This window comes from Streptomyces sp. NPDC052701 (genome assembly GCF_040678355.1).
Taxonomy (GTDB): domain Bacteria; phylum Actinomycetota; class Actinomycetes; order Streptomycetales; family Streptomycetaceae; genus Streptomyces.
This window is the reverse complement of record NZ_JBFATO010000011.1, coordinates 89,622-146,803: the sequence shown is the minus strand read 5'-3', so window position 1 is coordinate 146,803 and position 57,182 is coordinate 89,622. Positions and strand designations below refer to the sequence as shown.

The following is a 57,182-nucleotide window of genomic DNA, read 5'->3' as shown; positions in this document are numbered from 1 at the left end:
CCCCGGTTCCGCTCGAGCGGGAAGGTACCCCCATCGCCGCCCCACTGCCTTCCCGTGCGCCGCGCCCGGGCCCGCTCACGGCGGAGGGTGGCGCTGCATCGCTTCCGACGGACTTCCGCCCTCTGTACGGCGGTTTTCCGCCGCCTTCGTCGTGACGCCCTCCGCCGGAACCCTTGCCCCTCCGGCCGTCGCCCACCGCGGTCCGGCGACTTCACGCCAGTCGGCCGACGATGAAACGGAGAACCGTTGGCCACATGTTAGCGATGTGTTGGCACAACCTGATGTGATCACTACATCGGAGCCGGTCCGGGGGTGCGCGCGTTGCACGCGTCACTCGGGGGAGTGTCGCCGCCGCGGCCGGGTCCGGGACGCATCAGGGTCCCGGTCGACGGAGGTGAACGACCGGGACCCGCGTCCACCGCCGGCGCCACCGGCATCGGCCGGCCCGCGGCCGTCCCAGCCGGGTGAGCCGCCGCACCGTCCGCCGGCGCATTGGCCGCCGTTCGCCCGCCGGCATCCGCACGCCCTCCAAGAATCCGGCGAACCAGGCGCGTAGCCCCCGGGGCCGGCCGGCGGTTCCGTACGAGGGTGAGCGGCACCCACATCCCGGGGGGACGAGCGGCAGCGGCAGGCCGACCGGACCCGGTTGCGGGCGCCAGCCGGCGTCGGCCCCGCCGCGGGGCACGTCCACACCCTGCCCTCCGGGAGGCGGAAACCAAGGACCCCAGGTCGGATGCTCTCCGGCCTGGGGTCCCAGTGGAGCCGCTTTCGGGATTCGAACCCGAGACCTACGCATTACGAGTGCGTTGCTCTGGCCATCTGAGCTAAAGCGGCGCGCTGTCCGCACCATGGTGCGATCAGCAACGACGGTAAGTCTACACAGTTTCCGGGGGTGCTTCGTACCGGCCCCGGAGGCGGGGCTCACGGGGCCGGGGGCCGGGACCGGGGGCCGGGACCGGGGGCCGGGGCCGGGGGCCGGGACAGCACGGCTAGGCGCAGCGCTTGCCGTCCGCCGGCGGGGTGCCCCTCAGGAGATAGGCGTTGATCGCGGAGTCGATGCAGCGGCTGCCGCGGCCGTAGGCGGTGTGGCCGTCGCCCTCGTAGGTGAGCAGGCGGGCCGAGGAGAGCTGACGGGCCAGGGCCTGCGCCCAGCGGTACGGCGTCGCCGGGTCGCGGGTGGTGCCGACCACGACGATCGGGGCCGCGCCGGCGGCCTTGATGCGGTGCGGCTCGCCCGTGGCCCGCACCGGCCAGTACGCGCAGTTCAGCGAGGCCCACGCAAGGCCCTCACCGAAGACCGGGGACGCCTTCCGGAAGGAGGGCAGCGCCCTGCGGACCTCGTCGGGGGTGTCGAAGGCGGGCGGCAGGTCCAGGCAGTTCACGGCCGCGTTGGCGGACATCAGGTTCGAGTAGCGGCCGTCGGGGCTCCGCTCGTAGTAGCTGTCGGAGAGGGCGAGCAGGCTCGCGCCGTCGTCCTCCTTCGCCGCCGCCGACAGCGCCTCGCGCAGCTGCGGCCAGGAGCTCTCGTCGTACATCGCCGCGATCGCGCCGATGGTGGCGAGCGACTCGGTGAGCCGGCGGCCGGCGGCGTCGCCGGTGGGCAGGGGCCGCGCGTCCAGCCTCGTGAAGAAGGCCTTCAGGTTCTTGCCGGCCTGCTCGGGCCCGGTGCCCGGGCCGCCCAGGGGGCAGCCGGACCGCCGCACGCAGTCCTTCGCGAACGACCGGAACGCCGTCTCGAAGCCCGCCGTCTGCTCCAGGTTCAGCCGACGGGCGGGCAGCGACGGGTCCATCGCGCCGTCCAGCACCAGCCGGCCCACCCGGTCCGGGAAGAGCCCGGCGTACGTCGCCCCGAGGAACGTCCCGTACGACGCCCCCACGTAGTGCAGCTTTTCGTCGCCGAGCACCGCCCGCAGGATGTCCATGTCCCGGGCCGCCTCGACGGTGGAGACGTGCCGCAGCAGCTCGGGCGCGTCCGCTCCGCAGCCTTCGGCGAACGTCCGGTGCGCGTCGACGAGCCCGTCGGTCTCCCGCCGGTCGTCCGGCGTGGTGTCCGTCTGCGTGTACGCGTCCATCTCCCGCCCGTCCAGGCACTCGACGGGCTCGCTGCGGGCCACGCCCCGCGGGTCGAGGCCGACCATGTCGTAGCGGGCCCGCACCTCGGCCGGGTAGCCGAGGCCGGCGTACGACTGCAGGTAGTCGACCGCCGAGCCGCCCGGTCCGCCCGGGTTCACCAGCAGCGAGCCCAGCCGCTCGCCGGGGCCCGTGGCCCTCTTGCGGGCGACGGCGAGCCGGACTTCGCCCGCGGACGGCCTGGCGTAGTCGAGCGGGGCCTTGAGCGTGGCGCACTGGAAGCCGGGGGCGCCGCAGTCGCGCCAGGCCAGCTTCTGCCCGTAGTACGGGGAGAGCGCGGCGGGCGTGGAGCGCGGCAGCGCCACCAGGGCCGCCGTCCCCGCGGCGTTCGCGGCCGCCGGGCCGGTGGTGGTCGCCGTGCTGCCGGACGAGCAGGCGGAGAGGAGCAGCGCGGTGGCGAGGAGGGCCGCCCCGGTGCGCGCTGCGGTACGGGCCCTGCGGTGGGTACGCCTTGTGTCCATCTACCGAGCGTAACTCTGTGCGACGAATTGAACGCGCTGCGCGCACGTCGTGCCTCGTACGAGTGACGCGGCCGGCGTGCTTCCGGCCCGGGCGCCGGTCGCGGACGGGGGCGGGGGCGAGGGCGGCCGGTTCAGCCCGCTCTGAGGGCCATCGTCATCGCCTCCACCGCGAGCAGCGGGGCCACGTTGCGGTCGAGGGCCTCGCGGCAGGCGACGATCGCCTCGATGCGGCGGAGCGTGGACTCGGGCGTGCTGCCGCGGGCGATGCGCTCCAGGGCGTCCTCGGCGTCGGTGTTGGCGAGGGCGGTGCGCGAGCCGAGCTGGAGGGCGAGGACGTCGCGGTAGAAGGAGGTGAGGTCGGTCAGGGCCAGGTCGAGGCTGTCGCGCTGCGTCCGCGTCCTGCGGCGCTTCTGCTTGTCCTCCAGGTCCTTCATCACGCCCGCCGTGCCACGGGGCATCCGGCCGCCCTGGGCCGCGCCGAGGGCGGTCTTCAGCTCCTCGGTCTCCTTGGTGTCGGTCTCCTCGGCGAGTTGCCTGGCGTCGTCGGTGGCCGCGTCGACGAGTTCCTGGGCGGCCCTGAGCGCGCCGCCGACGTCCTCGACCCGCAGCGGCAGCTTCAGCACGGCGGCGCGGCGCTCGCGGGCGGCCGGGTCGGTGGCCAGTCGGCGGGCCCGGTCGACGTGGCCCTGGGTGGCGCGGGCGACGGCGGCGGCGACGTCCGGCTCGATGCCCTCGCGCCGGACGAGCAGGTCGGCGACGGCGTCGACCGAGGGCGTGCGCAGGTTGAGGTGGCGGCAGCGGGAGCGGATGGTCGGCAGCACGTCCTCGATGGACGGGGCGCACAGCAGCCACACCGTGCGGGGGGCGGGCTCCTCGACGGCCTTGAGGACGGCGTTGGCGGACTTCTCGTTCAGCCGCTCGGCGTCCTCGACGAGGATGACCTGCCAGCGGCCGTTCGCCGGGGACGTGAACGACTTGCGGACGGTGTCGCGCATGTCGTCGGCGAGGATCTGCGTGCCGACGGCGGCGACCGTGGTGACGTCGGCGTGGGTGCCGACCAGGGCGGTGTGGCAGCCGTCGCAGAACCCGCAGCCGGGGGCGCCGCCGAGCGCCCGGTCGGGGCTGACGCACTGCAGGGCGGCGGCGAACGCCCGCGCCGCCTGGTTGCGCCCGGCCCCGGGCGGTCCCGTGAACAGCCAGGCGTGCGTCATCTTCGACGCCTCGGGCGGGGGGGTGTCGGCGGCGGCCGCGGTGACCAGGGCGTCGGCGTCCCGGGCGGCGGCGGTGAGCTGCTCGCTCACCTTCTCCTGCCCGACGAGGTCGTCCCACACGGTCATGGGTCACGCCGCCCTTCCGTCACGTTCAGCTTGCGGGATCCATTGTGGGGGTGAGCACTGACAGCGGGCGCCGGCGGACCGCCGGCGGGAGAGCCGGCCGTGGCGGGCGCGCGGGGTTTCCCCGCAGTGCCGGCCCGCCACCGGCCCGGCGCCGGTCACGCCCCGGCGCCGGACGGGTGCCGGCCACGACCAGCGCCGGGCGGGTGCCGGCCCCGGTGCTGGTCGTGGCCGGCAGGCCCTTCAGCGGCGCCGGCCCCGGCCCCCCTCGTCGCCGGGCTCGTCCTCGCGCAGCCCCAGCAGCTCGTCCGCCAACGTCGGCAGGTCGTCCAGCGGGGTCTCCTCGGCCCAGTCGGACCGCTGCCGCCGCCGGGGGGCGTCCTCCGCGCCGACCTGGGGCAACTCGCGCGTACGGTCCTCGGTGCCGTCCGGCCGGGCGCCGGCGCGCTCGTCCCGGAAGAAGCCCGGCGGCACCCGGTCCGCGGGGCGCTCCCCCGCCACGGGCGGCAGCACGGCCGTCCTCTCCGCGTCGTCCGAGCGCACCGGGGGCAGCACGGCCGTCTCGTCCGCCGCGCCCGGGGGAACCGGACGCGGCCCCGCCGTCCCGTCCGCCGCCCCGTGCGGAACCGGCGGCTTCGGCAGCTTGGCCGTCACCTCGGCGTCGGAACCCCCGGCAGCCCTCCTGGAGGACTCGGAGGATCCGGAGGACCGGCCGCCCGACGGCCCGGAGGCCCCCTCGGCCCCCTTCCCCGGCACCCGGGGCAGCACCGCCGTCTCCTCCGCCGGCCCACCGGAGGCGTCCGCCGGCGACGGCACGGCCGCCGCGTCCGGGGCGGGGGCGGCCGCCGCACGGCCGAAGGCCCCGGGAGCCGCCGACTCCGGCCCGGCCTCCGCCGCGGCCGCCGCCGCCTCCGCCAGCCGCCGCGCCTCCTCGGCCCGCAGCAGCGCCTCCTCGGCCTTGCGCTGCTTCTCCAGCCGCCGCGCCTCGGCCTCGGCACGGATGCGCGCCTCTTCCTCGGCCTGCTTGCGGCGCCGCTCCTCCTCGGCCCTGCGGCGGGCCTCCTCCTCGGCCCGCGCCTTCTCCTCCGCGAGGAGCCGTGCCCGCTCCTCCTCGGCCTTCCGGCGGGCCTCCTCGGCCCGCCGCCGGGCCTCCTCCGCCTGCCGCTCGGCCTCGCGCCGCTGCGCCTCCTCCAGCTCGCGCCGCTTGCGCTCCTCCTCCTCGGCGCGCAGCCGCGCCAGCTGCTCCTGGCGCTCGCGCTCCAGGCGCTCCTCCTCGGCCTTGCGGCGCGCCTCCTCCTCGGCCCTGCGGCGGGCCTCCTCCTCGGCCTTGCGCCGGGCCTCCTCACGGGCCCGGATCTCCGCCTCGGACAGCGGCAGCACCTGGTCCAGCCGGTGCCGGATCACCGTGGTCACCGCCTCGGGCTCCTGCCCGGCGTCGACGACCAGGTACCGCCCGGGGTCGGCCGCGGCCAGCGTCAGGAAACCGGCCCGCACGCGCGCGTGGAACTCGGCGGGCTCCGACTCCAGCCGGTCCGGCGCCTCGGTGAACCGCTCGCGGGCGGTCTCCGGGGCGACGTCCAGCAGGACGGTGAGGTGCGGAACCAGCCCGTTCGTCGCCCAGCGGTTGATCCGGGCGATCTCGGTCGGCGACAGGTCCCGGCCCGCGCCCTGGTAGGCCACGGACGAGTCGGTGTAGCGGTCGGAGATGACCACCGCGCCGCGTTCCAGGGCCGGCCGTACGACCGTGTCCACGTGCTCGGCGCGGTCGGCGGCGTACAGCAGTGCCTCCGCCCGGTGCGACAGGCCGGCGCTCGACACGTCCAGCAGGATCGAGCGCAGCCGCTTGCCGACCGGCGTCGCCCCCGGCTCGCGGGTCAGCACGACCTCGTGGCCCTTGGAGCGGATCCACTCGGCGAGCGCCTCGGCCTGCGTGGACTTGCCGGCCCCGTCGCCGCCCTCCAGGGCGATGAAGAAGCCGGAGGCGGCGGGCGCCTGCTCGGGGTCGTCGCCGCGCAGCAGCGCGTCGCGCAGGTCCTGGCGCAGCGGCACGCCGGAGCGGTCGTCGACCTTGGCCAGCACCAGTGCGGCCACCGGCAGCAGCAGCGCGCCGACCAGCATCAGCGTGAAGGCGGCGCCGCCGTGCGCGAAGACGAACTTGCCGTTCTCCAGGCGGTGCGGTCCGATCCCCGCCGCGACCAGCGGGGCGACGACCGCGCCGAGCGCGACGAAGACCCGGACGACCGCGTGCAGGTGCTCCGTCGTGCGGGCCCGCCGGAAGTCCTCGGTCTCCTGGTCGAGCAGCGTGTGCCCGGTGTTGGCGGCCAGGCCCGCGCCGGCGCCGGCCAGCGCGACGATCAGCAGCACGGCGGTGACGTCCGGCACCAGTCCGGCGGCCAGCAGCGCGATGCCCGTGAAGGCGATCGCCATCGCCAGCAGCCGCCGCCGCGACAGGGCTGGCAGGACGGCGGGCGCCGTGCGGATGCCCGCGACGACACCGCCGGTCAGCGCGCCCACCAGCAGCCCGAACAGCACGGGGCCGCCGCCCAGGTCCCTGGCGTGCAGCACCGACACGGCGACCGCGGCGGAGACCGCCGCGGCGACGGACGCGCACGCGAGCACCAGCAGCGGCGTCACACCGGTGCGGCCCTTGTCGGCGCCCGTGCCGGTCCTCGGGCGGCGCAGCCCCTCCAGCGGCGACCGCGCGCGCGGGGTGCGCGTGCCGGGCAGCTCCAGGAAGATCAGCACGGACAGGGACGCGGCGAACAGCCCGGCCGCGACGTAGGAGGCGAGGGCCGCCTGGTGCCGGGCGAACCAGTCGATGCCGGCGCCGAGCAGGTTGTTGAGCAGCGCCGCGGCGACGAGCGCGGCGGCCGCCAGCGGGATCGCCGCGAAGCCGGTCCGCAGCGACAGGCGGCGCAGCGCGTCCATGTGGTCCGGCAGCGGCCGTATCGACGCGCCCTCCGGCGGCGGGGCGGGCAGCAGCGCGGGGGCCGCGCTCTCGCGGCAGACCGTCCAGAAGCGCTCGGCGGCACCGGCGACGAACGCGGTGACGAGGAGGGCGGCCGGCGCGTTGCCGGGCGTCCAGTCGATCCACAGCGGCGCGACGATCAGCAGCGCGGCGCGCAGCCCGTCCGCGGCGACCATGGTCCAGCGGCGGTCGAGCGGACCGTCCTGGGAGGTGAGTGAGGTCAGCGGGCCGAGGAGGACGGCGCCGAAGAGGAGGGTGGCGAGGATGCGCACCCCGAAAACGGTCGCCACTGCGAACGCCGCGCCCCGGTAGCCGCCGCCGAACGAGCCCTCGACGATCACGGTCTGCAGGGCGAGGGCGACCAGGACGAGGAGGGCGAGGGTGTCGCCCACACCGCCCACCAACTGGGCGCTCCACAAACGCTTCAGCTGCGGTCGGCGCAGCAGGGCGCGTACGGCGCGCTCGCGGGAGTCCGCGACCAGGGCTTCGTCGGGGGCCGGCTGAGGGGCCGTGGGCTGCTCGGCTCGCGTCATGCTTTCAGCCTATCGGGACCCGCTCCCGCCCTGGAGGACCCGTCCTGGCATGCGCACGCCCCGACACCGAACCGATGCCGGGGCGTTGGTTTCGCGAACTCCTGGTGCCCGCGCGCGCAGCGCCGGGCGTGCGCCCGGCACTCGGCGGCCGGCTCAGTCCTCCGCCGCCGCCTTGGAAGCGGTCGCCTTCTTCGCGGCCGTCTTCGCGGTGGTCGCCTTCTTGGCGGTCGTGGTCTTCTTCGCCGCGGTCTTCTTGGCGGCCGTCGCCTTCTTGGCCGGGGCCTTCTTCACGGCGGTCTTCTTCGCCGTCTTCTTCGCCGGCCCCTTCGCCCGCTTCTCGGCGAGCAGCTCGAAACCGCGCTCCGGGGTGATGGTCTCGACGCTGTCGCCGGAGCGCAGGGTCGCGTTGGTCTCGCCGTCGGTGACGTACGGGCCGAAGCGCCCGTCCTTGACGACGACCGGCCTGCCGCTGACCGGGTCGGTGCCCAGCTCCTTCAGCGGCGGCTTGGCGGCCGCGCGGCCACGCTGCTTGGGCTGGGCGTAGATCGCCTGCGCCTCCTCCAGCGTGATCGTGAAGATCTGGTCCTCGGACTGCAGGGACCGCGAGTCGGTGCCCTTCTTCAGGTACGGGCCGTAGCGGCCGTTCTGCGCGGTGATCTCCTGGCCGTCGGTGTCGGTGCCGACGACCCGCGGCAGCGACATCAGCCTCAGCGCGTCCTCGAGGGTCACCGTGTCCAGGGACATCGACTTGAACAGCGAGGCCGTGCGCGGCTTGACCGCGTTCTTGCCGGTCTTCGGGGTGCCCTCGGGGAGGATCTCCGTGACGTACGGGCCGTAGCGGCCGTCCTTGGCGACGATCGTGTGGCCGGTGGCCGGGTCGGTGCCCAGTTCGTAGTCGCCGCTCGGCTTGGCGAGCAGTTCCTCGGCGAGCTCGACGGTCAGCTCGTCCGGCGCCAGGTCGTCCGGGATGTCGGCGCGCTGGTGCTGCTCGGTGTCCTTCTCGCCGCGCTCGATGTACGGGCCGTAGCGGCCGACGCGCAGCACGATGCCGTTGCCGACGGGGAACGAGGACACCTCGCGCGCGTCGATCGCGCCCAGGTCGGTCACCAGTTCCTTGAGACCGCCGAGGTGGTCCCCGTCGCCGTTGCCGGCGTCGGCCGCGCCGCCGATGCCGTTGGCCTCGCCGAAGTAGAACCGCTTCAGCCACGGCACGGCCTGCGCCTCGCCGCGCGCGATGCGGTCGAGGTCGTCCTCCATCTTGGCGGTGAAGTCGTAGTCGACGAGCCGCCCGAAGTGCTTCTCCAGCAGGTTGACCACGGCGAAGGACAGGAAGGACGGCACGAGCGCCGTGCCCTTCTTGAACACGTAGCCGCGGTCGAGGATCGTGCCGATGATCGACGCGTACGTCGACGGGCGGCCGATCTCGCGCTCCTCGAGCTCCTTGACCAGCGACGCCTCGGTGTAGCGGGCCGGGGGCTTGGTGGCGTGCCCGTCGACCGTGATCTCCTCGGCGGTCAGGGCGTCGCCCTCGGTGACCTGCGGCAGCCGGCGCTCGCGGTCGTCGAGCTCGGCGTTCGGGTCGTCGGCGCCCTCGACGTAGGCCTTCAGGAAGCCGTGGAAGGTGATCGTCTTGCCGGACGCGCTGAACTCGACGTCCCGCCCGTCGGCGGTGGTGCCGCCGATCTTCACGGTCACGCTGTCGCCGGTCGCGTCCTTCATCTGGGAGGCGACCGTCCGCTTCCAGATCAGCTCGTAGAGCCTGAACTGGTCGCCGGTCAGCCCGGTCTCCGCGGGCGTGCGGAAACGATCGCCCGAGGGCCGGATGGCCTCGTGCGCCTCCTGCGCGTTCTTGACCTTGGCGGCGTACGTCCGCGGCTGCGGCGGCAGGTAGCCGGCGCCGTACAGCTGCGTGACCTGGGCGCGGGCGGCGGCGATCGCCGTGTCGCTCAGGGTCGTGGAGTCCGTACGCATGTACGTGATGTAGCCGTTCTCGTACAGCTTCTGCGCGATCTGCATGGTCGCCTTCGCGCCGAAGCCGAGCTTGCGGCTGGCCTCCTGCTGCAGCGTCGTCGTACGGAAGGGGGCGTACGGCGAGCGGCGGTACGGCTTGGACTCGACGGACCGCACGGAGAACCGGGTGTTCTCCAGGGCGGCGGCCAGGGCGCGGGCGGTGGCCTCGTCGAGGTGGAGGACGTTCGCGCTCCTGAGCTGCCCCAGGGAGTCGAAGTCGCGGCCCTGCGCGACCCGCCTGCCGTCGACGGCCTGCAGGCGGGCGACCAGCGACGACGGGTCCGACGGGTCTCCCGCGCGAGTGGGACCGGGCCTGGAGGAGAAGGTGCCCGTCAGGTCCCAGTACTCGGCGGAACGGAACGCGATGCGCTCGCGTTCCCGCTCCACGACGAGCCGGGTGGCGACGGACTGGACGCGGCCGGCGGACAGCCGGGGCATGACCTTCTTCCACAGGACCGGCGAGACCTCGTAGCCGTAGAGGCGGTCGAGGATGCGGCGGGTCTCCTGGGCGTCGACCAGCCTCTGGTTGAGCTGGCGCGGGTTGGCCACGGCCTCCCGGATCGCGTCCTTGGTGATCTCGTGGAACACCATGCGCTTGACCGGGATCTTCGGCTTGAGGACCTCCTGGAGGTGCCAGGCGATGGCCTCGCCCTCCCGGTCCTCATCGGTGGCGAGGTAGAGCTCGTCGGAGTCCTTCAGCAGGTCCTTGAGCTTCTTGACCTGTGCCTTCTTGTCGGCGTTGACCACATAGATCGGCTGGAAGTCGTGGTCGACGTCCACACCGAGGCGGCGCACCTCGCCGGTGTACTTCTCGGGCACCTCGGCGGCGCCGTTGGGAAGGTCGCGGATGTGCCCGACGCTCGCCTCGACGGTGTATCCGGGGCCGAGATAGCCCTTGATCGTCTTCGCCTTGGCAGGCGACTCGACGATGACGAGTCGGCGGCCGCCCTTCGCGGTCTCGCTGGTCGGGGACAACTTCGCTCTTCTCTCCGGTCGACGCTGGGGCCTCCCCAGGCCTGTGCTCCCGGGGTCGGGTAAGTGGTGACGCTGCGGAGTGTGACGGTACATCCCGCCCCCGTGTCAAACGGGAAAAGCCCGCAACGGCCACTCGAACGGTAACCCGACTACCACCATTCCTGCCGCCCGGAGTACCGGGCATCCTGGCGGCGGTATGCGGAGCGAGGTCTCCCCTTTACCGTCCGGCGCCGCCCGCCGTCCCCCTCAGACGCAGGTGAAGCACCACACGCCCAGGATCAGGGCGATCACCGCGGCGAGGGCCGCCACGGCCGCCGATGCGACGGGGCTCACGCCGTGGGCGACGGGCCGGCGCTGCCGTGCGCGGGTCGCGGTCCATACCAGCAGGCCGCTTCCGAACAGGGAGAACACCATGCCCGTGAAGATCGCCGGTCCGCTCTCCATGGCCGCCCGTACCCCTCTTCTCCCGTCCACGCGTGCCCGGTGCCGGGAGGCTGACACGCTCGGGCGGCAGCCAGGCGAACCCGGGGTGAACGCGGAAGGGACGGCGCCGTGGATCACGCGTGCCCGGACCGCGGGGGCGCGCCGCGAACCGCCGCGCGCCCTGAGACCACGGACGCCGGACCCCGGGCGGCACGTTTTTGGTCCCGGCGGCCAGAAAGGCTCGAAATGGTGGGCTCCGAGCCTGTTCGGCACGGCTCGGAACGGTGGGGCCCCGAGCCCGCCCGGCACAGCTCAAAACGGTGGGCCCCCCGAGCCCGCCCTGCGAGCCCCGGGCCGATGGGCCCCGCCCCTGCCCGGCGAGGCCCGAAACGCCGGGAGCCCGGCGGGCCCGCTCAGCCGGCCGGCTCCAGGAATCCCTGCTCGACCAGCAGCCGGATCTGCGCCGGTGTGCGGTCGCGCAGCAGCACCGGGTCCTCGCCGACCAGCTGGGCGATGGCGTCCAGGATGCGGCCCGCGCTCATCGTGCCGTCGCAGACGCCCGCGAAGCCCGCGCCGATCGTGTCCACCCGGGTGGCCCGGCGCATGCCGCGGTTCTGGCGCAGCACGACGTGCTCCGGATCCTCGGCGCCGGGCAGCCCGACCTGCTCCTGGACGACCTCGGCGGCCAGCTTGAAATGCGCTTCGAGCAGCGCCGCGTCGTCGTGCGCGCGCAGGTAGTCGAGCCGGTCGAAGTGCGCGCGGACCGTGTCGCCGAGCGGCTGCTCGACCGGATGCGGCCACTCCTCCGTGGTGATGGACGGCGCGGCGGCGTCCGTCCTGCGCAGCGTGATCCAGCCGAAGCCGACGGCCCTCACCTTGCGGGCCTCGAACTCGTCGAGCCACGCGTCGTACCGCGCCTGGTAGCCGGCCACGTCGCCCCGGTGGTCGCCCGCGTCCCGCAGCCACAGCTCGGCGTACTGGGTGACGTCCTGCACCTCGCGCTGCACGATCCAGGCGTCGCACCCACGGGGCACCCACGACCTGAGCCGGTCCTGCCAGTCCTCCCCCTCCACGTGCTGCCAGTTGGCGAGGAACTGCGCGAACCCGCCCACGTTCAGCCGTTCCCCCGCCTCCTGGACGAGCGTGCGGCACAGGTCGTCCCCGCCCATCCCGCCGTCGCGGTAGGTGAGCCGGGCGAACAGCGGGGCGTCGCGGAGCGACCCGGTGGGGGGCGAGGACGGGAGACGGGTGGGGGAGATCACGAACGGCGGGTTCGACACGATCAGGTCGTAGGTCTCCCCCTGCCTGACCGGCGCGAACAGCGACCCTTCGCGCAGGTCGGCCGCCGGGGCACCGGACAGGGCGAGCGTGAGGGCGGTCATGTGCAGCGCGCGCGGGTTGACGTCGGTCGCCGTCACGCGCGTGGCGTGCCGGGCGGCGTGCAGCGCCTGGATGCCGGAGCCGGTGCCGAGGTCGAGGGCGGAGGAGACGGGCGTGCGGACGGTGATGCCGGCCAGCGTCGTGGAGGCGCCGCCGACCCCGAGGACGACGCCCTCCTCCCGGCGGCCGATCCCGCCCGCGCCCCCGACCGCGCAGCCGAGGTCGGAGACGACGAACCAGTCCTCGCCGTCGAGTCCGCCGTACGGCCGGACGTCGACGGTGGCGGCCACGTCGTCGCCTGCGTCCCCGCCGACGCGCACCAGCCAGCCGCTCTCCAGGCACACGTCGACGGGCAGGACGTCCGCCGCGCGCGCGTGCGGCACCGGCTGCTGCAGCAGGAACAGCCGTACGAGCGTCTCCAGCGGTGTGTCCCCGCGGGTCGCCCGGAGCGCGGGCACGGTCTCACCGCGCGCGAGCGCCGCGTACGCCGGAGCGCCGAGCAGTTCGAGCAGTCCGTCGGCGGTGAAGGAGGCTCCGAGCAGCGCGTCCCGGAGCCGTGCGGTGACGTCGGGGCGGCCGGAGGAGGGCAGGGGTGACAGGCTGGCGTTGCTCACACCCCCATTGTGGCCGTCCGGGCCGCCCCCGCGCGTCCCCGCGCCGTCCCGGCTCCGTCAGCTCGAGGGGGCCGGTGCTGATCCGGAGGCCGCCTTGCAGCTGGCCTGCCGGGCCATCGCCTGGCCGACCTCGCCCTCCTCCAGCGTCCGCAGGGCGTCGTTGCCACTCCTGCTCAGCTTGTCCAGCTCGGTGGCGATGTCCTTGAGGCCGTCGGCGAACTTCGCCTGGTCCTTGGTGTTCAGCTCGTCGACCTGCTTCTGCAGGGACGCGTACGACGAGGAGATGCCGTTGAGCTCCTGCACGGCGTCCTTCTGCTTCTTCTCGCCGTTCTCCACGTCCGGCGCGCCGGCCTTCTGCACGGCGGCGCCGATCGCCTTGTAGGCGGCGGACATGTCCTGGAAGGCCTGGGAGTCGGTCTTCTGGACCTCCTCCGGCGTGCTGTTGTCCGAGGTCTCCTTCTGGATCGCCGCGTTGGCGGCCTCGATCTTCCTGGCCTGCGGCTGCACCGCGTCGCAGACCTGCTTCGCCCAGGAGTCCAGCTTGTCGTTGCCGTTGTCGTCGCCGCCGCCGCATCCCGACAGCGCCAGTACCAGTACCGCACCGCCGGACAGTGCGGCCGCGAGCTTCTTGTTCACCGGATTGGTCCCTTCCATGGCTCTCTCGGCCCCGGAACATACACGCCAGATGGGCGACAACCGCGTGTCGAACACCTATTAAGACCTTTTTGTGACCATTTGCACCAAGCGAGAGAAGGCTCACGGCGAGGACGTGCCCCCGCACACGGTGCGGGCGGGCGGCGCGTCAACGCGCTCCGCCCGCCCGCACCTTGGGCCGGGACCTGTGGCCGGTCGCTACGAAACCACCGCGGGATCGGCCGACTTGGACTTCCGTGGGACGTTGTCCTCGTCGCCCACGGCGATACCGCGCCGCTTGGAGACGTAGACCGCGCCGACGATGACGGCGAACGCGAGCGCCGCGATCAGGATCCGCACCCCGATGCTCTTGTCGGCGCCGTAGGAGAACTTGATGACCGCGGGCGCGATGAGCAGCGACACCAGGTTCATGACCTTCAGCAGCGGATTGATCGCGGGACCGGCGGTGTCCTTGAAGGGATCGCCGACCGTGTCGCCGATGACGGTGGCCGCGTGGGCCTCGCTGCCCTTGCCGCCGTGGTGGCCGTCCTCGACGAGTTTCTTCGCGTTGTCCCAGGCGCCACCGGAGTTGGCGAGGAACACCGCCATGAGCGTGCCCGCGCCGATCGCGCCCGCCAGGAAGGCGCCCAGCGGCCCGACGCCGAGGGTGAAGCCGATGAAGACGGGCGCCATCACGGCGAGCAGACCGGGGGTGGCGAGTTCGCGCAGGGCGTCCTTGGTGCAGATGTCGACGACCTTGCCGTACTCCGGCTTCTCGCTGTAGTCCATGATCCCGGGCTTCTCGCGGAACTGCCGCCGCACCTCGAAGACCACCGCACCCGCCGACCGCGACACCGCGTTGATCGCCAGCCCCGAGAAGAGGAAGACGACCGCCGCGCCCGCGATGAGACCGACGAGGTTGTTGGGCTGGGAGATGTCCATCATCAGGCTCATCGGCGCCCCCGCCCCGGACAGCTGCTCGCCCACGTCCCGCGCACCGGTGATGATCGCGTCCCGGTACGAGCCGAACAGCGCCGCCGCCGCGAGTACGGCGGTGGCGATCGCGATGCCCTTGGTGATGGCCTTGGTGGTGTTGCCGACGGCGTCCAGGTTGGTGAGCACCTGCGCGCCCGCGCCCTGGACGTCGCCGGACATCTCGGCGATGCCCTGGGCGTTGTCGGAGACCGGCCCGAAGGTGTCCATGGCGACGATCACGCCGACCGTGGTGAGCAGGCCGGTGCCGGCCAGCGCCACCGCGAACAGCGCCAGCATGATCGACGTGCCGCCGAGCAGGAACGCCCCGTACACGCCGAGGCCGATCAGCAGGGCGGTGTAGACGGCCGATTCCAAACCGACCGAGACACCGGCGAGGACGACGGTGGCCGGGCCGGTGAGCGAGGTCTTGCCGATGTCCCTGACGGGCCGTCGGCTGGTCTCGGTGAAGTAGCCGGTCAGTTGCTGGATCAGGGCGGCGAGGACGATGCCGATGGCCACCGCCACGAGCGCGAGGATCCGCGGGTCGCCGTTCTTGCCCTGGACCACCGCGTCGGTCACGCCGTCGAGTTCGGAGTACTTCCCGGGCAGGTAGACGTAGACGGCCGCCGCCACCAGCACGAGCGAGATCACCGCGGAGATGAAGAACCCGCGGTTGATCGCGGTCATGCCGCTGCGGTCGGCGCGCCTCGGCGCCACCGCGAAGATGCCGATCATCGCCGTGATCACACCGATCGCGGGCACCAGCAGCGGGAAGGCGAGCCCGGCGTCGCCGAACGCCGCCGAGCCCAGGATCAGCGCGGCGACCAGGGTCACGGCGTACGACTCGAAGAGGTCGGCCGCCATGCCCGCGCAGTCGCCGACGTTGTCGCCCACGTTGTCGGCGATGGTCGCGGCATTGCGCGGATCGTCCTCCGGAATGCCCTGCTCGACCTTGCCGACCAGGTCGGCGCCGACGTCGGCGGCCTTGGTGAAGATGCCGCCGCCGACCCTCATGAACATCGCGATGAGGGCCGCGCCGAGGCCGAAGCCCTCCAGCACCTTCGGCGCGTCGGCCGCGTACACCAGCACCACGCAGGAGGCGCCCAGCAGGCCGAGCCCCACCGTGAACATGCCGACGACGCCGCCCGTGCGGAATGCGATCTTCATCGCTTTGTGCGAGACGGCGGTGAGATCCTTTTCCGGCTCGCCCTGCGCCGGGGTCGCTTCGCGGGCCGCCGCGGCGACGCGCACATTGCTGCGCACGGCGAGCCACATGCCGGTATAACCGGTGGCCGCCGAGAACGCCGCGCCGATCAGGAAGAACACCGATCGTCCGGCACGCTGATTCCAGTCGTCCGCGGGCAGCAGCATGAGCAGGAAGAACACGACGACGGCGAATACGCCGAGCGTGCGCAGCTGACGGGCCAGATAGGCGTTCGCGCCCTCCTGGATCGCCGCCGCGATCTTCTTCATGCTGTCGGTGCCCTCGCCGGCCGTGAGCACCTGGCGCACCAGGACGCCCGCGACCACGAGCGCCGCCAGGGCGACGGCCGCGATGACCGCCACGAGCACGCGGTTGTCGTCGGTCAGGACGGCGGCCGCGAGATGGGTGGAGTGAACCGGCTGATGTGAGAGGGAAAGCTCCGCCATTCGTCCTCCTTGACGCTTGGGCTGAGCTCAAGATGTGGACGGGATTGTAGGTACCGGAACCTGATCAAAACAGTGCGCGATAAATCGAATCGGCCGCCCCGGTAATGCCTTGAAAGCATTCCCGCACGGTTCGTTGATCGCTCGTTGAGCACAGCAAATGATCGTGAACGAATTCACGCAATGCGTCATACAGCAACCACTGTAAGCGCGGGCACTGACCCCCGCACATGCCGAAGGGCCCCACGAGTGGGGCCCTTCGGAAAAGAGGAGTGCGCGCGAGCGGCCGGATCAGGCGAGAACCGTCGGCGGTGGCGTGGTCGGCCACCGCATGCGGATCTGCCCGCCCCGCTCCCCCGTGGTGACCTCGACGTCGTCGACGAGCCCGCTGATGACCGCGAGGCCCATCTCGTCCTCGTCGGTCTCCACATCGCCGTCGCCGGGCGCCGAGCCGTTCACCCGACTGCCGGGCACGGCGTGCGGGGCCTCGTCGCCGACCTCGATGGAGAACTGCTTCTCCTCCTCGATCAGCAGGACCTTCACGGGTGCCGAGACCCCGCTGTTGCGGTGCAGCCCGACGGCCCGGGAGCAGGCCTCGCCGACGGCGAGCCGCACCTCGTCGAGGACGGCCTCGTCCACTCCGGCCCTGCGCGCCACCGCCGCCGCCACCAACCGGGCGGTCCTGACGTGCTCGGGCAGCGCGCTGAAGCGGAGCTCAACGGTGGCCATGCATCCCCCTCGCGACTACGGGCGTGCTCAGGGGGCCGGGCCGCCGAAAGCCCACGCCCCCGCGTTCTTCGGTTCTGCGGCCCCGGGCGCCGGGCCCGGGGCCGGTGGTCAGTCGGTGGCCGCCACCGCTTCCTCGACCGAGGTGTGAATCGGGAACACCTTGGTGAGGCCGGTGATGCGGAAGATCTTCAGAATGCGTTCCTGGTTGCAGACCAGGCGCAGGGAGCCCTCGTGGGCTCGCACACGCTTCAGGCCGCCGACCAACACGCCGAGACCGGTGGAGTCGAGGAAGTCCACACCCTCCATGTCGACGACAAGGTGGAAACTGCCGTCGTTCACCAGCTCGACCAGCTGCTCGCGCAGCTTGGGCGCGGTATATACGTCGATTTCGCCACCGACCCTGACGATCGTGCGATCGCCCATGGTCTCGGTCGACAGGGACAGGTCCACGGATCCTCCAGCACCTTGCTATCGAGCGGTCGCCCTTGGGGCATCTCGGCTTCGTCCTCTGGACGGTTCGCCAGCCGCGATGGCATTCAATCACTTACCGGCAGGCGTGCACGACGCCTTGGCCCCATTGTCCGTCACGCCAGTGACACACTCGGTGCCGATGGCCAAGAATCACCGATCCGATCGACCCTCGACGGACCCCGCTTTCCGGCCCGCACCGAGCACGGTCCTGGACCGCCTCGCCGCCGGGCCGGGCCGGGCTACGCGCATTACCCATACGGAGCACTTGCCCCCACGTGAGGGTCGCCATGCCGCCTGGCCGGTACGGATCCGCGCGGAGGTGATCGCGGCGCTGCGGGCCGCGGGCATCGAGCACCCCTGGGCGCACCAGGCGCGCGCCGCCGAGCACGCCCTGGACGGCGACTCCGTCGTCGTCGCCACCGGCACGGCCTCCGGCAAGTCCCTGGCCTACCTCGTACCGGTGCTGTCCACCCTCCTGGACGGCTCCGAGGCCCCGAACGGCCGCGGCGCCACCGCCCTGTACCTCGCGCCCACGAAGGCGCTCGCGGCGGATCAGTGCCGGTCCGTGAAGGACCTCTCACGCCCGTTGGGCCATTCGGTGCGCACCGCGGTCTACGACGGCGACACCCCGTTCGAGGAACGCGAGTGGATCCGCCAGTACGCCACCTACGTGCTGACCAACCCGGACATGCTCCACCGCGGCATCCTCCCCTCGCACCCGCGCTGGTCCTCCTTCCTGAAAGCGCTGAAGTACGTCGTCGTCGACGAGTGCCACACCTACCGCGGGGTCTTCGGCTCGCACGTCGCCCAGGTGCTGCGCCGGCTGCGCCGCCTGTGCGCGCGCTACGGCGCCTCGCCGGTGTTCCTGCTGGCCTCGGCGACCGCCGCGGAACCCGCGGTGGCCGCCCGCCGCCTCACCGGCCTGCCGGTGGTGGAGGTCGCCGACGACGCCTCCCCACGCGGTGAACTGGTGTTCGCCCTGTGGGAGCCCCCGCTGACGGAGCTGGAGGGCGAGAGGGGCGCGCCCGTCCGCCGCACGGCCACCGCCGAGGCCGCCGACCTGCTGACGGACCTCACCGTGCAGGGCATGCGCTCCATCGCCTTCGTCCGGTCCCGGCGCGGCGCCGAGCTGATCTCCGTCATCGCCCGGGAACGCCTCGCCGAGGTCGACCGCTCCCTCGCCCGGCGCGTGGCGGCGTACCGCGGCGGCTACCTCCCCGAGGAGCGCCGCGCCCTGGAACGCGCCCTGCACTCCGGCGAACTCCTCGGCCTCGCCGCGACGAACGCCCTGGAACTCGGCATCGACATCTCCGGTCTGGACGCGGTCGTCATCGCGGGCTACCCGGGCACGCGGGCGTCGCTGTGGCAGCAGGCCGGCCGGGCGGGGCGGTCCGGGCAGGGCGCCCTCGCCGTCCTGGTCGCCCGCGACGACCCGCTGGACACCTTCCTCGTCCACCACCCCGAGGCCCTGTTCGACCAGCCGGTGGAATCCACGGTCCTGGACCCCGACAACCCGTACGTCCTGGCCCCCCACCTGTGCGCGGCGGCCGCGGAGCTGCCGCTGACGGACGACGACGTCGAACTGTTCGGCCCCACGTGCGAGGAACTGCTCCCCCAGCTGGAGGCCGCGAAGCTGCTGCGCCGCCGGACGAAGGCCTGGCACTGGACCCGCCGGGAGCGGGCCGCCGACCTGACGGACATCCGCGGGGAGGGCGGACGGCCGGTCCAGGTCGTCGAGGCCGGGACGGGCCGGCTCCTCGGCACGGTCGACGCGGGCGCCGCCCACTCGACGGTGCACGAGGGCGCGGTCCACCTCCACCAGGGCCGCACGTACCTGGTGCGATCACTGGACCTGGAGGACTCCGTCGCCCTGGTCGAGGAGGCCGCCCCGCCGTACTCGACCGTCGCCCGCGACACGACGTCGATCTCCGTCCTGGAGACGGACATCGAGGTCCCGTGGGGCGAGGGCCGCCTGTGCCACGGCTCCGTCGAGGTCACCAACCAGGTCGTCTCCTTCCTGCGCCGACGGCTCGTCACCGGTGAGGTGCTGGGCGAGACGAAACTCGACCTCCCGCCCCGTACGCTGCGCACGCGCGCGGTGTGGTGGACGGTCACCGAGGACCAGCTGGACCGGGCCCGCGTCGGCCCGGAGATCCTCGGGGGCGCCCTGCACGCCGCCGAGCACGCGTCGATCGGCATGCTGCCGCTCTTCGCGACCTGCGACCGCTGGGACATCGGCGGCGTGTCGGTCCCGCTCCACCCCGACACGCTCCTGCCCACGGTCTTCGTGTACGACGGCCATCCCGGCGGCGCGGGCTTCGCGGAGCGCGCGTTCCGCACCGCCCGCGCCTGGCTGACCGCCACCCGCCAGGCCATCGCCTCCTGCGAGTGCGACGCCGGCTGCCCGTCCTGCATCCAGTCCCCCAAGTGCGGCAACGGCAACGACCCCCTGCACAAGAGGGGCGCCGTACGGCTGCTCACGGTGCTGCTGGAGGGGGCACCGGCGCAGGCGCCGCGGGAGCGGGCGCCGGGTGTGCCGGCGGAGCAGGAGCAGGAGCAGGGGTAGGTTCCCGGCGCCCGTCAGGAGCGGTCGGCTCGTCAGGAGCGGTCGGCTCGTCAGGAGCCGCCGGTGAGGCGGCGGGCAGGGGCTTTCGGCGGGCCGCCGGCGGAGCGCCCGGCCGGTCCTGGCCGGCGGACGCCCGCAGAGCGGCCGCGAGCGGCGCCCCGGCAGCCGTCGGTGAGGCACCTGGCCGAACCCCGCCGAAAGCCGTGGGCGGGACCCCCGGCGGACGGTCCGCCGGCACCGCCGGCGCAACCGGCCCCGCATCGCTTCCGGGCCCCGCGGGGCCCGCCCGTGCCCTGACCTCCGCCGCGAACGGCCCCCGTCCCGACGCCGCCGTCACGTCGGACACGTCGCCGGTGACCGCGCACCGCACGAGTCGCGCGCCCTGTGCCCGGGCCACCCGTTCGGCCCGGGCACAGGCCGCCGCCTCGCCCTCCGCCCAGCGGTCCGCCGCGGCGAGCGCCGCGAGATCCGCTCCCCCGGCCGCGCGGTGCCGGGCCACGACGGCCTGCCCCAGGGCGAGGACGACGCCGAACACCACGCACAGCACGGCGATCGCTCCGACGCTCCAGACGGTGGCGGAGCCGCGGTCGGAGCACCGCACGGGCACCGGCCGGGGGCCGGGGCGCCGGACCGCTGCGCGGCCACGGCCGCACCACCGGGGGGACCCGGGCGCACCACCCTGGCCCCGGCCCCGGTCGCCCCCGTCCCACCGGTCCCGCGAGCGGCCCCTCATGGTCCGGCCTCCACCGACGCCACGGCCTCCTCCCGCACGTCGAACGGCAGGCCACGCAACAGCGGCGGCCTGGCCGCGACGACCACACGGACCCGGTCGTCCTCCCTGCTGACCGTGACCCGCGCACCGGCCGGGGCCACCTCGCGGGTCACCCGGACGACCGCGTCGGCCGGATCCTGGCGGGCCGCCGCACGGGCCCCCGTCCGCGCCGCGTCCACGCACTGGATCTGCGCGGCCACCACCAGCAGCCCCCACACGAGCGCGGTCGCGAACATCACCAGCACGGGCAGCGCCACGGCCGACTCCGCCGTCACGAATCCCTGGTCGCCCCTGCCCGCGCCCCGCTCACACCCCCGCATCGAGCGCCCGTTTCACGATGCCCTGCAGTTCGGCGCTGACCGTTCCGCTGGTGACCACCTTGTAGAGCACCACGGCGAACGCCACCGCCGCCACGATCCCCATCGCGTACTCGGAGGTGACCATCCCCGCGTCCCTGCGCGTCCTCGCGCGCGCCCCGCGCGCCCAGGCGCGCAGTCGTACCCACATCACCCGACACATCTCAACCCCCGTGTGGAAGAGTCCTGTGAAGCAGCGGGGAGTCCTGTCGGAACCGCTGCCCGTCCTTCGCCTGTCATCCGCTCGCCGTCGACCGCTCGGCGTCCCCGCCGGCGCTCGACACCGCTCACCGGAACCCGGTGCGCTCAGCCGCACTCGACGCCGCCCACCGGCCGCCGGCCCGTACCCGCGTCATCCACCCCCTCCCCGCACCCCGTCCGCCAGCCCGATCACCACGGGCAGCACGCCGACCGTGATGAACGCGGGCAGGAAACACAGCCCGACCGGCACGGTGACCAGGACGGACGCCCGCCGTGCCCGTGCCGTCGCGGCCCGCGTCCGGTCGGCGCGCGCATCCGCGGCGAGCCGGGCGACCGGTGTGGCGGCGGGCAGCCCGGACACATCGGCCCGCTCCAGCAGCCGGGCCAGGGCCCCGGCGCCCGGCGTCGAGGCCAGCCGCCGCCAGGCCGCGCCCGGTTCGCCGCCGAGCCGCACCTCCGCCGCTCCCCGGGCCAGCGCGTCCCCGACCGGCCCGCCCAGGGCCTCGCCCACGGCCTGTGCCGCGACGACCGGACCGGCGCCCGCCGCGATGCAGGCCGCCACCAGGTCGGCCGCGAGCGGCAGTTGCCGTGCCGCCCCCGCGGCGTCGCGCTCCGACGCCCCCGTACCGGCGGCCGCCTGCCGCAGTCGCCACCGCCACAGCCCGGCCGCGCCGGCCACCCCGGCCACGACACCGGCGAGGCCGCCGACCAGCACCCATCCGGCGCAGGCCACGCCCACCAGGGGCAGCCACCGTCGCACGGCGCTCCACAGCGCGCGGCTCGTGACGGCCGCAGCCGCCGGCTCCGGGGCGAACACCCCGGCCAGTCGCCGTCGCGCTCCGCGTGCACACCGCGCCTGCCTCAGCCGGCGCGCCAGCCAGTCGAGCACCAGCACCGTCCCCACGGCCGCTCCCAGCCTGTGGACGACCTCCCCGCTCACGCCACCGCCTCCGCTCCCCGAACGATGCGCAGGACCCACCACAGCCCGAGCCCCTCCAGCACGCCACCGGTCAGCAGGCATCCAAGGCCCGCCCCGGTGTGCAGCAGCACGTGCAGCGGATCGGCGCCGAGGGCGGTGCCGAGGCCCAGGCCGAGGGCCGGCAGCCCGGCGAGCATCACCGCCGTGGAGCGGGCGCCGGCCAGCTGGGCACGCAGGTCGGCCCGTTGGTCCCGCTCGGCGCGCAGTGCCCCTTCGAGCCGGTCGAGTCCGGCCGCGAGCCCGGCTCCCTGGTCCACGGCCACCCGCCAGCACGCCGCCAGTCCCCGCAGCCCTTCGGCGCCCGGTTGCCGTGCGGCGGCCGTGAGCGCGCCCGGGACGTCCCCGCCGAACCGCGCCGCCGCCAGCACCGCCGCCTGCGCCCCGCCGAGCCCGCCGGAGTCGCGGGCGGCGTACCGCAGCGCCTCGCCCGGCTGCCGCCCCGCCCGCACCTCCCCGGCGAGCGATCCGCACAGGGCGATCACCGCGTCGCCCTGGCGTTCCCGGGCGCGCCGTGCCTGCCCGGCCAGCCGCACGCGCCGCAGCAGGGGCACGCCGGCCGCCCCCGCGACCAGCGGCAGCACCGACGCGCCCAGCACGGCCAGCACCAGCCCGGCGGCCGGCGACCACCACTCGGCCCGCAGCCGTCCGCGGATCCGTCGCGGCCCGGTGGCCAGCCGTCGCCACGCGGACGGCCCGCTCCCCACCACGCCACCACCGCCCGCGAGCAGCAACCGCGCCCGCCGCACTCCCGGCTGCCGCCCGCCCGACAGCCAGGCCGCCGCCCCCAGGCACGCCACGGCCGCGCCCAGCGACATCTCAGTCGTCCCGTCCATCACCCGATCCCCCTTCACCACCGCCGTTGCGAAGCAGCTCCCGCAGCCGCTCCCACCCCCGCTCGTACGCGAAGGCCTCCGCGCCCCACCGCAGCGCCGGAACCGTCCGCACCAGTCCTGACGGGCCCCGCTCCAGCACGTGCACCTCGGCGATCCGCCGCCGCCCGGTCCGGTCGCGCACCAGGTGCAGGACCACCGACAGCGCGGCCGCCAGCTGGCTGTGCAGGGCGGCCCGGTCGAGCCCGGCGGCCGTCCCGAGCGCCTCCAGCCGGGCCGGCACGTCCGCGGCGGCGTTGGCGTGGACCGTGCCGGCGCCCTCGTGGCCCGTGTTCAGCGCGGCCAGCAGATGCGCCACTTCGGGCCCGCGCACCTCGCCCACGACCAGCCGGTCCGGCCTCATCCGCAACGCCTGCCGTACCAGGTCCTCGAGGGTGACGAGCCCGGCGCCCTCCTGGTTGGCGGGTCTGGTCTCCAGGCGCACGACGTGCGGATGGTCCGGCCGCAGTTCCGCCGAGTCCTCGGCGAGCACGATCCGCTCCGCCGGTCCGACCAGCCCCAGCAGCGCGCTCAGCAGCGTCGTCTTGCCGCTGCCGGTGCCACCGCTGATGAGGAAGGACAGCCGTGCGTCGAGCAGCGCCCGCAGCACGCGGTCCCCGCCCGGGGGCACGGTGCCCGCCGCCACCAGTTCGCCGAGCGTGAAGGCGCGCGGCCGCACGACGCGCAGCGACAGACAGGTGCAGCCGACGGCGACCGGAGGCAGCACCGCGTGCAGCCGGGTGCCGTCGGGGAGCCGCGCGTCGGCCCACGGCCGGGCGTCGTCGAGCCGGCGTCCCGCCACGGCGGCCAGGCGTTGCGCCAGGCGCCGTACGGCCGCCGCGTCCGGGAAGGACACGCCGGTCAGCTCCAGTCCCCCGCCCCGGTCCACCCAGACCCGGTCCGGCGCCGACACCAGCACGTCGGTCACCGACGGATCGGCCAGCAGCGGCTCCAGCGGCCCGCTGCCGACCAGCTCGGAGCGCAACCGCTCGGCCGCGCCCAGCACCTCGGCGTCCCCGAGCACCCGCCCCTGTTCCCGCAGCGCCTGCGCCACCCGCGCGGGCGTCGGCTCGGCCCCGCTCTCGGCCAGCCATTGCCGCACCCCTTCCAGCAGTGCCGGGCCGCCCGCTCCCTCGAACCCCGCGGGCGTGCTCATGAGGTGCCCGCCTCGATGAGCGCGCGCTCCCAGAACTCCTTGCAGAAGCGCGCCAGGGGCCCGCGCGGCGCCGCTCCCGGCGGCTTTCCGCTGCCGCTCGGCCGCAGCAGCCCGGCCTCGACCGGAACCTGGCCCGCGAGGGGCAGCCGGAGCAGCCGGGCCACCTCACGGTCGTCGAGGCCGGGTGCGCAGGGCCCGCGTACCGCCACCCGCAGGTCGCGCAGGACCATGCCGACGGCGGAGGCGACACGTCCGGCCGCCGCGACGGCACGCAGCTCGGCGGGCACCACCAGCAGCCCCAGGTCGAGCTGGGTGAGGACCTCGGCGACCCCGTCGTCGACGCGGCGCGGCAGGTCGACGACGACCGTGCCGCCGCGGCGGCGGGCCGCCGCGAGCACCGCCCGTACCGCCTGGGGCGGCACGGCGACGCAGTCGCCGCGGTCCCAGCTGAGCACGCGCAGCGAGTGCAGTCTGGGCAGCGACTCCTCCAGGGCGCCGCCGCCGACCCGCCCGCGCGAGGCGGCGAAGGCGGGCCAGCGCAGCCCTTCGGCCGTCTCACCGCCGAGGAGTACGTCGAGTCCGCCGCCCAGGGGATCCGCGTCCACGAGCAGGGTGCGCAGCCCCTCCCGCGCGGAGGTGACGGCCAGCGCGCACGCGAGCGTGGACGCCCCGGCCCCGCCGCGCCCGCCGATGACGCCGACGGTGAGGGCGGGCCGGCCGACGCCCTCGGCGACGTCGGCGATGCGGTCGACCAGCCACTGCTCGCCGTCGGGCAGCATCAGGACGTGGTCGGCGCCGATCTCGACGGCCCGCCGCCAGACACCGGAGTCGTCCTGGTCGCGGCCGACCAGCACCACTCCGCGTCTGCGCGCGGCCCCGCGTACGCGCCGCGCGGCGTCGTCGCCGACCAGGACGAGCGGCGCGGCCTCCCAGCTGCCGCTGCGCTCGGGCACCCCGGGGTGGACCTCGGGTGTGGCGCCGGCCGCCGCGCACAGGCGCAGCAGGTCGTCGAGGAGTTCGGCGTCCTCGGTGACGATCAGTGGTCCGCTGCGCCGCCCTCCGGCGGCGGGCGGTGGATCGTGTGTGACGGCTCCAGGCACGGTCTGCGTCCCCCTTCGCTGCATCTGTCGCGCGGCCCCCGTGGCCCCGCGATTCCCTGCGTGTGAAGAACCGGCAAGCGGTCTCCATATGAACGGCCGGTGGAAACCGGCCATACGCGCCCGACAAACGGAACCGGCCAGGAACTCGCCGCGAGCGGGCCGCGCGGAATCACGGTGCAGCGATCCGGGAAATAATGTGGATCTTGGTCGATAACTGTGGACAACTCGGCGGTTGTGAATATCGCCGTCACCCATACCGGTGAGTCCGGCACATCTCCTGTGCGACTTCCGCAGAGCAGTCCGGCAACTACGCAGAGTGACAGTTCACGGGTACGGCGAAGGGACGGCCGCAGCCGCCCCTGAGCGGCGCCACGACCGCGCGATGAGGAGGAAAACCCACCCGGACATGCGACGACCCCCGCCGGGGGGGAGAGCGGGGGTCGTCCCCACGGCCGACTCGGGGGGGGAGGAGTCGGGCCGGGTTAGCACGGTCGCGAACGATCCGTGACTTCCATGGTGTACCCGAGAGCCCTCTCAGGCAAACCCACGCGCCCCACCTTACGCCGAATGGGCAGCCCCTATGCTCAAGGGCGTGGAAAACCACTCGTCGCCCCGCACAGCGGCCTTCTTTGATCTGGACAAGACGGTCATTGCGAAGTCCAGCACGCTCACCTTCAGCAAGTCGTTCTACCAAGGCGGTCTGATCAACCGCAGGGCTGTCCTGCGTACCGCATATGCCCAGTTCGTCTTCCTCGCCGGCGGCGCGGACCACGACCAGATGGAGCGCATGCGCCAGTACCTGTCGGCCCTGTGCCGCGGCTGGAACGTCCGGCAGGTCAAGGAGATCGTCGCCGAGACGCTGCACGACCTGATCGACCCGATCATCTACGACGAGGCCGCCTCCCTCATCGAGGAGCACCACATCGCCGGCCGCGACGTGGTCATCGTGTCCACGTCGGGCGCCGAGGTGGTCGAGCCGATCGGTGAACTGCTCGGCGCGGACCGGGTCGTGGCGACCCGCATGGTGGTGGGCGACGACGGCTGCTTCACCGGGGAGGTGGAGTACTACGCGTACGGCCCGACGAAGGCGGAGGCGGTCAGGGAGCTGGCCGAGTCCGAGGGGTACGACCTCTCGCGCTGCTACGCCTACAGCGATTCGGTGACCGACCTGCCGATGCTGGAGTCCGTCGGCCACCCCCACGCCGTGAACCCGGACCGGGCGCTGCGCCGCGAGGCACTGGCGCGCGGGTGGCCGGTCCTGGACTTCCACCGGCCGGTCCGCCTCAAGCAGCGGCTCCCCGCGTTCTCCGTACCGCCCCGCCCGGCGCTCGTCGCGGTCGCCGCGATAGGTGCCGCGGCGGCCACCGCGGGCCTGGTCTGGTACACGAGCCGGCGCCGGCCGCCGGCCATCTGACCCGAACGTCCGTTCAGCTCCCTTTTGGGGGTGAAAGCAAAGAAGTATGGGCAGGGCTTCCGCTTGCTCCGGTCCTGGAGTACAAAGGAATCAACGGCCCGCGAGACCCGAGGACATCCGAAAGGATCGCCTTCACAACGCAATCGGCCACACGGACCGAGCATGAACACCGAGCACCCACGCGACGTCGACCCGTCGATTACGGGCCAGCCGCACCAGGCACGGGCGAAGTCCCCGGCCTGATGGGCACATATCGAGGACGCTTGGTAACCCGGTGAGCATGCCAGCGGCGGTACGAGCCCTCGTACCGCCGCACTCCTGCGAGGCCCCCCGAAGGGGGCCTTTCCCATGCCGCGTCACGCCGCCCCGCGCTGGAGCGCCTCGCACACCGCCGTCGACTCGCGCGCCCCCAGTTCGACGGCCCTGCCACAGTGCGCGATCCAGGCGGCCATGCCCTCCGGGGTGCCCGAGACATAGCCCTCGAGGGCCGCCAGATAGGCCTCGCGGCCCAGTTCGGCGTGTCCGACCTCGGCCGGGCAGACAGCCTTCGGGTCCAGGCCGCTGCCGACCAGGACGATGCGCTCGGCCGTCCGCGCGACCAGCCCGTTGTGGGAGGCGAAGGGGCGCAGCGCGAGGAGTTCGCCGTGCACGACGGCCGCCGTGACCAGGGCGGGGGCCGAACTGCCCGCGATGACCAGCTCGGCCAGGCCGTCCAGCCGGCCGTGCATCTCCGCCGCGCCCGGCAGCTCCAGCCCGACCAGCGGCTCGTCGACCGGCTCACCCTCCTGCCGGGGCCGCCCCACATGGCCGGCCTTGTCGGCCGCCGCCACCAGGTGGAGCCGGGCCAGCACCCGCAGGGGCGACTGCCGCCAGACGGAGAGCAACTGGCCGGCCTCGGCGGTCAGCCGCAGGGCCGCACCCATCGTGCGCGCCTCGCCGTCGGCGCCGAAGTCGGTGCGCCGGCGCACCTCCTCCAGGGCCCAGTCCGCGCCGGACAGGGCCGCCGAGCCGCGGGCACCGCGCAGCGCCGCCTCGGAGGTGATCTCGTTGCTGCGCCGCCGCATGACCCGGTGCCCGTAGACCCGGTCCACGGCCTTGCGCACGGACTCCACGGACTCGGCCACCCCGGGCAGCGAGCCCAGGGCCGCGAGGGGGTCCCCCTTGCCCGAGCCCGTCCGGGAGCTCGGGGGAGGATCGGCGGACGCGCCTGTCGTACTCATGGGTACGACCCTACGCATCCCGGGGGCCCGCCCCACGATGGAGTGGTCTTCTTCACGTCCGCCTGCCACCTACAGCCATTGATCCACTACCCTTAGTGAACATGAAAATTGCTTTCGTCGGGAAGGGCGGCAGCGGAAAGACGACCCTGTCCTCCCTGTTCATCCGCCACCTCGCGGCCACCGGCGCACCGGTCGTCGCGGTCGACGCCGACATCAACCAGCACCTCGGGACCGCGCTGGGCCTCGACGAGGCGGAGGCGGCCGCGCTGCCCGCGATGGGCGACCACCTGACCCTGATCAAGGAGCACCTGCGCGGCTCCAACCCGCGCATCGCGTCCGCCGAGACGATGATCAAGACGACACCGCCCGGCGAGGGCTCCCGGCTGCTGCGGGTGCGCGAGGACAACCCGGTCTACGACGCCTGCGCCCGGCCCGTGGAACTCGACGGCGGGACCGTCCGTTTGATGGTCACGGGCCCCTTCACCGACGCCGACCTGGGGGTCGCCTGCTACCACTCCAAGACGGGAGCGGTGGAGCTGTGCCTGAACCACCTGGTGGACGGGCGCGACGAGTACGTCGTGGTGGACATGACGGCGGGTTCGGACTCCTTCGCCTCCGGCCTGTTCACCCGCTTCGACATCACGTTCCTCGTCGCCGAGCCCACCCGCAGGGGGGTCTCCGTCTACCGCCAGTACAAGGAGTACGCCGGTGACTACGGCGTCGCCCTGAAGGTCGTCGGCAACAAGGTGCACGGCCGGGACGACCTCGACTTCCTCCGCGCCGAGGTCGGGGACGACCTGCTCGTGGCGGTCGGGCACTCGGACTGGGTGCGTGCGCTGGAGAAGGGCCGGCCGCCCCGGTTCGACCTCCTGGAGGAGCCCAACCGCCAGGCCCTGGAGCTGCTGCGGACGACCGTCGACGCGGCGTACGGACTGCGCGACTGGGAGCGCTACACACGGCAGATGGTGCACTTCCACCTGAAGAACGCCCGCTCCTGGGGCAACGAACGCACCGGGGCCGACCTGGCGGCGCAGGTCGACCCCGGGTTCGTGCTCAGTGAGCGGACCGCGGCGACCGCCTGACGGTCACGGCTTGGCCGTCGGCGTCCCGGGCGTCCCCTTCGGGGCCGGGGAGGGGCGGCCCGCCAGGAAGGACGCCCAGCCCTGCTTCGGTGCCTCGCCCACCTTCAGGGTGCGCAGCTTCTGCAGGGTCCGGGGGTCCTGGGCGTCCAGCCAGTCCACGAGCTGCCGGAAGGAGACGCAGCGCACCTCGGCCTTGGTGCACACCCGCTCGATGACCTCCTCGACGGCCCGCATGTACGTGCCGCCGTTCCAGGACTCGAAGTGGTTGCCGATGATCAGGGGCGCGCGGTTGCCGTCGTAGGCCCGCCGGAAGCCCATGAGCAGCCCGTCGCGCATCTGGTCGCCCCAGCGGTCGTACTGGGCGGGGTCGCCCTGGGTGGCCGTGCCCGACTGGTTGACCATGAAGTTGTAGTCCATGGTGAGCTGCTCGTACGCGTGGCCGGGGAAGGGCACGAGCTGCATCGACAGGTCCCACAGCCCGCGCTTCTTCTTCGGCCAGACCTGGTCGTTGACGCCGCTGGTGTCGTAGCGGAAGCCGAGTTCACGGGCGGCCTCGATGAAGTTCTCCTGGCCCTCCAGGCAGGGGGTGCGGGCGCCGATGAGCTCCTTGTCGTAGTCGAAGGGCAGCGGGGCCGCGCTCTTCAGGCCGGTGTTGGTCTTCCAGGTCTTCACGAATTGCTTGGCCTGGGCGATCTCCTCCTTCCACTCCTCCACCGACCACTCGCCGACCCCGCCGCCGCTGCCGCAGAAGTGGCCGTTGAAGTGGGTGCCGATCTCGTTGCCCTCCAGCCACGCCAGGCGCAGCTGCTCGGCGGTGGCGGCGACGCCCTTCCGGTCGCCGAAGCCGATGTCGGAGCGGCCCGGGGAGTGCTGCGGCGGCCGGTACAGGTCGCGTTTCTCCTCCGGGAGCATGTACACGCCGCTGAGGAAATACGTCATCGTCGCGTTGTTCGCCTTGGCGACCTTGCGGAAGTGGGAGAAGAGCTTCTGGCCGTCCTCGCCCGCGCCGTCCCAGGAGAACACCACGAACTGCGGGGGCTTCTGGCCGGGCTTGAGGCGTTCGGGGCGGGGCAGGTGCGGCTGCGCTCCGGTGTACGCGGTGGAGCCGTCGCCGATCAGCCGGACCACGTTCTTGCGGGCCGCGGGTCTGTCCACCTCCTGCGGGCCCTGGGCACCGTCCCGGGAGCCGTCGTCATCGGACTCGGAGAAACCGCCGATGAACGCACAGCCGACGAGCGATGCGGCGCAGACCGCGGCGATCAGGGAGCCCGTGGCGTTCCTGTGGGTGGCGGCCATGTGACGCCCACCTTCTTCCTTCTCTCGGGTGCCGACAGCGCCGCCAAGGTCGCACGGAAAGAAGAAGGGTTTAGTACGACAAGCCGATGAAATGGCCTCATCACTCTCGCGAGTGAGTTATTAGTCCATTTGCCTGGAATATCCATTCCCTGCCTTTACTCTGCATTACGATCCGTTTACTGAATGTTGATTCATCCCGCCGCTGTACGCCGTGCCCCACGGCCGCGACCGACCCCCGCCCCGAGCGGGGAACCACCAGTTCCGCGACCGCGCAGCCCCGGAGGAGACGGGAAACATGTCAGCCTGCGTCCCCGCCCGCGCCGCCGACCCGAGTCGGACCCAGCGCATCCACCAGTCCCACAGTCCACCCCCGACCGGCCCCCGCCGCTTCCGCATCGCGGGCGCCGACCTGTCGGCCTCGATCACCGTCTTCCTGATCGCCCTGCCACTGTCCCTGGGCATCGCCCTCGCCACCGGCGCGCCCCTGCAGGCCGGCCTGGTCGCCGCCGCCGTGGGCGGACTCGTCGCCGGGCGGCTCGGTGGTTCCCCGCTGCAGGTCAGCGGCCCGGCGGCAGGCCTCACCGTGGTCACCGCCGACCTCATCCAGCGCTACGGATGGCGGACCACCTGCGCCATCACCATCCTGGCCGGGCTCGCCCAACTGGGCCTCGGCTGCCTGCGCGTGGCGCGCACCGCCCTGGCCGTCAGCCCCGCCATCGTGCACGGCATGCTCGCCGGCATCGGCATCACCATCGCCGTCGCCCAGCTGCACATCGTCCTGGGCGGCACACCGCAGAGCTCGGTCCCCGACAACCTGCTCGCGCTGCCCGCCCAGTTGGCGGACCTGCATCCCGCGGCCGTGTCGGTGAGCGCGCTGACCCTGGTGCTGCTGCTGTGCTGGCCGCGGCTGCCCGGCCGGGCCGGCAGCGTCCTGCGCGGGATCCCGGCCGCGCTGATCGCCGTCGCCGGGGCCAGCGCGGCCGCCGCCCTGGCCGGCCTGCGCCTGCCCAAGGTCGACCTGCCGTCCTGGAGCAACCACGCCCTGGCCGGACTGCCCGAGGGACCCGTCCTCGGCCTGATCGCGGCCGTGCTCACCACCACGCTGGTGTGCAGCGTGCAGTCGCTGCTCGGCGCGGTCGCCGTGGACAAGATGGCGGCCGCGCGCCCCGGTCCGCACGTCCCGCGCTCCGACCTGGACCGCGAACTGCTCGGCCAGGGCGCCGCCAACATCGTCTCCGGCGCGCTCGGCGGACTGCCCGTCGCGGGGGTGGCCGTGCGCAGCACCGCGAACGTGCGCGCCGGTGCCGTGAGCCGGAACTCCACGATGCTGCACGGCGTTCTCGTAGTGGCCGCCACGCTGCTGATGGTCCCGGTCCTGGAGTTCATCCCGCTCGCCTCGCTCGCCGCCCTGGTGATGGCCATCGGCATCCAGATGGTGTCCCTGCACCACATCCGCACGGTGACCCGCCACCGGGAAGTGCTGGTGTACGCCGTCACCACCCTGGGCGTCGTGTCCTTCGGCGTCCTGGAGGGCGTCGCCCTCGGGATCGCCGTGGCCGTCGGCGTCGCCCTGCACCGCCTCACCCGCACCCGCATCACGCACGACGAGAGGGAAGGAGTCCATCACGTACACGTACGAGGGCAGCTGACGTTCCTCGCGGTGCCCCGGCTCAGCCGGGCCCTGCACCTCGTGCCCCAGGGGACGGACGCCGTCGTGGAGTTGGACGGGTCGTTCATGGACCATGCCGCCTACGAGACGCTGCAGGACTGGCAGAACACGCACACCGCGCGGGGCGGCACCGTCCGGATCACCGGCCGCCGCGCCGCGCTCCGGATCGCCGAACCCGCGGCGCTCCACGACCCCGGCGCACCGTGGGGGACCGACGAGGCCCCGGACACCACCGCCGACTGCCGCTGCCGCCCCTGGACGCCCTGGCGCAACCACCAGTGCGAACTCCCGCAGCCCGCGCCGTCCACCGCGCGGCACCGCGACGGGACGGCCCGGCCGGAACCCACCGACTCCGAATCCGAATCCGGCACCGGCACCGGCACCGGCACCGGCGGGCACGAACTGCTGCGTGGCATCAGCGCGTTCCAGCGCAACACCGCGCCGCTGGTGCGAGGCGAACTGGCCCGGCTGGCGCGCGAGGGGCAGCGCCCGTCCCAGCTCTTCCTCACCTGCGCCGACTCACGGCTCGTCACCTCGATGATCACCTCCAGTGGCCCGGGCGACCTGTTCGTGGTGCGCAACGTGGGCAACCTCGTGCCGCTGCCCGGCGCGGAGAGCGGCGACGACTCGGTGGCGGCGGCCATCGAGTACGCGGTGGACGTGCTGCGGGTGCGGTCCATCACGGTGTGCGGGCACTCCGGGTGCGGGGCCGTGCAGGCACTGCTCGGCTCCGAGCCGGAGAGCGCACAGACGCCGCTCAAGCGGTGGCTGAGGCACGGGCTGCCCAGCCTGGAGCGCATGGCCGACGACGGCCGGCCCCGGGCGCGGCTGGCCGGGCGGGCGCCCGCCGACACGGTCGAACAGCTCTGCCTGACCAACGTGGTCCAGCAGCTGGAACACCTCAGGGCCCACGACTCGGTGGCCCGCGCCCTGCGGGAGGGCCGGCTGGAGCTGCACGGGATGTACTTCCACGTGGGCGAGGCCCAGGCGTACCTGCTCACCGAGGACGGCGGGGACAGGGTCTTCGACCGGGTGCGGGCGGCGGAGCTGTCCGCCTGACCCCGGGGCGTGCGCGGCCCCTCGCCGGGGCCGCGCACCCGCGCCCGCCCACCGGACCGCCCCGGCTCACGGGGGCGGTCCGGCCTGCGCGGACAGCACATCCGGCCGGCTTCCCGGGCCTGCCCCGCGGGCCGGGATGTGAAAGGCGTTACAGGCCTGAACCGGCTCCCCGCGCGGCCCGTGGGAACGGGTGACGCCGAGACCGCACACCGACCCGGAAGGCCCCCCGGCCACCCGCCTGACAGGTCTAAACCAATCTTCGGTCGACCCTTGTCAGCGCACCCCCGGGTCTGATGAGCTGTGGCCTGGGACACAACGGACACCCTGGGAAAGGCAGATGCCGTGAGCAACGAGAGCCTGGCCAACCTGCTCAAGGAAGAGCGCAGGTTCGCACCCCCCGCCGACCTGGCCGCCCGCGCCAACGTCACCGCGGAGGCGTATGAACAGGCCAAGGCTGACAGGCTCGGCTTCTGGGCCGAGCAGGCCCGCCGGCTGACCTGGGCCAAAGAGCCCACCGAGACCCTCGACTGGTCGAATCCGCCGTTCGCCAAGTGGTTCCAGGACGGCGAGCTGAACGTCGCGTACAACTGCGTGGACCGGCACGTGGAGGCCGGGCATGGCGACCGGGTCGCCATCCACTTCGAGGGGGAGCCCGGCGACAGCCGCGCGATCACCTACGCCGAGCTCAAGGACGAGGTCTCCAAGGCGGCCAACGCCCTGCTGGAACTGGGAGTCCGGAAGGGCGACCGGGTCGCGGTCTACATGCCGATGATCCCCGAGACCGCGATCGCCATGCTGGCCTGCGCCCGCATCGGCGCCGCGCACTCGGTCGTCTTCGGCGGCTTCTCGGCGGACGCGCTCGCGACCCGCATCCAGGACGCCGACGCCCGGGTGGTCATCACCGCCGACGGCGGCTACCGGCGCGGCAAGCCCTCCGCGCTCAAGCCGGCCGTGGACGAGGCGGTCGAGCGCGCCGGCAACGTCGAGCACGTCCTGGTGGTCCGCCGCACCGGCCAGGAGGTCGCCTGGCGCGAGGGCCGTGACGTGTGGTGGCACGACCTCGTCGAGCGGCAGTCCGCCGAGCACGCCCCGGAGGCGTTCGGGGCGGAGCACCCGCTGTTCATCCTCTACACCTCCGGCACCACGGGGAAGCCGAAGGGCATCCTGCACACCTCCGGCGGCTACCTCACCCAGGTGTCGTACACCCACTGGGCCGTCTTCGACCTCAAGCCGGAGACCGACGTGTACTGGTGCACCGCCGACGTCGGCTGGGTCACCGGACACTCGTACATCGTGTACGGGCCGCTGGCGAACGGCGCGACGCAGGTCATGTACGAGGGCACGCCGGACACCCCGCACCAGGGCCGTTTCTGGGAGATCGTGCAGAAGTACGGCGTGACGATCCTCTACACCGCGCCGACCGCGATCCGTACGTTCATGAAGTGGGGCGACGACATCCCCGCGAAGTTCGACCTCGGCAGCCTGCGGGTGCTGGGCTCGGTGGGCGAGCCGATCAACCCCGAGGCGTGGGTCTGGTACCGCAAGCACATCGGCGGCGACCGCACCCCGGTCGTGGACACCTGGTGGCAGACCGAGACCGGCGCGATGATGATCACCCCGCTGCCGGGCGTCACCGAGACCAAGCCCGGCTCGGCACAGCGGCCGCTGCCCGGCATCTGCGCGACCGTCGTCGACGACGAGGCGAACGAGGTGCCCGACGGCGGGGGCGGCTACCTGGTGCTGACCGAGCCGTGGCCGTCGATGCTGCGCACCATCTGGGGCGACGACCAGCGGTTCATCGACACGTACTGGTCGCGCTTCGAGGGCAGGTACTTCGCCGGTGACGGGGCGAAGAAGGACGAGGACGGCGACATCTGGCTGCTGGGCCGGGTGGACGACGTGATGCTGGTGTCCGGCCACAACATCTCCACCACCGAGGTGGAGTCCGCGCTGGTCTCCCACCCGTCGGTGGCCGAGGCGGCCGTGGTGGGCGCGGCGGACGAGACGACCGGGCAGGCCATCGTCGCCTTCGTGATCCTGCGCGGTACGGCGGCGGAGACCGACGGCCTCGTCGCCGAGCTGCGCAACCACGTCGGCGCCACGCTCGGGCCGATCGCCAAGCCGAAGCGGATCCTGCCGGTGGCCGAGCTGCCGAAGACCCGCTCCGGCAAGATCATGCGCCGTCTGCTGCGGGACGTCGCCGAGAACCGCCAGCTCGGTGACGTCACCACGCTGACGGACTCGACGGTGATGGACCTGATCCAGGCGAAGCTGCCCAAGGCGCCCGGCGAGGACTGAGCACCGCGCGCGGGGCACCCGGCAGCGGACGCGCCGGGTGCCCCTCACGCCGTACCCGAGATACCCAAAGACCGTGCGAAGGCCGTGCGCGAAGCCCGTGTGCGAAGCCGTGCGGGACGACCGGACGCGGTGATCGCCGGGCCCGTCGGCGGTCTCTTGGGTAAAGTAAAGGAAACGTCAATACATTTGAGGCGCGCCGGGAAGTCTGGTCGGCATGTGATTCGTCCTGCCCACCGACTGGAGGTCTGCCGTGACCGCGCCCCGCACCACCGGCCCCCGCAGGGTTTTCGGACGGCTGTCCCTGCCCGAGCGGACGTTCGTGGCCGACGCGCTGCGCACCGAGACCGTGGGCGGTGTGCTGCTGCTGGTCGCCGCGGTCACCGCGCTGGTCTGGGCGAACGTACCCGCACTGCACGACAGCTACGAGGCGGTCAGCCACCACCACTTCGGCCCGCGGGCCCTCGGACTTGACCTGTCCGTCGCGCACTGGGCCGCCGACGGGCTGCTCGCGGTCTTCTTCTTCGTCGCCGGGATCGAACTCAAGCGCGAACTCGTCGCCGGTGACCTGCGCGACCCGAGGGCCGCCGCGCTCCCCGTCGTCGCCGCCCTGTGCGGCATGGCCGTACCGGCGCTCGTCTACACCCTCACCAGTGCGGCCGGCGGCGGCTCGCCGGCGGGCTGGGCCGTGCCCACGGCCACCGACATCGCCTTCGCGCTCGCCGTGCTCGCCGTCATCGGCACCTCCCTGCCGAACGCGCTGCGCGCCTTCCTGCTCACGCTCGCCGTCGTCGACGACCTCTTCGCGATCCTGATCATCGCGCTCTTCTTCACCGAGCGGCTCGACCTCGCCGCGCTCGGCGGTGCCGTCGCCGGACTGGCCGTGTTCTGGCTGCTGCTGCGCAAGGGGGTGCGCGGCTGGTACGTGTACGTCCCGCTGGCGCTCGTCGTCTGGGCGCTGATGTACAACAGCGGCGTCCACGCCACGATCGCCGGGGTCGCGATGGGCCTGATGCTGCGCTGCCACCGCCACGAGGGCGAGGCGCAGTCCCCCGGCGAGCGCATCGAGCACCTCGTGCGTCCGCTGTCGGCGGGCCTGGCCGTGCCGCTGTTCGCGCTGTTCAGCGCGGGCGTGTCCGTCTCCGGCGGCGCGCTCGGCGAGGTGTTCACCCAGCCGGAGACCCTCGGGGTCGTCCTCGGCCTGGTCGTCGGCAAGGCGCTGGGCATCTTCGGTGGCACCTGGCTGACGGCCCGTTTCACCCGGGCCTCGCTCAGCGACGACCTCGCCTGGGCGGACGTGTTCGCGGTGGCCACCCTCGCCGGCATCGGCTTCACCGTCTCGCTGCTCATCGGCGAGCTCGCCTTCGAGGGCGACGCGGCGATGACCCAGGAGGTGAAGGCGGCCGTTCTGACGGGCTCGCTCATCGCCGCGGCCCTGGCGACCGTGCTGCTGAAGCTGCGGAACGTCAAGTACCGCCGCCTGTGGGAGGCCGAGGAGCGCGACGAGGACCTCGACGGCGTCCCGGACGTCTACGAGGAGGACGATCCGGCGTACCACCTGCGGATGGCGCAGATCCACGACCGCAAGGCCGCCGAGCACCGCCGGATCGCCGAGGAGAAGGCCGCCGAACGGCGCAGGCTTGCCGAAGTGCCGGGCGGGGCAGGCGAGGACCACGACGGTCCGGCATGATCTGACGAGACGGTACAAAAGACGGGACCGTGAGGACGGGACAAAAGGCGGGACCGTGAGGACGGGACCGTGCGCAGTCAGGCGCGCAACGACCGGACGACGGAACCGCACGCACAGGAGGAGACCGCGATGAGCGCACCCGACGGCAGCCCGGTCGGCGCCGAACGCAGCATCGGCCAGCTGTTCGCCTCGGCGACGGCGGACATGTCGGCGCTGGTGCACGACGAGATCGCGCTGGCGAAGGCGCAGCTCAAGCAGGACGTCAAGCGCGGCGCGACGAGCGGCGGCGCGTTCACGCTGGCCGGCGCGGTGCTGCTGTTCTCCCTGCCGATGCTGAACTTCGCCCTGGCGTACGGCATCCGTACCTGGAGCGGGTGGAACCTCGCGGTCTGCTTCCTGCTGTCCTTCGCGGCCAACGTGCTCGTCGCGGTCGGGCTCGCGCTGATCGGCGTGGCCTTCGCCAAGAAGGCCAAGAAGGGCAAGGGCCCGCAGAAGGTCGCCTCGTCGGTGAAGGAGACCGCGGGCGTGCTGCAGAAGGCCAAGCCGCACCCGCGGCCGGAGCTGCCGCGGGACCGGGGTCCCGCGGCCGTCGAAGCTGTGGCACGCTCGTCGTCATGACGGGCTCCTCCGCCTCTCCAGGGCGCTCCCCTTCCGCGCAGCCGGCCTCGGTCGTACGGCTCGGCCTCCCCGGCGGGAAAGAGGCGTGCCACCGTGACGTGGCCGCCAACGGCGCCCGCTTCCACATCGCGGAGCTCGGCGACGGCCCGCTGGTGCTGCTGCTGCACGGCTTCCCGCAGTTCTGGTGGACGTGGCGGCACCAGCTCGTCGCGCTCGCCGACGCGGGGTTCCGGGCCGTCGCCATGGACCTGCGGGGCGTGGGCGGCAGCGACCGCACGCCCCGCGGCTACGACCCCGCCAACCTCGCGCTCGACATCACCGGCGTGATCCGCTCCCTGGGCGAGCCGGACGCCGCGCTCGTCGGCCACGACCTCGGCGGCTACCTCGCCTGGACGGCGGCCGCGATGCGCCCGAAGCTGGTGCGGCGCCTCGCGGTCGCGTCCATGCCGCACCCGCGGCGCTGGCGCGCGGCGATGCTGAAGGACGTCCGGCAGACGCGCGCGGGCTCCTACGTCTGGGGGTTCCAGCGGCCCTGGATCCCGGAGCGGCAGCTCACCGCCGACGACGGCGCGCTCGTCGCCGAGCTCATCCGGCAGTGGTCGGGGCCGCGGCTGCCGGACGACGAGGCGCTGGAGACCTACCGGCGCGCCATGTGCATCCCGTCCACGGCGCACTGCTCCATCGAGCCGTACCGCTGGATGGTGCGCTCCCTGGCCCGCCCGGACGGCATCCAGTTCAACCGCCGGATGAAGCGGCCCGTGCGCGTGCCGACGCTGCACCTGCACGGCTCCCTGGACCCCGTGATGCGCACGCGCAGCGCCGCCGGCTCCGGCGAGTACGTCGAAGCACCGTACCGCTGGCGGCTGTTCGACGGTCTCGGGCACTTCCCGCACGAGGAGGACCCGGTGGCCTTCTCCTCGGAACTGGTCAACTGGCTGAAGGATCCCGAACCCGATCGGTGACCGGACGGGCGCGCGCCGCATCCACTCTTGAACACCTGTCCTACGAACGGCCATTTGCCCGGCGCATAGGCCAATTGGGTGCCCCGTGAGCGGTTATCGACCATGGGGCGGGGGCACACGTCCGGGTATGGGCTGGACGCACGACTACAGTGACGCAAGCCGCAACCGCCGCTCGGCGGGCGGTGCGAGTTCTCACCAGCGAGGCGGCGCGCCGCAGATGGCGGGCACGGACCTGAGGGTGGGGATTCCGCGCATCCTCCGCCGCCGGGCCCGCTGGGTCTCCGTACGCCTGCGCCACCCCCGCGGCTGAGACGGCCTGCGCCACCCCCGCGGCTGAGACGGCCTGCGCCACTCCTGCGGCTGAGGCGCTACAGCGCGCAGCTGTCGCTGTCCACCTGCTGGTCGGCGGTCCGCCCCTTGGTGATGTCCTGCTGGATCTCGTCCACGGTGAGCGCGTACCCCGTCTCGGCGTCGTCGCGGGACTTCGCGAAGATCACGCCGTAGACCTTGCCGTCCGGGGTGAGCAGCGGGCCGCCGGAGTTGCCCTGGCGGACGGTCGCGTACAGCGAGTAGACGTCGCGGCGGACCCTGTCACGGTGGTAGATGTCCGGGCCGCTGGCCGTGATGCGCCCGCGCACGCGCGCGGCGCGCACGTCGTACGCCCCGTTCTCCGGGAAGCCGGCGACGATCGCGCCGTCGCCGCTGCTCGCGTCCTCGGCCGTGAACCGCAGCGCGGGCGCCTTCAGGTCCGGTACGTCGAGCACGGCGATGTCGCGCCGCCAGTCGTAGAGGACGACCGTCGCGTCGTACTTGCGGCCCTCCCCGCCTATCTGCACGGTCGGCTCGTCGACGCCGCCCACGACGTGCGCGTTGGTCATGACGCGGCGGCCGGCGAAGACGAAGCCGGTGCCCTCCAGCACCTTGCCGCAGCTCGGGGCCGTCCCCATGACCTTGACGATGGAGCGCTGGGCGCGGGCGGCGACCGGGCTGCCGGCGAGCGCCGGGTCGGGGGGCCGTACGTCGGCGATCGGTTCGTTCGCGAAGGGGCTGAAGACCTGCGGGAAGCCGTTCTGCGCGAGGACGGAGGAGAAGTCCGCGAACCAGGTGTCGGCCCGGTCGGGCAGCGCCCGGGAAACCCCGAGCAGCACCCTGGAGCCGCGGACCTCCTTGCCGACCGTGGGCATGGTGGTGCCGGCGAGGGCCGAGCCGATCAGCCAGGCGACCAGCAGCATCGCGACGACGTTGACGAGCGCGCCGCCGGTGGCGTCGAGGGCGCGGGCCGGGGACCAGGTGATGTACCGGCGCAGCTTGTTGCCGAGGTGGGTGGTCAGGGCCTGGCCGACGGAGGCGCAGACGATCACGACGACGACCGCGACGACCGCGGCCGCCGTGCCGACCTCCGCGTCGTCCGTCAGGGCGTCCCAGATCACGGGCAGCACGTAGACCGCGACGAGGCCGCCGCCCAGGAAGCCGATCACCGACAGGAGGCCGACGACGAAGCCCTGGCGATAGCCCACGACCGCGAACCACACGGCGGCGACCAGCAGCAGGATGTCCAGCACGTTCACGAGGGCCACCCTGTCATGACCGCCAGTCGAGCGGGACCTGCTTGTGGCGGTCCCAGGGCCGCTCCCAGCCCGCGAAGTGCACCAGCCGGTCGATGATCCCGGCCGTGAAGCCCCACACCAGCGCCGATTCGACCAGGAATGCCGGGCCTCGGTGACCGCTGGGGTGGACGGCGGTGGCGCGGTTGGCGGGATCCGTGAGATCCGCCACGGGCACCGTGAAGACCCGGGCGGTCTCGTTCGGGTCGACGACGCCGACCGGGCTCGGCTCGCGCCACCAGCCCAGCACCGGCGTGACGACGAAGCCGCTGACCGGGATGTACAGCTTGGGCAGCACCCCGAAGAGCTGCACACCCGACGGGTCCAGGCCGGTCTCCTCCCGGGCCTCGCGCAGGGCGGCGCGCAGCGGCCCGTCGGTGTGCGGATCGCCGTCCTCGGGGTCGAGGGCACCCCCGGGGAAGGAGGGCTGGCCGGCGTGCGACCTGAGTGAACTCGCGCGCTCCATGAGCAGCAGCTCCGGACCGCGCTCCCCCTCCCCGAACAGGACCAGCACGGCGGACTGGCGCCCGGCGCCGTCCTTCGGCGGCAGGAAGCGGCTGAGCTGGCCCGGCACGACCGTCTCCGCGGCCCGTACCACCGGGTCCAGCCAGGCGGGCAGCCCCTCCTTGCTGAGCGTCACCGGACCGCCCTGGGTATTGCCCGCTCGCGTCATCGCCACCCCCGTCGCTCCGACCGGTCCAACGCCCGGCGGTCCGTGGATCGTTCCTGGTGCCACCGCCCGGATCGCGGCCGCGGCCCGGGCCGGAGCCGTCGCCGGGACCGTCCCGGCCGGCCCCTCATCCGGCCCTCAGCGGCGGGGCCGGCCTGCCGCCCGCGTCCAGGTAGGCCTGCGGGGGGTTCAGGCGCTGGCCGGGGAAGCCGCCCTTCTCGTACTTCAGCAGCTTCTTCGCCTTCTCCGGGTCCGTCTCGCCCTCGCCGTACGCCGGGCAGAGCGGGGCGATGGGGCAGGCGCCGCAGGCGGGCTTGCGGGCGTGGCAGATGCGGCGGCCGTGCCAGATCACGTGGTGCGAGAGGTCCGTCCAGTCGCTCCTGGGGAACAGCGCGCCGACGGCGGCCTCGATCTTGTCGGGGTCGGTCTCGTCGGTCCACCGCCAGCGGCGCACCAGGCGCTGGAAGTGCGTGTCCACGGTGATGCCGGGGCGGCCGAAGGCGTTGCCCAGCACGACGAAGGCGGTCTTGCGGCCGACGCCGGGCAGCTTGACCAGGTCCTCCAGCCGGCCGGGGACCTCACCGCCGAAGTCCTCCACCAGAGCCTTGGACAGTCCGATGACCGACCTGGTCTTGGCCCGGAAGAAACCGCACGGGCGGAGGATCTCCTCCACCTTCTCCGGGTCGGCGGCGGCCAGGTCCTCGGGGGTGGGGTACTCGGCGAAGAGGGCGGGGGTCGTCTGGTTGACGCGCAGGTCGGTGGTCTGGGCGGACAGGACCGTGGCGACCAGCAGCTGGAAGGGGTTCTCGAAGTCCAGCTCGGGGTGGGCGTACGGGAAGACCTCGGCGAGCTCGCGGTTGATGCGGCGGGCCCGGCGGACCAGCGCGGTGCGCGACTCGCCGCCCGGCGGTCCGACGACGGTCCTCGCGGGCGGGGCGCCCTCGACGGCGGCGGCCTTCCCGGAAGCGCCGACGGCCTTCCCGGCGGTCGCCTTCTTCGCGGTCGCCCTCTTCGCGGGCGCCGCCTTCTTCCCCACGGCCCCCGCCGCCTCCCCGGCCACCCGCTTCGCGGGGACCTTCCTCACCGGCGGCGTCCCCTTCGCCGCTTTCGCCGTTTCCCTACCGCCATCAGGGCTCTGTTCGCCCACGGCGGAATCGCGACGTACAACCACCCGCGCAGCCCCCTCGGCCTGTGCTCTCACCGGCGTTCCGGACACCCGATCAGCCTACGGTCCGGCACACTCTTCCGCCCCGGACCCTGAGGATCGGCGCCCAATCGGACCCCTGCCGCGTACCCCGGGACACCTGTACGGCATCCTTGTGACAGATCACACTGTTTGGACCGTCCGGCAGAATGGGCACCACGGTCCCCTGGTACACGGGGGAACAGGATCCCCTGAGCAGGTCGACAAGGAGAGAACTCGTGGACGACGTTCTGCGGCGCAACCCGCTCTTCGCGGCGCTCGACGACGAGCAGGCCGCGGAGCTCCGCGCCTCCATGAGTGAGGTGACCCTCGCGCGCGGCGACTCGCTCTTCCACGAGGGCGACCCGGGAGACCGCCTGTACGTGGTCACGGAAGGCAAGGTCAAGCTCCACCGCACCTCCCCCGACGGCCGGGAGAACATGCTGGCCGTCGTCGGCCCCGGTGAGCTCATCGGCGAGCTGTCGCTCTTCGACCCGGGGCCGCGCACCGCGACGGCCACCGCGCTGACCGAGGTCAAGCTGCTCGGTCTCGGCCACGGCGACCTCCAGCCCTGGCTGAACGCCCGTCCCGAGGTGGCGGCGGCGCTCCTGCGCGCGGTCGCGCGCCGACTGCGCAAGACCAACGACGCGATGTCCGACCTGGTCTTCTCGGACGTCCCGGGCCGCGTCGCCCGCGCCCTGCTGGACCTCTCCCGCCGGTTCGGCGTGCAGTCCGAGGAGGGCATCCACGTCGTCCACGACCTGACGCAGGAGGAGCTGGCCCAGCTGGTCGGCGCGTCCCGCGAGACGGTCAACAAGGCGCTGGCGGACTTCGCCCAGCGCGGGTGGCTGCGCCTGGAGGCGCGGGCCGTGATCCTGCTGGACGTGGAGCGCCTGGCCAAGCGCTCGCGCTGACGCCGTCCCCCTGCCGTACGGCGTCGGGCCCCGCCTCCCCCGAGGCGGGGCCCGACGCCGTACCGGCGCGAAAACCGGGCGCGCGGACGCCCCCGGCAAAGGCACAGTGACCGTATGGCCGACACCACCGCCCGCCCCGGGCTGGACGCCCGGGGATTCATCGCACGCGAGGGATCCCCCGACCTCGTCCCCGGCCCCTTCCGCCCCGTCGTCGCCGCCGCGCGCGACCGGCTCGCCGGCGTGTTCGGGGCGCGGCTGGACAGCGCGTACCTCTACGGATCGATCCCGCGCGGCACCGCGCGCGTGGGACGCAGCGACCTCGACCTGCTGGTGGTCCTGCGCGAGGAGCCGGCCGACGCGGACCGGGCCGGCGCCCGCGCGCTCGACGCGGCGCTGGACGCGGAGTTCCCGCAGATCGACGGGGCCGGGACGCTGCTGTTCGGCCGGGCGCGCCTGCTGAGCGAGCGCGAGAGGTACGACATGGGGTGGTTTCTCGCCTGCCTGTGCACGCCGGTGCTGGGCGAGGACCTCGCCGCGCACCTGCCGCGCTACCGGCCCTGCTCACTGCTGTCCCGGGAGACCAACGGCGACCTCGCCGCCCGTCTGCCCCGCTGGCGCGAGCGCGTCGCCGGCGCCGACGACACGGACGAGGCCCGGCGGCCCCTGGTCCGCTTCATGTCGCGGCACCTGGTCCGCACCGCCTTCACGCTCGTCATGCCCCGCTGGAACGGCTGGACCAGCGACCTCCGGGAGATGGCCGAGGCGTTCGCCGTGTACTACCCCGAGCGTGCCGGGCAGGTGCGCGACGCGGCCGTCCGCGGGTACGAGCCGACCGGTGACCCCGCCGTGCTCGGCTCGTACACCGACGATCTCGGGCCCTGGCTCGCCGAGGAGTACGCGCGCGTGCACGGCGTCAAGGCACCGCCGCCGGGCCGGCCGGAGCAGGGGCTCTAGATGAGCCCGTGCTCCTCGAGATACTCCAGCTGCGCCCGCACCGACAGCTCCGCCGCCGGCCACAGGGAGCGGTCCACGTCGGCGTACACGTGGGCGACGACCTCGGCCGGGGTGCGGTAGCCGTCCTCGACGGCCGTCTCGACCTGGGCGAGGCGGTGGGCGCGGTGGGCGAGGTAGAACTCGACGGCGCCCTGGGCGTCCTCCAGGACCGGCCCGTGGCCGGGCAGGACGGTGTGGACGCCGTCGTCGACGGTGAGCGACCGGAGCCGGCGCAGGGAGTCCAGGTAGTCGCCCAGGCGGCCGTCGGGGTGCGCCACGACGGTCGTGCCGCGGCCCAGGACCGTGTCGCCGGTCAGCACCGCGCGGTCGGCCGGGAGGTGGAAGGACAGGGAGTCGGCGGTGTGCCCGGGGGTCGGTACGACCCTCAGCTCCAGGCCGCCGACGGTGATGACGGCCCCGGCGGCCAGCCCTTCGTCGCCCAGCCGCAGCGCCGGGTCCAGGGCACGCACGCGCGTGCCGGTCAGCTCGGCGAAGCGGGCGGCGCCCTCGGCGTGGTCCGGGTGGCCGTGCGTCAGCAGGGTCAGGGCGACCCGCTTGCCGGCCTCCCCGGCCGTGTCGACGACGGTGCGCAGGTGGCCCTCGTCCAGTGGGCCCGGGTCGACGACGACCGCGAGCTCGGAGCCGGGCTCGGAGAGGATCCAGGTGTTGGTCCCGTCCAGGGTCATCGCCGAGGGGTTGGGGGCCAGGACGTTGACGGCCCGGGGGGTGGCGGGGCCGGACAGGGCCCCGCCGCGGGGCCGGCCGGGAAGGGCTGCTGCGTCCGTCATGCGGGGGCTCCACCGGTCGGGAGGGTCGGGACGTGCTTGGTGAACTCGTCGTGCCCGGGCCAGGAGAGCACGACCTCGCCGTCCACCAGGCGGGCGGTGGCCAGGACGGGCGTCAGGTCCCGCTGCGGGGCGGCGGCGAGCACGTCGGCCGCCGTGGCGTACGGGAGCAACTGGCGCAGGGTCGCGATGGTCGGCGGCATCATCAGCAGCTCGCCCCTGTCGTACGCGGCCGCCGCCCGGCCCGGCGCGATCCACACCGTGCGGTCGGCCTCCGTGGAGGCGTTGCGGGTGCGCTGCCCCTCGGGGAGGGCGGCGACGAAGAACCAGGTGTCGTAGCGGCGGGGCTCGAACTCCGGGGTGATCCAGCGTGTCCAGGCGCCCAGCAGGTCCGAGCGCAGGACCAGGCCCCGGCGGTCGAGGAACTCGGCGAAGGACGTCTCGCGGGCGACCAGGGCGGCGCGGTCGGCCTCCCAGTCGTCGCCGGTGGTGTCGCCGGCCACCGAGTCGGGCGTCGGGCCGGCGAGCAGGACGCCCGCCTCCTCGTACGTCTCCCGGACGGCCGCGCAGACGATCGCCTGGGCCGCCGCCTCGTCCACGCCCAGCCGGTCGGCCCACCACGCCCGCGACGGGCCCGCCCAGCGGATGCGGCGGTCGTCGTCGCGCGGGTCGACGCCGCCGCCCGGGTACGCGTACGCGCCTCCGGCGAAGGCCATGGAGGCGCGTCGGCGCAGCATGTGGACGGCGGGGCCGGTGCCGGTGTCCTTCAGGAGCATGACGGTGGCCGCGCGCCTGGGGGTCACCGGGGTGAGGGTGCCCGCCGCGAGCGCGCGGATGCGGTCCGGCCACTCGGGGGGATACCACTGACCATTCGCCATGGCCGGAGGCTATCCCGTGGCGCGCGGATGTTCGAGAGGTACCCGTGGGCCAGGACCTGTCGTCGAACTCCCGTCGCCCGCCGGAGGGCGGGCCCGGCGGCGCCGGGTGCGTGCTCCCGGCGTGCCGGGCGCCGGCCCCGTACCGGATGTGCCCGGGTCCGCGCCCGGCGCGGCGAGGGTGTGTGCGGGGCGGCGCGGGGCAGGCGGGAGCCCGACGGCAGGGCCTAGGCGAGCTCCACCTGGATCTCGACCTCCACCGGCGCGTCCAGCGGCAGCACCGCGACGCCCACCGCGCTGCGCGCGTGCACGCCCTTGTCGCCCAGGACCGCGCCCAGCAGCTCGCTCGCGCCGTTGAGGACCGCGGGCTGGCCCGTGAAGTCGGCGGCGGAGGCCACGAAGCCGACCACCTTCACCACGCGCGCGATGCGGTCCAGGTCGCCGGCGACGGACTTCACGGCGGCCAGGGCGTTCAGCGCGCAGGTGCGCGCCAGCTCCTTGGCCTCCTCCGGGGTGACCTCCGCGCCGACCTTGCCGGTGACCGGAAGCTTGCCGTCCACCATCGGCAGCTGGCCCGCGGTGTAGACGTACGGACCGGACTGCACGGCCGGCTGGTAGGCGGCGAGCGGCGGGACGACCTCGGGCAGGCTCAGGCCGAGCTCGGCCAGCTTCGCCTCGACCGCGCCCCTCACTGCTTCTCCCGCTTCAGGTAGGCCACGAGCTGCTCGGGGTTGTTCGGCCCGGGAACGACCTGGACGAGCTCCCAGCCGTCCTCGCCCCAGGTGTCCAGGATCTGCTTCGTGGCGTGGACGAGCAGCGGAACGGTTGCGTATTCCCACTTGGTCATGCGGCCGACTCTAGCCCCTGCCCGAGGGGGGCCGGATGGCCGACCACGCCCCCGTTGTCCACAGCCTCACGCCCGGTCCGCGGCCGGACTGGTTACGCTCGAAGACGTGAGCAGGCTCCAGGTCGTCAGTGGCAAGGGCGGAACCGGCAAGACCACGGTGGCCGCGGCCCTCGCGCTGGCCTTGGCCACGGAGGGGAAGCGGACGCTTCTCATCGAGGTCGAGGGCCGCCAGGGCATCGCGCAGCTCTTCGAAACGGAGGCGCTGCCTTATGAGGAGCGCAAGATCGCCGTCGCTCCGGGGGGCGGGGAGGTGTACGCCCTGGCCATCGACCCCGAACTGGCGCTGCTGGACTACCTCCAGATGTTCTACAAGCTGGGGGGCGCCGGACGGGCCCTGAAGAAGCTCGGCGCCATAGACTTCGCCACCACCATCGCGCCGGGGCTCAGGGACGTCCTGCTGACCGGAAAGGCGTGCGAGGCGGTCCGGCGCAAGGACAGGACCGGGCGGTTCGTCTACGACTACGTCGTCATGGACGCGCCGCCGACCGGACGCATCACCCGCTTCCTCAACGTCAACGACGAGGTCGCCGGGCTCGCCAGGATCGGGCCGATCCACAATCAGGCGCAGGCCGTGATGCGGGTGCTGAAGTCGCCGGAGACGGCCGTGCACCTGGTGACGCTGCTGGAGGAGATGCCCGTCCAGGAGACCGCGGACGGCATCGCCGAGCTGCGGGCGGCGCGGCTGCCGGTGGGGCGGATCATCGTGAACATGGTGCGGCCCGGGATGCTGGACGCGGCCGACCTGGAACTCGTGCGGACGGTCCCGCGTTCCTCCGTCGCGCGGGCGCTGTCGGCGGCCGGGCTCGGCGGGGCGCGGCGCGGCGGGCACGCCGAGCGGCTGGTGGACCCGCTGCTCGCGCAGGCCGAGGAGTACGCCGAGCGCCACACGCTGGAGCAGGAACAGCGGGCCGTGCTGGGCGAGCTGGGCCTGCCGACGCACGAACTGCCGCTGCTCGCCGACGGCATGGACCTCGCGGGGCTGTACGAGACGGCCCGCGAGCTGCGCGAGCAGGGGGTGTCATGAACCGGCGAGCGAGGCCGGCCGCGCACGGGCGGGCGCGGCCCGCCGGGAGCCGCCGGGCAAGGCCTGGCACGAGTGGGAAGCAGGGGATGTCATGAGTCGTCCGGACCCGGCGCACACGCCCGACCCGGCCCGTCACCGCCTCGCCCCCATGCGCGTGCTCGACCTCGATCCCCTCATCGAGGACCCGCGGACCCGGATCGTGGTGTGCTGCGGCTCCGGCGGGGTCGGCAAGACGACGACGGCGGCGGCCCTGGGCCTGCGCGCGGCCGAGCGGGGCCGCAAGGTGGTGGTCCTCACCATCGACCCGGCCCGCCGGCTCGCCCAGTCCATGGGCATCGACTCGCTGGACAACACGCCGCGCCGGGTGAAGGGCATCGACGACTCCGCGGGCGGCGAGCTGCACGCGATGATGCTCGACATGAAGCGCACCTTCGACGAGATCGTCGAGGCGCACGCGGACCCGGAGCGGGCGGCCGCGATCCTGGGCAACCCCTTCTACCAGTCGCTCTCGGCGGGCTTCGCGGGCACGCAGGAGTACATGGCGATGGAGAAGCTGGGCCAGCTGCGGGCCCGCGACGAGTGGGACCTGATCGTGGTCGACACGCCGCCGTCCCGTTCCGCCCTCGACTTCCTGGACGCGCCCAAGCGGCTCGGCTCGTTCCTGGACGGCAAGCTGATCCGCGTCCTGCTGGCCCCGGCGAAGGTCGGCGGCCGCGCGGGCATGAAGTTCCTCAACGTCGGCATGTCGATGATGACCGGCGTGCTGGGCAAGGTGCTCGGCGGTCAGCTGCTGAAGGACGTCCAGACCTTCGTGGCCGCGATGGACTCCCTGTTCGGCGGGTTCCGGACCCGCGCGGACGCGACGTACAAGCTGCTCCAGGCGCCCGGTACGGCGTTCCTGGTGGTCGCCGCCCCGGAGCGGGACGCGCTGCGCGAGGCCGCGTACTTCGTGGAACGCCTGGCCGCCGAGAAGATGCCGCTGGCCGGTCTGGTACTCAACCGGGTCCACGGCAGCGGCGCCGCCGGGCTGTCGGCCGAGCGGGCGCTGGCCGCCGCGGAAAATCTTGAGGACTCCCGCATTGTGGATCAGAAGGACGGGAAAGCTGGATTTCGTAACTCCCCCGACACGTACGACAGTTCAGCCTCGCCCTCATCCGGCGCACCGGATCCCGACGGTGGCTCCCCCGCCGTGACGGACCCGGCCGCGGCGGCCGACGTGAACACCGGCGCCGACGCGGAGGACGCGAACGCCGACGCCGCCGGCGCGGAGCGGTCCGCCGACGCCGACGTCGACCGGCTCACCGCCGGCCTGTTGAGACTGCACGCCGAGCGGATGCATCTGCTCGCCCGCGAGCAGCGCACGCGTGACCGCTTCACCGCGCTCCACCCCGAGGTGGCGGTGGCGGAAGTGGCCGCGCTCCCCGGCGACGTGCACGACCTCGCGGGACTGCGGGACATCGGCAACCGGCTCGCGGCCAACCGGCCGGAGCTCCCCCAGACGGGCGTCTGAGGAGCGCGGGCGGCGCCCGGGGAGTACCCGTGCGGCGCGACGGCTGGAGTCCTGGCGGGCCGGGGGCGTCCGGGAGACCGGGTGCGCCCGGAAGGAGGTGGGGGAAGGCCCCGGAAAGGGTCGGTCCCGCAGGCAGGTGCTGTCCGCCGCGCAGTCCCGCGGGCGCTGCCGCACGAGGAGGGCGGCTCGCGGGCGAACCCACACGACCTCTAGCAGGCAAGCCAACACGACCCCTCGCAGGCGAGCCCACGCAACCCCTCGCGGGCGGACCCGCTCGAGAAGAAACCCGCAGGAGACCCACGGAGTGCCCCGGACAGGCCCGGAGAAGGTCCGGAAAGGGCCCCGGAAGGCCCCGGCACGGACCGGCCGGGCCCCCTCAGCTCACCGCCGCGTAGTTCTCGTACACCTCGTCGTCGTTGAGCGGCACGACACCGGTGCCCCGCTCGTACTCCGTACGCGCGGTCTCCAGGAGACGGCGCCAGGAGGTGACGGTCGGCCGCCGGCGCAGCAGCGCGCGGCGCTCCCGCTCCGTCATGCCTCCCCACACGCCGAACTCGACGCGGTTGTCCAGCGCGTCGGCCAGGCACTCCGTGCGCACCGGGCATCCGGTGCACACCGCCTTGGCCCTGTTCTGCGCTGCTCCTTGAACGAACAGTTCATCCGGATCGGTAGTGCGGCAGGCCGCCTGCGCACTCCAGTCGGTTACCCAGCCCATACCGGCGCCGTCCTCTCCCGAATCGAGGCTCCCCCACGGCGGCAGCGGCATATTCACCGCCGCCAGTTGAGGACGTTACGGAAGGTGGGCACAGCGCAACACCCCCAGCGGGCCCAATCTTGAATGGTCCGAACGGACTATGGGTAAGCGGCAGATCACCCGGGGGAGTGAGCTGGCGACATATGCGTCGATCCCGGCAAACCAGGACAGTTAAGTTGCGCCACAACGGACGCCGGATGACACACAAGGCGGATTCGGACACGCATTCATCAAAAAAGTCGTGTGTCATCCGGAACGCTTCGGCGTCACCGGACGTATGGATACGTGACCTCACCGCCGTGACAGTTGAGAGCAGCTTAGGCCAATGCCTGTGCGCCTGTCCGGCGAACGGGAACGCGGCCGCCGGAGTTTGCCGTGCCGTCACCGGGGGCGGCCGGCGGGGCCCGTGGGCGGCCCCGCACCCCTGGAGGGAGGACGCTCCCTCCGTTCCGCCGTCTCCACGGATTAGGCTGCCCTCATGCCAAAGAAGCGCTCGGGCGGTGGCCTGTCCCCCGCACAGCAGGCCGCGAAGTTCCTCGGTGTCAGTGTGCTCTCGGGAGCCGTGCTGGCCGGCATCGCGCTGCCGGCCGTCGGCGTCCTGGGGCTGGCGGCGAAGGGATCGGTCGAGAGCTTCGACGAGCTCCCCGCCAATCTGAAGACCCCGCCGCTGAGCCAGCGCACCACGATCCTCGACGCCGACGGCGGCGCGATCGCCACGGTCTACTCGCGCGACCGCACGGTGGTCGGCCTCAAGGACGTCTCGCCGTACATGCAGAAGGCGATCGTCGCGATCGAGGACTCGCGCTTCTACCAGCACGGCGCGGTGGACCTGAAGGGCGTGCTGCGCGCGCTCAACCGCAATGCGCAGAGCGGCGGGGTCGCCGAGGGCGCCTCCACGCTCACGCAGCAGTACGTGAAGAACGTCTTCGTGGAGGAGGCCGGCGACGACCCGACGAAGGTCGCGCAGGCCACCCAGCAGACCCTCGGCCGCAAGATCCGCGAACTGAAGTACGCGATCCAGGTCGAGGAGGAGCTCGGCAAGAAGAAGATCCTCGAGAACTACCTGAACATCACGTTCTTCGGCCAGCAGGCCTACGGCGTCGAGGCCGCGGCCCAGCGCTACTTCTCCAAGCCGGCCAAGGAGCTGAACCTGCAGGAGTCGGCCCTGCTGGCGGGCATCGTCCAGTCGCCCAGCCGCTACGACCCGGTCAACGACGAGGCGGAGGCCACCAGGCGGCGCAACGTCGTGCTGCAGCGCATGGCCGAGGTCGGCGACATCTCCCGGGCGGAGGCCGACGAGGCGCAGCGAAAGCCGCTCGGCCTGAAGGTCAGCAAGCCGAAGAACGGCTGCATCACTGCGGTCAAGGGCGCCGGCTTCTTCTGCGACTACGTGCGCGAGGTCTTCCTGAACGACCCGGTCTTCGGCAAGACCAAGGAGGCCCGCGCCAAGGTCTGGAACCAGGGCGGCCTCACCGTCCGCACGACCCTGGACCCGCAGGCCCAGAAGTCGGCCCAGGAGTCGATCAAGAACCACGTCTACAAGAGCGACGACGTCGCCACCGCCGCGACCGTCGTCGAGCCCGGCACCGGCAAGATCCTCGCCATGGGCCAGTCGCGTCCGTACGGCTTCAGGAAGAACGAGACGCAGATCAACCTCTCCGTCGACCAGAGCATGGGCGGCGGCCTCGGCTACCAGCCCGGCTCGACGTTCAAGCCGATCGTGGCCGCCGCGGCCATCGAGAACGGCATGCCGCCGACGAAGGTCTACGCCTCGCCGTACCAGATGCAGTACCCGAGCCCGGTCCAGGCCTGTGACGGCAAGATCTGGAAGAACGACCCGGTCAGCCCCGCCAAACTGGAGAACGAGAACGAGTCCGAGGTCGGCCCGTACGGCATGAAGGAGGCGACCGCCAAGTCGGTCAACACCTACTTCGTGCAGCTGATCAGCGACATCGGCATCTGCCCGGTGACGACGATGGCGAAGAAGATGGGCGTCGAGCGGGCGGACGGCCGGAAGATGGACCAGGCTCCCTCCATCGCGCTGGGCACCCAGGAGATGTCCCCGCTGACCATGGCGAACGCGTACGCGACCTTCGCCGCGCGCGGCATGTACTGCACGCCGATCGCCATCGAGTCGGTCAGCCAGCGCATCGGCGACACGTCGAAGTCGCTGCCGGTCCCGAAGTCGACCTGCTCGCGCGCGATGTCCGAGACCACCGCGGACACCGTCAACACGCTGCTCAGGGGCGTCGTCGAGGACGGCACGGGCCAGCAGGCGGGCCTCGGCGGCCGGCCGAGCGCCGGCAAGACCGGTACGACCGACGAGCGCTTCGCGGCCTGGTTCGTGGGCTACACGCCGAACATGGCCGGCGCCGTCTGGGTCGGCGACCCGGCGCACAAGCGGAAGATGATCGGCATCAGCATCGGCGGCCAGTGGCACGACAGGGTGTTCGGCGGCCAGGTCCCCGGCCCGATCTGGCGCGACATGATGTCCGGCGCGCTGGAGGGCAAGCCCGCCCCCGACTTCAACCTCGTCCACATCCCCGACGGCGGCGACCGCGACCGCGACCGCGGCGACGGGAACGGCGACGGCCGCGGTGACGGCCGCGGTGACGGCGACGGGAACAACGGCGACGACGGGAACGACGGCGACGACGGCGGCTTCATCGGCGGCCTGATCGGCGGCGGCACCGGCGGCGGGACCGACGGCGGGACCGACGGCGCCTTCCCGAGGCCCTCCTTCTCCCTCCCGGAGAACTTCTTCCAGGGACAGGGCAACGGCGGCAACGGGAACGGGGGCGGACGCGGCTGACCCGCGGACCCCGGGAACGGCACCGGCCCCTTCTTCCGTACGGCCGTACGGAAGAAGGGGCCGTTCGGCGCGGGGCCGGCCGCCGTGCCGGGCCGCCCGGCGTCCGGGGCCGGCCGACGTCCGGGGCCGGCGGCGCGGGTCAGCCGGCCAGCAGCTTCTTGACCGCGGCGGCGACGCGGCCGCCCTCGGCCTGCCCGGCCACCTTCGGGTTCACGATCTTCATGACCGCGCCCATGGCGCGCGGCCCCTCGGCACCGGCCGCCTTCGCCTCCTGCACCGCCTGGGCGACGATCGCGTCCAGCTCCTCGTCCGACAGCTGCTTGGGCAGGTACGCGGCGAGCACCTCGCCCTCCGCCTTCTCCCGCTCGGCCTGCTCGCCGCGACCGCCCTGCGCGAAGGCGTCCGCGGCCTCGCGCCGCTTCTTCGCCTCGCGGGTGATCACCTTCAGGACCTCGTCGTCGGAGAGCTCGCGCTTCTCCTTGCCCGCGACCTCCTCCTTGGTGATCGCGGCGAGCGTCAGCCGGAGCGTCGAGGAGCGGAGCTCGTCGCGCTCCTTGATCGCGGCGTTGAGGTCTTCCTGCAGCTTCGACTTGAGCGTGGTCATGCGGTCGATTGTCGCAGGTGCGGGAGGAAGGACGCCCGCAGATTTAACGGGCGTGGCCGCATGCCCCGGTTCCGGCGGCCACGGAAGCGGGCGGTGGGGGACCGCCGGGCACGGGCACCGTGACGGTCTGACACGATGGGCGTATGCGCGCGCGATACGGAGTGCCCCTGGGAATCGCGGCGGCTGGTGCCGCCGGTCTGTTGTACGCGGCGGGCTTCGAGGCCCGCTTCTTCCGCCTCCGCCGGGTCACCGTCCCGGTCCTGCCCTCCGGAATGCGGCCCCTGCGCGTGTTGCAGGTCTCGGACATCCACATGGTCGGCGGCCAGCGCAAGAAGCAGCGCTGGCTGCGCTCGCTGGCGGGCCTGCGCCCCGACTTCGTGATCAACACGGGCGACAACCTCTCCGACCCCGAGGGCGTGCCGGAGGTCCTGGACGCGCTCGGCCCCCTGATGGAGTTCCCGGGCGCGTACGTCTTCGGCTCCAACGACTACTACGGCCCCAAGCTGCGCAACCCCGCCCGCTACCTGGTCGAGAAGGTGCAGGGACGCCACGGCCTGAACGGCAACCCGCCGGCCGTGGGCGTGGTCCACAACCCGTGGGAGGACCTGCGCGACGGCTTCGACGCGGCGGGCTGGCTGAACCTGACGAACACGCGGGGCACGCTGAAGATCGACGGCGTGTCGGTCGAGCTGACGGGCCTGGACGACCCGCACATCAAGCGGGACCGGTACGCCGAGGTGGCGGGCGGCCCGTCGGGCACGGCCGACTTCGCGATGGGCGTCGTCCACGCCCCCTACCTGCGCGTCCTGGACGACTTCACGGCCGACGCCTATCCGCTGATCCTGGCCGGCCACACCCACGGCGGCCAGCTCTGCATCCCCTTCTACGGCGCCCTGGTCACCAACTGCGACCTGGACACGGACCGTGTGAAGGGCCTGTCCACGCACACGGCGCGGGGCCGCACCTCCTACCTCCACGTGTCGGCGGGCTGCGGCACGAACCGGTACACCCCGGTACGGTTCGCGTGCCCGCCGGAGGCGACCTTGCTGACGCTGGTGGGACGGGAGCAGCGGGGCGACCGGTAAGGCGCCGGCAGCGCCACCGGCACCGGCAGCCACCCGGCGTCTCACCCGAGGCGCCGGGTAACCCACACGGCCCGCCCGCATCGCCCGATATGTGCGTTCTGCCTAGCGTGAGGGCATGACCGCCCCGATACCCAGGGACATCCCGGGCCTCCCCGCGATTCCACGCCCGCACACGCTGCTGCCCGCCCCCGTCCCCGCGGCGGCCGTGATGACGCCCGTACGCCGGCCCCTGACCGCCGTCCTGCGCCTGCTGACCGCCCTGACGGCGGCCACGGCCGTGGCGGTCGAACTGCTCCTGGACAGCCCGGCCCGGGTCCTGAGCGACTTCGCGGTCCAGAGCGCCCTCCTGCTGGCCCTGGTCCTCGCCGTCGCGGCCCGCCGCTCCTGGACGGCCCGGCGCCCGCTGCCGGAAGCGCTGACCGGGGCGGCCCTGCTCTACGCGGTGATCAGCGGTCTGGTCCACCACCTGCTGCTGGCCAACCCGGCGAGCCCCTTCGCCGTGGCCGGCCGGGCCGCCGCCGACCCGGCGTGGTCGATGACGGTCGCCCAGCACATCCTGCACACGGCCGTCCCGGTCGCGGCCGTACTGGACTGGCTCCTGCTGTCGGCCCCCGGCCGCCTGCACCTGCGCCAGGCCAGCACCTGGCTGCTGTACCCGATGGCCTACCTGGCCTTCTCCCTGGCCCGCGGCGAACTGCTCCTCCCCGGCGCCCCGGACCGCTACCTCTACCCCTTCCTGGACGCCGGCCGGCACGGCTACAAGGTCGTCCTCGGCAACGCCCTCCTCCTGGGCCTCTCCTTCTACGCCCTGGCCGTCCTCCTCGTGGCCCTGGACCACGCCCGCCCGAACCCCGTCCGCCACCGCTCGAAAACCGGATTTCGTCTCCAGCCACCAGTGGGCTAAAGTAAACGACGTCGCCGCGACAAGCGGCGACGATCGGGGTGTAGCGCAGCTTGGCAGCGCGCTTCGTTCGGGACGAAGAGGTCGTGGGTTCAAATCCCGCCACCCCGACAGAGAAACACCAGGTGAGGCACCTACTGAATTCAGTAGGTGCCTCACCTGTTTGGTCTGCGTGTCTATCTGCGTGACTACCGGCTCCCGCGTGTCTACGGCCGTTGTGGATCAGCGCCGAAGATCCCGTCCATGACCACGGCGCCGGTCTGGATCACGGGCCGGATCTGCTTCCGGTAGACCTCCTCGGTCACGGCCGTCCCGGAGTGCCCGACGAGCCGGGAGATCACTTCCAGCGGGACGCCGCGGTCGGACAGCAGGGACACGAAGCTGTGCCGGAGCTCCCGGGGCGTCCACTCGTCGGCGTTGATCCCGTCGATGCCCTTGAGCGCCTGGCGGAAGGCGCGGCGGACGTTGGCCGCGTCCAGCGGCTTGCCCACGGCCGAGGAGAAGACGAGCCCGTGTTCCTCCCACTTGTCGCCGGCCGCCAGCCGATCCCAGCCCTGATCCTCGAACTGCTGCCAGAGGGCTTCGACGCAGCGTGCAGGCAGAGCGAGCGTGCGCCGGGACTTCCGGGTCTTGGTGTCCCCGCCCCGCCGGACCGAGCGCCACACCGCGATGTGCGGAGGCTGCGGCGGGTCCGCGTCCGGCTTGCCCTTGAGGAAGACGTGGTCCCAGGTGAGCGCCCGCAGCTCCTCGGTACGAGCACCGGTCAGCAGGGCCACGACGATGTACGCGTACATCGAGGTCCCCTCGGCACCCTTGAGCACGGCCTCGGCCTGAGCGAAGGTGAGCGCCTTGGAGGGGCGCCCTGCTTGCCCCTGGGGCACCGAGCACAGCTCGACGACGTTGCGCTTCACCTTGTCCCGGGCCATGGCCCGCTTGACCGCGCGGTTGAGGCACGAGTGGATCGCCTGGAGGGTGCGCGTGCTGAGCGTCTTCGCCTTGGCGGCCAGCCAGCGGTCTACGTCCTCCGCGCTCAGGTCGCGGAGCTTGCGGGCACCGAGCGACGGAATGACGTGCTTCTGGCTCAGGAGCGTGGTGGTCTCGACGGTGCTGGGGTCAAGGCCCGCCAAGCCGTATGTGAGCCAGTCCGTCACCGCGTCCTTGACCGTGTAGTTGGTGGGCGCGATGGCGAGGCCGTCCTCGTGGTCCCGCAACACCTCCTTGAGCTTGTTCTTGGCCTCCGTCTTGGTCTTGCCGCTCCCCCGCTTGACGATCCGTTTGCCGCTCGGATCGAACCCGAGGTTCGCCGTGGCGATCCACCGTTGCCGTCTCTCGTCCCAGTGCAGGCCGCCGTCACCGCGGCTCCGACGCTTGGTCATCAGGCCGCCCGCTCCATCTGCTCCGCGATGAAGTCGCCCAGGGCGGAAGCCGGGATACGCCGGCACCGGCCGATGGTGACCGAGGGCAGCCGTCGCGTACGGATCAGGTCGTACACCGTGGACCGACCGAGCCTCAGACGGGCCATCACCTCGGCAACGGTGAGCAGTTCGTCATCGTGCACGGTCGGGCTCTCCTTCTGTGTCATGGGAAGCGGGGTGCGAGGACGCGAAGAGGGCTTCTGCGTCCGTGAGACCGGTGCCGGCGAAGACCCAGTGGGAAAGGACGAGCACGGTGTCCGGGTCAGGCAGTGGGTGGCCGGCCTCGGCCGCGCGTGCGCGGGTCAGGGCTTCGTTGTGGTCGGCGCGTTCCTGGCGGAGGGCGCCGAGGGTGACGGAGTAGGCGCGGGACTTGGTGGAGAAGTGGCCGCGGAAGCCGAGCATGTGGGCCCACTTGCGCAGGCGTAGTTCTTCGAGTTCGGGCAGGGCGCCGAGGTGCCAGCAGGTGAGGATCATGCGCCGGGCGTGGTCGGTGACGCCGGTGCCGATCAGGTCGGTGATCGGGTTGCGGATGGGGCGGTCGAGGGTGCCCGCGGTCTCG

47 protein-coding genes, 2 tRNA genes and 2 pseudogenes (2 of these 51 cut by a window edge) are annotated in these 57,182 nt (G+C 73.1%); 17 read left to right on the top strand and 34 right to left on the bottom strand.

Going from position 1 to position 57,182, the window contains the following annotated elements:
- The 13 genes and pseudogenes from AB0L29_RS15565 to bldG all read right to left on the bottom strand — a co-directional run.
- Window positions 1-34, bottom strand: partial view of a BTAD domain-containing putative transcriptional regulator gene (locus tag AB0L29_RS15565; protein ID WP_365827272.1) — the 5' end (the start) only. It extends 3,200 nt beyond the left edge of the window; the window shows 34 of its 3,234 coding nt (coding positions 1-34); its start codon is at window positions 32-34; its stop codon lies off the left edge, out of view.
- A 414-nt stretch (window positions 35-448) separates the two neighbouring features.
- A pseudogene (locus tag AB0L29_RS15560) lies at window positions 449-562 on the bottom strand (glycosyltransferase family 2 protein); the annotation flags it as partial.
- A 195-nt stretch (window positions 563-757) separates the two neighbouring features.
- A tRNA-Thr gene (locus AB0L29_RS15555) sits at window positions 758-834 on the bottom strand.
- 155 nt (window positions 835-989) lie between these two features.
- The gene (locus tag AB0L29_RS15550) at window positions 990-2,591 is read right to left on the bottom strand and encodes an alpha/beta hydrolase (protein WP_365827270.1); all 1,602 of its coding nucleotides are present in this window, start codon (window positions 2,589-2,591) and stop codon (window positions 990-992) included.
- Window positions 2,592-2,722: 131 nt separating this feature from the next.
- Entirely contained in the window at window positions 2,723-3,928 is a 1,206-nt protein-coding gene (locus AB0L29_RS15545; RefSeq protein WP_365827268.1) for a DNA polymerase III subunit delta', read from the bottom strand.
- Window positions 3,929-4,168: 240 nt separating this feature from the next.
- Window positions 4,169-7,426: a dTMP kinase gene (gene tmk / locus AB0L29_RS15540; protein ID WP_365827266.1), complete on the bottom strand. Its 3,258-nt coding sequence runs from the start codon at window positions 7,424-7,426 to the stop codon at window positions 4,169-4,171.
- 153 nt (window positions 7,427-7,579) lie between these two features.
- A complete protein-coding gene (topA, locus tag AB0L29_RS15535; protein WP_365827264.1) occupies window positions 7,580-10,411 on the bottom strand; it encodes a type I DNA topoisomerase in 2,832 nt (943 codons plus the stop codon).
- A gap of 246 nt (window positions 10,412-10,657) precedes the next feature.
- Entirely contained in the window at window positions 10,658-10,855 is a 198-nt protein-coding gene (locus AB0L29_RS15530; RefSeq protein WP_365827262.1) for a hypothetical protein, read from the bottom strand.
- 392 nt (window positions 10,856-11,247) lie between these two features.
- The gene (locus AB0L29_RS15525) at window positions 11,248-12,828 is read right to left on the bottom strand and encodes a class I SAM-dependent methyltransferase (RefSeq protein ID WP_365827260.1); all 1,581 of its coding nucleotides are present in this window, start codon (window positions 12,826-12,828) and stop codon (window positions 11,248-11,250) included.
- A 57-nt stretch (window positions 12,829-12,885) separates the two neighbouring features.
- Window positions 12,886-13,482 carry a small secreted protein gene (locus AB0L29_RS15520; protein ID WP_365827258.1) on the bottom strand — a complete coding sequence of 199 codons (597 nt, stop codon included), beginning with the start codon at window positions 13,480-13,482 and terminating at the stop codon, window positions 12,886-12,888.
- A gap of 198 nt (window positions 13,483-13,680) precedes the next feature.
- On the bottom strand, window positions 13,681-16,086 hold the full coding sequence (locus AB0L29_RS15515; protein ID WP_365827256.1) for a sodium-translocating pyrophosphatase: 2,406 nt from the start codon (window positions 16,084-16,086) through the stop codon (window positions 13,681-13,683).
- 288 nt (window positions 16,087-16,374) lie between these two features.
- Window positions 16,375-16,812: an ATP-binding protein gene (locus AB0L29_RS15510; RefSeq protein ID WP_365827254.1), complete on the bottom strand. Its 438-nt coding sequence runs from the start codon at window positions 16,810-16,812 to the stop codon at window positions 16,375-16,377.
- A 108-nt stretch (window positions 16,813-16,920) separates the two neighbouring features.
- Complete coding sequence (bldG, locus tag AB0L29_RS15505) at window positions 16,921-17,262, bottom strand: anti-sigma factor antagonist BldG (RefSeq protein ID WP_003991900.1); 342 nt, start codon at window positions 17,260-17,262, stop codon at window positions 16,921-16,923.
- Window positions 17,263-17,341: 79 nt separating this feature from the next.
- On the opposite strand from bldG, the gene AB0L29_RS15500 reads away from it, so the two are divergent.
- A complete protein-coding gene (locus tag AB0L29_RS15500; RefSeq protein ID WP_365827252.1) occupies window positions 17,342-19,849 on the top strand; it encodes a DEAD/DEAH box helicase in 2,508 nt (835 codons plus the stop codon).
- 268 nt (window positions 19,850-20,117) lie between these two features.
- On the opposite strand, the pseudogene AB0L29_RS15495 reads toward AB0L29_RS15500, so the two are convergent.
- The 7 genes and pseudogenes from AB0L29_RS15495 to ssd form a co-directional block, all read right to left on the bottom strand.
- Window positions 20,118-20,456 (bottom strand): annotated as a pseudogene (locus tag AB0L29_RS15495) (Rv3654c family TadE-like protein); the annotation flags it as partial.
- A 122-nt stretch (window positions 20,457-20,578) separates the two neighbouring features.
- Complete coding sequence (locus AB0L29_RS15490) at window positions 20,579-20,941, bottom strand: TadE family type IV pilus minor pilin (protein ID WP_365827250.1); 363 nt, start codon at window positions 20,939-20,941, stop codon at window positions 20,579-20,581.
- Entirely contained in the window at window positions 20,928-21,128 is a 201-nt protein-coding gene (locus AB0L29_RS15485) for a DUF4244 domain-containing protein (protein ID WP_365827248.1), read from the bottom strand. The genes AB0L29_RS15490 and AB0L29_RS15485 overlap by 14 nt, the downstream gene beginning before the upstream one ends.
- 201 nt (window positions 21,129-21,329) lie before the next feature.
- A complete protein-coding gene (locus tag AB0L29_RS15480) occupies window positions 21,330-22,118 on the bottom strand; it encodes a type II secretion system F family protein (protein WP_365827246.1) in 789 nt (262 codons plus the stop codon).
- Window positions 22,115-22,990, bottom strand: a complete 876-nt coding sequence (locus tag AB0L29_RS15475) for a type II secretion system F family protein (protein WP_365827244.1) — start codon at window positions 22,988-22,990, stop codon at window positions 22,115-22,117. Before AB0L29_RS15475 ends, AB0L29_RS15480 begins: the two co-directional genes overlap by 4 nt.
- Window positions 22,974-24,182, bottom strand: a complete 1,209-nt coding sequence (locus AB0L29_RS15470; RefSeq protein WP_365827242.1) for a TadA family conjugal transfer-associated ATPase — start codon at window positions 24,180-24,182, stop codon at window positions 22,974-22,976. Before AB0L29_RS15470 ends, AB0L29_RS15475 begins: the two co-directional genes overlap by 17 nt.
- Window positions 24,179-25,306, bottom strand: coding sequence for a septum site-determining protein Ssd (gene ssd / locus AB0L29_RS15465; RefSeq protein ID WP_365827240.1), 1,128 nt, complete (start codon window positions 25,304-25,306; stop codon window positions 24,179-24,181). The genes AB0L29_RS15470 and ssd overlap by 4 nt, the downstream gene beginning before the upstream one ends.
- A 556-nt stretch (window positions 25,307-25,862) precedes the next feature.
- Between ssd and AB0L29_RS15460 the strand changes: the two genes are divergently transcribed.
- Window positions 25,863-26,696: an HAD-IB family hydrolase gene (locus tag AB0L29_RS15460; protein WP_365827239.1), complete on the top strand. Its 834-nt coding sequence runs from the start codon at window positions 25,863-25,865 to the stop codon at window positions 26,694-26,696.
- Between the two features lie 356 nt (window positions 26,697-27,052).
- Here the strand turns inward: AB0L29_RS15460 and AB0L29_RS15455 are convergent, their stop codons facing one another.
- Window positions 27,053-27,916 (bottom strand): oxidoreductase, encoded by an 864-nt coding sequence (locus AB0L29_RS15455; protein WP_365827237.1) that lies wholly within the window; start codon window positions 27,914-27,916, stop codon window positions 27,053-27,055.
- 101 nt (window positions 27,917-28,017) lie between these two features.
- On the opposite strand from AB0L29_RS15455, the gene AB0L29_RS15450 reads away from it, so the two are divergent.
- A complete protein-coding gene (locus AB0L29_RS15450; protein WP_365827235.1) occupies window positions 28,018-28,998 on the top strand; it encodes an ATP-binding protein in 981 nt (326 codons plus the stop codon).
- Window positions 28,999-29,001: 3 nt separating this feature from the next.
- On the opposite strand, the gene AB0L29_RS15445 is transcribed toward AB0L29_RS15450, so the two are convergent.
- A complete protein-coding gene (locus tag AB0L29_RS15445; RefSeq protein ID WP_365827233.1) occupies window positions 29,002-30,294 on the bottom strand; it encodes a hypothetical protein in 1,293 nt (430 codons plus the stop codon).
- Between the two features lie 295 nt (window positions 30,295-30,589).
- Between AB0L29_RS15445 and AB0L29_RS15440 the strand changes: the two genes are divergently transcribed.
- The 6 genes from AB0L29_RS15440 to AB0L29_RS15415 all read left to right on the top strand — a co-directional run bounded on the left by AB0L29_RS15440 (window position 30,590) and on the right by AB0L29_RS15415 (window position 38,897).
- Window positions 30,590-33,022 carry a bifunctional SulP family inorganic anion transporter/carbonic anhydrase gene (locus AB0L29_RS15440; RefSeq protein WP_365827231.1) on the top strand — a complete coding sequence of 811 codons (2,433 nt, stop codon included), beginning with the start codon at window positions 30,590-30,592 and terminating at the stop codon, window positions 33,020-33,022.
- Between the two features lie 342 nt (window positions 33,023-33,364).
- Window positions 33,365-35,320 carry an acetate--CoA ligase gene (gene acs, locus AB0L29_RS15435; protein ID WP_365827229.1) on the top strand — a complete coding sequence of 652 codons (1,956 nt, stop codon included), beginning with the start codon at window positions 33,365-33,367 and terminating at the stop codon, window positions 35,318-35,320.
- Window positions 35,321-35,570: 250 nt separating this feature from the next.
- On the top strand, window positions 35,571-37,007 hold the full coding sequence (gene nhaA, locus AB0L29_RS15430) for a Na+/H+ antiporter NhaA (RefSeq protein WP_365827227.1): 1,437 nt from the start codon (window positions 35,571-35,573) through the stop codon (window positions 37,005-37,007).
- A 129-nt stretch (window positions 37,008-37,136) separates the two neighbouring features.
- Window positions 37,137-37,625, top strand: a complete 489-nt coding sequence (locus tag AB0L29_RS15425; protein WP_365827225.1) for a phage holin family protein — start codon at window positions 37,137-37,139, stop codon at window positions 37,623-37,625.
- Window positions 37,622-38,587: an alpha/beta hydrolase gene (locus tag AB0L29_RS15420; protein ID WP_365827223.1), complete on the top strand. Its 966-nt coding sequence runs from the start codon at window positions 37,622-37,624 to the stop codon at window positions 38,585-38,587. Before AB0L29_RS15425 ends, AB0L29_RS15420 begins: the two co-directional genes overlap by 4 nt.
- Before the next feature lie 127 nt (window positions 38,588-38,714).
- Window positions 38,715-38,897, top strand: a complete 183-nt coding sequence (locus AB0L29_RS15415) for a hypothetical protein (protein WP_365827221.1) — start codon at window positions 38,715-38,717, stop codon at window positions 38,895-38,897.
- A 58-nt stretch (window positions 38,898-38,955) separates the two neighbouring features.
- Here the strand turns inward: AB0L29_RS15415 and AB0L29_RS15410 are convergent, their stop codons facing one another.
- From AB0L29_RS15410 to nth, 3 genes are all read right to left on the bottom strand, one after another.
- Window positions 38,956-40,155, bottom strand: a complete 1,200-nt coding sequence (locus AB0L29_RS15410) for a MarP family serine protease (RefSeq protein ID WP_365827219.1) — start codon at window positions 40,153-40,155, stop codon at window positions 38,956-38,958.
- 13 nt (window positions 40,156-40,168) lie between these two features.
- Window positions 40,169-40,864 carry a CoA pyrophosphatase gene (locus AB0L29_RS15405; protein ID WP_365827383.1) on the bottom strand — a complete coding sequence of 232 codons (696 nt, stop codon included), beginning with the start codon at window positions 40,862-40,864 and terminating at the stop codon, window positions 40,169-40,171.
- Window positions 40,865-40,988: 124 nt separating this feature from the next.
- Entirely contained in the window at window positions 40,989-41,945 is a 957-nt protein-coding gene (gene nth, locus AB0L29_RS15400; protein WP_365827217.1) for an endonuclease III, read from the bottom strand.
- Between the two features lie 338 nt (window positions 41,946-42,283).
- Between nth and AB0L29_RS15395 the strand changes: the two genes are divergently transcribed.
- On the top strand, window positions 42,284-42,958 hold the full coding sequence (locus AB0L29_RS15395) for a Crp/Fnr family transcriptional regulator (protein ID WP_029382547.1): 675 nt from the start codon (window positions 42,284-42,286) through the stop codon (window positions 42,956-42,958).
- 114 nt (window positions 42,959-43,072) lie between these two features.
- Window positions 43,073-43,912, top strand: coding sequence for a nucleotidyltransferase domain-containing protein (locus AB0L29_RS15390; RefSeq protein WP_365827215.1), 840 nt, complete (start codon window positions 43,073-43,075; stop codon window positions 43,910-43,912).
- On the opposite strand, the gene AB0L29_RS15385 is transcribed toward AB0L29_RS15390, so the two are convergent.
- The 4 genes from AB0L29_RS15385 to AB0L29_RS15370 all read right to left on the bottom strand — a co-directional run bounded on the left by AB0L29_RS15385 (window position 43,909) and on the right by AB0L29_RS15370 (window position 46,458).
- Window positions 43,909-44,739 carry an MBL fold metallo-hydrolase gene (locus AB0L29_RS15385; RefSeq protein ID WP_365827213.1) on the bottom strand — a complete coding sequence of 277 codons (831 nt, stop codon included), beginning with the start codon at window positions 44,737-44,739 and terminating at the stop codon, window positions 43,909-43,911. The genes AB0L29_RS15390 and AB0L29_RS15385 overlap by 4 nt on opposite strands.
- Window positions 44,736-45,614: an NUDIX hydrolase gene (locus AB0L29_RS15380; protein WP_365827211.1), complete on the bottom strand. Its 879-nt coding sequence runs from the start codon at window positions 45,612-45,614 to the stop codon at window positions 44,736-44,738. Before AB0L29_RS15380 ends, AB0L29_RS15385 begins: the two co-directional genes overlap by 4 nt.
- Before the next feature lie 224 nt (window positions 45,615-45,838).
- Window positions 45,839-46,303: a RidA family protein gene (locus AB0L29_RS15375; RefSeq protein WP_365827209.1), complete on the bottom strand. Its 465-nt coding sequence runs from the start codon at window positions 46,301-46,303 to the stop codon at window positions 45,839-45,841.
- Entirely contained in the window at window positions 46,300-46,458 is a 159-nt protein-coding gene (locus tag AB0L29_RS15370; protein ID WP_003991873.1) for a DUF4177 domain-containing protein, read from the bottom strand. Before AB0L29_RS15370 ends, AB0L29_RS15375 begins: the two co-directional genes overlap by 4 nt.
- A gap of 106 nt (window positions 46,459-46,564) precedes the next feature.
- Here AB0L29_RS15370 and AB0L29_RS15365 point away from each other — a divergent pair, with 106 nt between their 5' ends.
- Complete coding sequence (locus tag AB0L29_RS15365) at window positions 46,565-47,542, top strand: ArsA-related P-loop ATPase (RefSeq protein ID WP_365827207.1); 978 nt, start codon at window positions 46,565-46,567, stop codon at window positions 47,540-47,542.
- 91 nt (window positions 47,543-47,633) lie between these two features.
- Window positions 47,634-49,052 (top strand): ArsA family ATPase, encoded by a 1,419-nt coding sequence (locus AB0L29_RS15360; RefSeq protein ID WP_365827205.1) that lies wholly within the window; start codon window positions 47,634-47,636, stop codon window positions 49,050-49,052.
- 376 nt (window positions 49,053-49,428) lie between these two features.
- On the opposite strand, the gene wblA is transcribed toward AB0L29_RS15360, so the two are convergent.
- The gene (wblA, locus tag AB0L29_RS15355; protein WP_189289392.1) at window positions 49,429-49,767 is read right to left on the bottom strand and encodes a transcriptional regulator WblA; all 339 of its coding nucleotides are present in this window, start codon (window positions 49,765-49,767) and stop codon (window positions 49,429-49,431) included.
- A gap of 517 nt (window positions 49,768-50,284) precedes the next feature.
- Here wblA and AB0L29_RS15350 point away from each other — a divergent pair.
- Complete coding sequence (locus AB0L29_RS15350; RefSeq protein WP_365827203.1) at window positions 50,285-52,618, top strand: transglycosylase domain-containing protein; 2,334 nt, start codon at window positions 50,285-50,287, stop codon at window positions 52,616-52,618.
- A gap of 139 nt (window positions 52,619-52,757) precedes the next feature.
- Here the strand turns inward: AB0L29_RS15350 and AB0L29_RS15345 are convergent, their stop codons facing one another.
- Window positions 52,758-53,222, bottom strand: coding sequence for a GatB/YqeY domain-containing protein (locus AB0L29_RS15345; RefSeq protein WP_365827201.1), 465 nt, complete (start codon window positions 53,220-53,222; stop codon window positions 52,758-52,760).
- A gap of 143 nt (window positions 53,223-53,365) precedes the next feature.
- Between AB0L29_RS15345 and AB0L29_RS15340 the strand changes: the two genes are divergently transcribed.
- From AB0L29_RS15340 to AB0L29_RS15330, 3 genes are all read left to right on the top strand, one after another.
- Window positions 53,366-54,307 carry a metallophosphoesterase gene (locus AB0L29_RS15340; protein WP_365827199.1) on the top strand — a complete coding sequence of 314 codons (942 nt, stop codon included), beginning with the start codon at window positions 53,366-53,368 and terminating at the stop codon, window positions 54,305-54,307.
- A gap of 115 nt (window positions 54,308-54,422) precedes the next feature.
- Window positions 54,423-55,211 carry a Pr6Pr family membrane protein gene (locus AB0L29_RS15335; RefSeq protein WP_365827197.1) on the top strand — a complete coding sequence of 263 codons (789 nt, stop codon included), beginning with the start codon at window positions 54,423-54,425 and terminating at the stop codon, window positions 55,209-55,211.
- 34 nt (window positions 55,212-55,245) lie between these two features.
- Window positions 55,246-55,319: transfer RNA gene (locus tag AB0L29_RS15330), tRNA-Pro, on the top strand.
- 95 nt (window positions 55,320-55,414) lie between these two features.
- Here AB0L29_RS15330 and AB0L29_RS15325 read toward each other — a convergent pair.
- The 3 genes in view from AB0L29_RS15325 to AB0L29_RS15315 are tightly spaced (each overlapping or abutting the next) and all read right to left on the bottom strand, a layout consistent with a single transcriptional unit that may run on beyond the window.
- Window positions 55,415-56,584, bottom strand: coding sequence for a tyrosine-type recombinase/integrase (locus tag AB0L29_RS15325; protein ID WP_365827195.1), 1,170 nt, complete (start codon window positions 56,582-56,584; stop codon window positions 55,415-55,417).
- Complete coding sequence (locus AB0L29_RS15320) at window positions 56,584-56,766, bottom strand: helix-turn-helix domain-containing protein (RefSeq protein WP_085572666.1); 183 nt, start codon at window positions 56,764-56,766, stop codon at window positions 56,584-56,586. The genes AB0L29_RS15325 and AB0L29_RS15320 overlap by 1 nt, the downstream gene beginning before the upstream one ends.
- On the bottom strand, window positions 56,756-57,182 hold the 3' portion of the coding sequence (locus AB0L29_RS15315) for a replication initiator (RefSeq protein WP_365827193.1). It continues 923 nt past the right edge of the window; 427 of the gene's 1,350 nt are visible here — the last part of the coding sequence; the start codon falls outside the window, past its right edge — the gene reads right to left on this strand; its stop codon occupies window positions 56,756-56,758. Before AB0L29_RS15315 ends, AB0L29_RS15320 begins: the two co-directional genes overlap by 11 nt.

Coding starts and splice junctions, on each gene's coding strand:
- AB0L29_RS15490 (WP_365827250.1), bottom strand. CDS start 20,941: ATGCGGGGGTGTGAGCGGGGCGCGGGCAGGGGCGACCAGGGATTCGTG.
- AB0L29_RS15460 (WP_365827239.1), top strand. CDS start 25,863: ATGCTCAAGGGCGTGGAAAACCACTCGTCGCCCCGCACAGCGGCCTTC.
- AB0L29_RS15360 (WP_365827205.1), top strand. CDS start 47,634: ATGAGTCGTCCGGACCCGGCGCACACGCCCGACCCGGCCCGTCACCGC.
- AB0L29_RS15440 (WP_365827231.1), top strand. CDS start 30,590: ATGTCAGCCTGCGTCCCCGCCCGCGCCGCCGACCCGAGTCGGACCCAG.
- wblA (WP_189289392.1), bottom strand. CDS start 49,767: ATGGGCTGGGTAACCGACTGGAGTGCGCAGGCGGCCTGCCGCACTACC.
- AB0L29_RS15380 (WP_365827211.1), bottom strand. CDS start 45,614: ATGGCGAATGGTCAGTGGTATCCCCCCGAGTGGCCGGACCGCATCCGC.
- AB0L29_RS15425 (WP_365827225.1), top strand. CDS start 37,137: ATGAGCGCACCCGACGGCAGCCCGGTCGGCGCCGAACGCAGCATCGGC.
- AB0L29_RS15530 (WP_365827262.1), bottom strand. CDS start 10,855: ATGGAGAGCGGACCGGCGATCTTCACGGGCATGGTGTTCTCCCTGTTC.
- AB0L29_RS15390 (WP_365827215.1), top strand. CDS start 43,073: ATGGCCGACACCACCGCCCGCCCCGGGCTGGACGCCCGGGGATTCATC.
- AB0L29_RS15385 (WP_365827213.1), bottom strand. CDS start 44,739: ATGACGGACGCAGCAGCCCTTCCCGGCCGGCCCCGCGGCGGGGCCCTG.
- AB0L29_RS15470 (WP_365827242.1), bottom strand. CDS start 24,182: ATGAGCACGCCCGCGGGGTTCGAGGGAGCGGGCGGCCCGGCACTGCTG.
- AB0L29_RS15485 (WP_365827248.1), bottom strand. CDS start 21,128: ATGTGGGTACGACTGCGCGCCTGGGCGCGCGGGGCGCGCGCGAGGACG.
- AB0L29_RS15340 (WP_365827199.1), top strand. CDS start 53,366: ATGCGCGCGCGATACGGAGTGCCCCTGGGAATCGCGGCGGCTGGTGCC.
- AB0L29_RS15325 (WP_365827195.1), bottom strand. CDS start 56,584: ATGACCAAGCGTCGGAGCCGCGGTGACGGCGGCCTGCACTGGGACGAG.
- ssd (WP_365827240.1), bottom strand. CDS start 25,306: ATGCAGCGAAGGGGGACGCAGACCGTGCCTGGAGCCGTCACACACGAT.
- tmk (WP_365827266.1), bottom strand. CDS start 7,426: ATGACGCGAGCCGAGCAGCCCACGGCCCCTCAGCCGGCCCCCGACGAA.
- AB0L29_RS15335 (WP_365827197.1), top strand. CDS start 54,423: ATGACCGCCCCGATACCCAGGGACATCCCGGGCCTCCCCGCGATTCCA.
- AB0L29_RS15455 (WP_365827237.1), bottom strand. CDS start 27,916: ATGAGTACGACAGGCGCGTCCGCCGATCCTCCCCCGAGCTCCCGGACG.
- AB0L29_RS15520 (WP_365827258.1), bottom strand. CDS start 13,482: ATGGAAGGGACCAATCCGGTGAACAAGAAGCTCGCGGCCGCACTGTCC.
- AB0L29_RS15345 (WP_365827201.1), bottom strand. CDS start 53,222: ATGACCACGCTCAAGTCGAAGCTGCAGGAAGACCTCAACGCCGCGATC.
- AB0L29_RS15405 (WP_365827383.1), bottom strand. CDS start 40,864: ATGACGCGAGCGGGCAATACCCAGGGCGGTCCGGTGACGCTCAGCAAG.
- AB0L29_RS15445 (WP_365827233.1), bottom strand. CDS start 30,294: ATGGCCGCCACCCACAGGAACGCCACGGGCTCCCTGATCGCCGCGGTC.
- AB0L29_RS15350 (WP_365827203.1), top strand. CDS start 50,285: ATGCCAAAGAAGCGCTCGGGCGGTGGCCTGTCCCCCGCACAGCAGGCC.
- AB0L29_RS15545 (WP_365827268.1), bottom strand. CDS start 3,928: ATGACCGTGTGGGACGACCTCGTCGGGCAGGAGAAGGTGAGCGAGCAG.
- AB0L29_RS15510 (WP_365827254.1), bottom strand. CDS start 16,812: ATGGCCACCGTTGAGCTCCGCTTCAGCGCGCTGCCCGAGCACGTCAGG.
- AB0L29_RS15415 (WP_365827221.1), top strand. CDS start 38,715: ATGGGCTGGACGCACGACTACAGTGACGCAAGCCGCAACCGCCGCTCG.
- AB0L29_RS15500 (WP_365827252.1), top strand. CDS start 17,342: ATGGCATTCAATCACTTACCGGCAGGCGTGCACGACGCCTTGGCCCCA.
- AB0L29_RS15370 (WP_003991873.1), bottom strand. CDS start 46,458: ATGACCAAGTGGGAATACGCAACCGTTCCGCTGCTCGTCCACGCCACG.
- AB0L29_RS15450 (WP_365827235.1), top strand. CDS start 28,018: ATGAAAATTGCTTTCGTCGGGAAGGGCGGCAGCGGAAAGACGACCCTG.
- AB0L29_RS15420 (WP_365827223.1), top strand. CDS start 37,622: ATGACGGGCTCCTCCGCCTCTCCAGGGCGCTCCCCTTCCGCGCAGCCG.
- AB0L29_RS15550 (WP_365827270.1), bottom strand. CDS start 2,591: ATGGACACAAGGCGTACCCACCGCAGGGCCCGTACCGCAGCGCGCACC.
- AB0L29_RS15475 (WP_365827244.1), bottom strand. CDS start 22,990: ATGGACGGGACGACTGAGATGTCGCTGGGCGCGGCCGTGGCGTGCCTG.
- AB0L29_RS15515 (WP_365827256.1), bottom strand. CDS start 16,086: ATGGCGGAGCTTTCCCTCTCACATCAGCCGGTTCACTCCACCCATCTC.